Source organism: Desulfoplanes formicivorans (genome assembly GCF_001748225.1).
Classification (GTDB): Bacteria; Desulfobacterota; Desulfovibrionia; order Desulfovibrionales; family Desulfomicrobiaceae; genus Desulfoplanes; species Desulfoplanes formicivorans.
The window spans coordinates 57672-108799 of sequence record NZ_BDFE01000007.1 but is presented as its reverse complement, the minus strand read 5'-3'; the positions used below and the strand labels follow the sequence as shown (position 1 = coordinate 108799).

The following is a 51128-nucleotide window of genomic DNA, read 5'->3' as shown; positions in this document are numbered from 1 at the left end:
CCATCTCGAACTCGGAAGTTAAGACCTCCAGCGCCGATGATACTCCGGATCCATCCGCGGGAAAGTAGGTCGTCGCCAGGACTTCTTCTTCAAAGAGCCCTCATATCTTCACGATATGAGGGCTCTTTGCCTATGGTGCTTCGGGGCATATTGGCGTACCCCTAGCGGTGGACAGGAAGTGTCCACCTCAACGCACCACCCCTTTTATTGTTAATACGTTACGTTTGACATGCAGGAATCACTGACTTGGCATATGGACATGGGGGAATCACAGGAACTGTCCCCCTCCTTGAACCCGGCCTTGCTGGCCCAATGGACCCGTGTTGCGTTGTCCACAAACCAGGCGGATCCCTTCTGCTGCACTCCGACCTGGCAGCTTCCCTTTTATCAGGTGTTTTGTCCCCATCGTCCTGCTTTGATCAAGGTCTCCTCGGGCAACGTGCTTGCTTTTGCCGTCAAGTTGTTTGATCCCACCAAGATGTTTCTCATTCCCATTGATTCCCACTGGTTTTTCGGGTGCCCGGTACTCGGCCCCGGAGCTGTTGAACTCCTGCATGAGGTGGTGAGAGATATCGAGGGCCTGTATGGTTCCTTGTTTTCCGGAATGGTCATCAGCGGGATTCGTCCCGGCGGTGTTCTCGCCCGAAGACTGCGCAGGGTATTTTCCGGAAAGTTCAGAATTTCTCCCTACCTGGAACAGGTGCAATGTGCAGCCTCCCTGTCCGGCGGGATGGATGGGTACCTGGCACGACGGTCCGGCAATCATCGAAGAAAGATACGTCAGCAAATGCGACGGGCCATTCAAAAGGGCGTGTGGTTTGAGCGGATATCACCGTCAACCATGGAAGACGCCGACAGGATTTTTGATCGCATGCTCACCGTGGAAAGGGCCAGCTGGAAGGGCAGAGAACATTGCGGCATGGATCAGGAGCCTGCTGTTTCTTTTTACCGTGCCATGTTGCACCGATTGACCATGACGCAAGCCGCACGCATCATGTTTGCCCGCCATGAGGGCCAGGATATCGGATATATTTTTGGAGGAATGGCCCAAAGGATCTATCGCGGGCAGCAGTTCAGCTATGTGCAGGAATGGAGGGATATTTCCATCGGCAATCTCTTGCAGGCGGAGCAGATCAAATGGTTGTGTGAGGAAAAGGCCAAACGCTACGATATGGGTCCTCTTCGGGGTCCCAAAATGGCGTACAAGACGCATTGGACCGAAAAGCACATGCCTGCTGCAACATGGATTCTGGTAAAAACATAACTGTCTGGCATGAACATGCGGCTATGGCATTTCTTTTTGATATCATTGGACATTTAATGTGCGAATACCTGTGAATTTTAGGAAGGATGGTATCCACAACGTATACTAATAGTGGACAGGAAAAGCCCAAATTTCATGCATCTACCCGATATATGAACATTACTTGGTTCCGGCATATTTATTTCTTATCTTCCATCAGGTTAAGGTCAAGATTGAAGTATTTCAACAACCGCGTTGGAGGATGGTATGAAAAAATGGTTCGCAGGTCTTGTTCTTGTGTTATGTGTTTTTTGTTTTGGGTCAGCAGCCCAGGCCAGTCTGATTCCCTATGATGATTTGTGGATGGCAGACACATCCCAGCTCGGAGCCACCTTCGAGCTGATGGAGGAAAATGCCTGGTTTGCCAAGTGCAACTCCTTTGGTCTGTATCAGGATCTGGGTGGAGATCATCCCCTGACCATGGAAATTTTTAAGGGTTCTGATGGTCCTGGAGCCGTGGAAACTCTGACATGGGATACCCTGACAGGATCGGGATTTTCATTAAATCGTGAATTTGGTTTCTATCTGGATTCGTCGAAGCTCTGGTTCCTGGGTGGCGGACTTTTTCTGAGTGAAACCGATGCCGGGCACTCCAATCATGGCAGGGATTTTTTGCAGACCACCTTTGATGGCGAGAGCTACCTGCTTAATTGGGAAGACAATCAGCTCTGGCTCAATAAGGGGCCGAAGTGTGTGAAGCCCGATTACAATGATATGATTGTCAAGGTTTCCGGTATGAGCCCCACGCCCATTCCGGGAGCTCTGCTTCTGCTTTTGGGCGGTCTTCCCGTGGCCCTGATCAGAAAGTTCAGGTAGGTTGCTGAGTAAAGAAGGTTGTTGTAACTTGGTTACTCTCTTCCTGATGCCGGGTGCGCATGGCTGACGGTGGAGACGATGAAAAAAAGCCGGACGCATGGGGTACCATGGGTCCGGCTTTTTGCGTGGGTCAACAAGGTCTTGAAGGAGAGAAAATGGCCTCGTCTTGGCCATCCTTATCCCCCGAGGTGATGGGGAACAACTTGGCCCTTGGGTAAAACAGAAACCTCAAGGTGTGATGGTCGGGTTTACGAAATCATTTCTCCGTAGATCTCAATGACATGTTTAACCTTCACCGGATCATTGTTCCGGGACAGGCTGTCCTGAATCTGGAGCATGCAGGCCGGGCAGCTGGTGGCAACGATCTGGGCGTTGCTCTGGACGATGTGGTCCCGTTTCTGCTGCCCGATACGTTTGGATAGGTCATAGTGTTGCAGGTTAAAGCTCCCGCCGCATCCGCAGCATCTGTCGGCTTCGGCCATTTCCGTGAGTTTGAAGTGGGGATTGGCCTTGATCAGGATGCGCGGCTGAGCCGTCACGCCCATGGATTTTTTCAGGTGGCAGGGATCGTGGTAGGTCACGCTTCGTCCTCCATGCTCGGGAAGTTCAGGCGCTGTGACCCCGATGACATCCACGAGAAAGGCAGAGATATCCATGGTTTTCCCGGAAATCATGCTGATCTGCTCCTTTTCCGTCAAGGTGAAGTCCTGATCCATGAGGGGCCAGACTTTTTTGATGGTTGAGGTGCAGGTGGCGCAGGCCGTGATCAGGTAGTCGAAATCTTCCTGCAGAAAGGCCTTGAGGTTCATGCGGGTCAGGGATGTGTGCGTTGCCGTATCTCCCGAGGCCAGGGCCGGAATACCGCAGCAGGCCAGACCCTCGGGCATGAAAACGCCCACGCCGTGATGTCTGAGCACCTTGAGGCAGGTTTCAGCAATGTGCGGATAGATCTTGTCCAGCATGCAACCCGGAAAAAAAGCCACCTTGATATGACTTGAACCTGCCGGGGTGTTCATGGCCCCGATTGTCCTGTGCAGGGATTTTTTGGCCAGAGGTGGAAAATGACGATCTCCGAGCATGGGCCGCAGCCAGGTACAGGATGCCGTGTGCACCACGGGATTTTCCGGTTTGACGGCCACGTTCTGGATTATGGATGCCATGTCCAGAAGCCTGTTGAACATTTTGGGCCGGGAGAGCATGCCCCGGAAAATGGCCTTTTTGAGGGGAGACAGCCCCACATAGGAGGTCAGAATGGCCCGGGCCTTGAGAAAAATATCCAGGATTTTGACCCCCGAGGGACAATTGGCCGCGCAGGAACCGCAAAGCAGGCATTTATCCAGACATTGCTTGATCTTTTTGGGATCTTTGATCAGCTCCTTGGCCAGGTTTTCCAAAAGGATGATTTTTCCCCGGGTCACATCTGCTTCCTTCAAGGTCTCGCCAAATACCGGGCAGACCGCCTGACACAACCCGCAGTGCATGCACACGGCCATCTGGTCGTCGAGTTCCTTGAGCATGTTGCTTAATGCTTTCACGTCGCTGGACATGCTACCCTCCAATGATTTTGCCCGGGTTGAGAATACCGTGAGGATCAAGGGATGTTTTCAGGTGGCGACAGAAGCCAAGGGTTGCCCGGGAAACCTCGTGTTCCATGAATTTGCTTTTGGCGATGCCTATGCCGTGTTCTCCGGAAAGGGTTCCCTTGAGGGCCAGGGCGTGTTCGAAAATTTCATCCACGGCCTGCTCGACTTTGCCAAATTCCTTTTTGTCCCGCTTGTCGCATAAAATGGTCGGGTGCAGGTTGCCATCGCCCGCATGTCCGAAGATGCCGATGGTCAGGTCGTACTTTTTGCCTATGGATTGGATGGCCGCGATCATGGCCGGAATCTGGCTGCGGGGCACGGTGGCGTCTTCAAGGACGGTTGTTGGCTTGAGTCGAGCCAAAGCGGGCAGGGCGTCGCGCCGGGCCTGCCAGATGGTTGCCTTTTCCTGGGCGTTTTGGGCTGCGGTCACGCTGGATGCTCCCAGTCGGGTACACAGGCTCATGATTTTCTGGGCCTCTTCCTCCACCTGGGCAGGATGTCCGTCCACCTCTATGAGAAGCAGGGCTTCGGCATCCGTTGGCAGTCCGGCCCTGGAATAGTCCTCAACGGTTCTGATGGTGAAGTTGTCCAGAAATTCCAGGGTACAGGGCACGATTTTTTCGGCAATGATGGCGGATACGGTTTCCGAAGCCTTGGCCATATTGTCGAATACGGCGAGCATGGCCCTGGACGCGGCCGGAGGCGGGACAAGTTTCAGGATAATCTGATCAAAAACGCCCAAAGTCCCTTCGGAAGCGACCATCAGTCCCCCCAGGTTGTAACCGGTCACGCATTTGACCGTTCGGGAGCCGGATTTGATAAGGTTGCCGTTCACATCCCAGAAATCCACGCCCATGACGTAGTCCTTGGTCACGCCGTACTTGAGTCCCCGAAGCCCTCCTGCGTTCTCGGCCACGTTGCCCCCCAGGGTGGACACGGCCATGCTTCCGGGATCAGGGGGGTAGAACAGGCCCTTGGCAGCCACAGCCGCAGCAAAGGTGGCCGTGACCACGCCAGGCTGAACCACCGCGTACAGGTCATCTTCGTTGATTTCCAGAATCTTGTTGAGTCCATTGGTCAACACAACCATGCCGTGGGTGGACGAGGGAATGGTGCCCCCACTCAGGTTGGTTCCCGAACCCCGTACCGTCATGGGGATGCGGTTCTCGTTGCACAGGCTGACCACCTTGCCCAGGGTTTCGCTGTTGACGGGACGGACCACCAGTTCGGGGACAACGCTTTCGAGTACGGCCGAATCATATGAATAGGAGACGCGGTCGACCTCGCTGTCCATAACATTGTCGTTTCCGAGCAGGGCCTTGAGTTCCTTGATAAGTGATGGTGTGATCATGAAGTATTTCTCCTGAAGGCGTGCAGGGGATTGATGGAAGGATGCTGGTTTAGAACGTGTTCGGAAAAAGCACAAAGGCGAACACCAGCCCGGTGATGCCGACCATGAGTCCGTAGACCAGGCAGGGAATCATTGTTTTGCGTAAAATAAGCCCTTCTTCTCCCGACAGACCCACTGTTGCCGAAGCGGCCACGATGTTGTGTACGCAGATCATGTTGCCCATGGCGCCTCCCACGGCCTGCAGGGCAACAATGATTTCCCGGCTGGCCTGGATGTTTTCGGCAATGCCGTATTGAAAGTCCGCGAACAACAGATCGGAAACCGTGTTGGATCCGGTGATAAAGGAACCAAGGGCCCCGACAAACGCTGCAAACATGGGCCAGCTGGAACCGGCCAGAATGGATACGAATTGGGCCATACTCATGGGCATGGACCCGTAGCCCAGGGGGTTGTGCCCCGACTGTTTGAAGATTTCAACCATGGCCACGGCAAAGAACAGGGCAATGGCAGGATTTTTTATTTTGACAAGGGCTTCCCTCCATGCAGCAGCAGCCCTGTCTCCGGTCATGCCGTGCATGAAAATGGTCAGGATGGCCACCAGGACAAAGGGGATCATGCCCGGGTTGTACAGGGGTTTCATGGCAAAATTGACGTGTTCGTATCCCAGGATATGGCTCCATGAAAAGACCATGGAATTGACCCATCCCTTGAGGGGAAGTTCGGCTATGCGGGTAAGCACCAGAAGCACGGCAATGAGGATGTACGGTGTCCAGGCCCTGAGTTGGCTCATCCGGGGTTTGAGGTCGGTCTTGCCCGGTTCGATGCTTCCGACCCAGTCATGTTCCCACGAGGATTGGGGTCCGAAATCCCAGACATCCCCGGGAAGAAATATCCCCCTCTTGGCTGCCGGGACCACGATGGCCAGACCGATGAGGGCACCGATCAAAGACGGAAATTCCACCCCAAAGAGAAAGGCCACGGTCACATAAGGGACCAAAAAGGAAATGGAGGCGAACACGGCGAATTTCCATGCGCCCAGGCCTTCTTTCCAGCTTTTGTTCTGGCCGAAGAATCGGGTCATGAAGGCGCAGATGGCCAGAGGCAGGATCAGGATGACCACGCTGTGGAGCAGAGAGGCCCATTCACCCACATGCTGCAGAAATCCCTCAAAGGTGGTAAATCCCAGGGAATCACCCGTGGCAATGGCCGCTTCCACCTTGGGGCGCAATGTTTTCAACCCGAACCACAACGGCGTTCCTACGGCGCCGAAGGTGACCGGTACGGAATTGCAGATGAGGCAGATGGTTACAGCTGCCAGGGCCGGGAACCCCAGCCCCAGAAGCAGAGGGGCGGCTATGGCCGCCGGGGTCCCGAACCCGGCAGCACCTTCCAGAAAGGCGGCAAAAAGGAAGGAAATGATGATCACCTGGACCCGTCGATCCTGGGAAATGCCGAAAAAACCGTGACTGATGGTTTCCATGCCTCCACTTTCACGCAGGGTGTACAGGATGAGCAAGGCGCCAAAGACAATGATCAGCACATTCACCGCACTGCCGAATCCGCTCAGGGTCGAAGCCGCAATAAGCGTAGCCGGCATTTTCCAGATAGCCATCCCGGAAAAGGCGGCCACGGCCCAGGCCAGCGGCATGGCTCGGGTGGCCGGCCAGCGAAAACCAACCATGAGAACAAGAACCATCGCGATGGGAATCAGGGCGATGAAGGCAAGAAGTCCAAGGGACATGACATACTCCTGGGGCTGAAGGATTACCATTACCCTTGCGCGCACGCAGGACCATGCGCTCATGGGACGACAAGACCAATTGGGTCGGGTACAGCCAGCAGAGGCACGGGATGACCCTTTCGCCATACCTCTTTGGATTATGGAAGTTCCCGGACCGGGGAGAAGGGTGCAGACCCTGGCTGGGCGGGAACATTGATCCCTGGGACGTGGCCCCACTCCCTGCGCAGGAGAAGGGGAAAGCCCTGGGGAAAGTCTGGTCTAAGAGAAGAATGATCCAGGTAAAGAACCCTGGGGATGCACCCATTGCCATGGCGGTTTTGTCGGGTCCACAAGGATGTTTTGAGGCTTCTGCGTCCTTGAGGGTCCTGGGCATCAGGCCTTGGGCCACCTGGTGGTTGTTGCCGGAGTCTGGGGTGCACAAGAGATGGTACGGGCAACAGGAGAGGTTAATCTTTGAAACAAGAAAGGTGCCAGATATAAAAACCAGATGATTTCTTCAATATATCTGATGGTTATATTTTCTGACAATAAAACCTGGAACAGGGAAAACAGGTTGATGTCCGGGATTGCGGACAAGGTGGAAGGCAAGATGATTGGAGATGCGCATGTTCGTCCGATTTTTAGGACCATAAGGCGGCTATGGCGCAAGCAATGTCCAAAAGTTCCGCGGAACAAGCCCCTGGTCTGCGCTGAAAATGGGCAATGAGTGAAAGGGGCAGAGGTCGTCACGACCGTTCAGCTGCGAAAGCGGCCTGCTGAGTGTTGGAAGAAGCAGATATCCGATTTTGGATATGATGTACAACCATTGGCTTGTGGGGCCAGTTGGTTGCGTTTGGCCTGGAGGGCCATTGTCTGCTGGGAAACCTGGTCTGCTTCAGCCTTGCTGTTGCCAGACAGGTCATCTTTACTCCGTTCCCCGTCTGCACATCATGTTCCGGGCGTACTGTTGATGACAGATGGATCGGCAACAGTCGTCCGGACTTGGCAACTCGCGCCAAGGCAGGTGTGTTTTTTGGCTTGTGCTGTTGCAATCTATTTCTTGGCCCTGGCCAGGGCTTCGGCAATGTGCAGAACCTGGACACGGCTGCCGCGGGTTTCCATCCCGCCTCGAAGCTGGAGCACGCACCCCGGGCATTCGGTCAAGAGCAGCTCGGCTCCTGTTTTTTCCACGTCATCAAGTTTGTTGTTGAGAATCTGTTGGGAGACCTGGGGAAATTTGCTTGTGTAGGTCCCGCCGAATCCGCAACAGACCTGTTCTTCATCAGCCCGAACAAAACGGTATCCAGATTTTTCAATGAGTTCGTGGGGGGCGTGGACAACCCCCATGCCCCGACACAGGTGGCAGGGGGAATGGAAAGTGGCTGTTCTGCCAGACGGATTGAATTCTTCCCTGGTTACCTGAAGGATGTCGTTCACAAAACTGGAGAAGCTCATCACCTTGTCCGAGAACTGCTGCACCTTCACGCCCACAATGGGCTCGTCACCTACCAGGAAGGGATAGTTGTTCTTCAAATGGGAGGCGCAGGAAGCACACAAGGTCAGAATGTAATCGTAGTCGGCCGGATCGATGGCGGTGACATTCTGAAGGGCCACGTCCCTGGCCGCCTGTTTTTCGCCCATCATCTGGACCGGAAGTCCGCAGCAGGTCTGGCCCATGGGGAAGTCCAAGTCCACCCCGTGGTGTGCCAGGACCTTGATTCCGGCCTCCAGTTGTTCCGGGTAGACAAAATCCTGCACGCATCCCGAAAACAGGGCCACCTTGAATTTGGGATGGGCCGGTTTGGGGGGACGAACATCCTTCCACATGTCACGGAACGGCTTCTTGGCAATGGCTGGCAGGGCTCTGAAATCCTGATCCCTGGCAAATATCTGGGGCAGGTGACTCAGGTATCTGGTCCCGCCGGTGATGGGTCGCTGGGCCGCCTTGGCCGTTCTGAGCAGGGTATGGAACAGCTTGCGGTTTTTGAGCACCTTGCCCAGCAGTACCGAGGTAAGGGGGTGGCCTTCTTCGTCCTGGATGCGGGTGTGGATTTCCTTGATGAGCCGGGGAAGATCAATACCTGCGGCGCATACATGCTTGCACGCCTCGCAATTGATGCAGTTCTGGACCAGGTTTTTGGCCTTGTCTCGTCCGTGAAAAAAATAGGTCAAAATGAGGCCGATGGCCCCGATGTACACGTGGCCCATCTGATGGCCGCCCACCATCCGGTAGACCGGACAGACATTGGCACAGGCCCCGCACCGCACGCACCGGAGCACCTGTTTGAACAGCGGGTCCCTGGCAAGCTGGGTCCGGCCGTTGTCCAGAAAGACAATATGCATTTCTTTTTTGTTTTTTTCTGTCCCCCGAGCCAGGCACTGGTTGGCCCCGGTGATCCATGTGACATAGGAGGTGATGGCCTGCCCCGTGGCATTCCTTGGCAGAACGCGCAAAATAGTCAGGGCGTCCTGCAGGGACGCACACAGCTTGTCCAGACCAACCAGGGCGACGTGGACCCTGGGGAGGGTGGTCACCAGTCTGGCGTTGCCTTCGTTGGTCACGATGCCCAGGGTGCCGGTTTTGGCTATGGCAACATTGGCTCCGGAAATGCCCATGTCCGCCTGGGTGAATTTGGCGCGCAACTCCCGTCGGGCCACCTTGACCAGACGCTGGATGTCCGGTTTCTGCTCGCGGGCGGTAACGTCGGCAAAGAGATCGGCCACTTGGTGTCTGGAGAGGTGGATGGCCGGCATGACCATGTGGGTGGGGCCTTCGTGGCGAAGTTGGATGATCCATTCGCCCAGATCGGTTTCCGTGACCTCGAATTCCGGCTCCAGATGATGGTTGAGCAGGGTTTCTTCCGCGGTCATGGACTTGGATTTGATGATTTTTTTACACGCGTTCTTGCGGGCGATGTTCGCGATGAGCTCGTTGGCCTCGTGGGCGGTTCTGGCCAGATGGACATGGACCCCGGCGGCCTGAGCCCTGGTCTTGAACTCCTCGTACAGGGCCATCATGTTGTCGATGCCTGCGTCCTTGACCCGGACCACCTCGTGAATGAGCACTTCTTCCTCATGGCCCTTGAAGGCATTGATCCGGGCGGAACGGTAGGCCACAGCGAATTTGTCCATGGCCTTGCGCAGAAAATCGTTGTCCAGGGCCTCTCCCAGTTCCCGCTTGTACTCTTTCAGGTTGTTGGCCTTTTGCATTACCTGTCCTCCAGGATGAGAATGTGCAATTCCAAGGGGCCATGAACGCCCAGGGCCAGGACCCGTTCGATGTCTGCGGTCCGGCTGGCCCCGGTGATGAATGCCAGGTAATTGGGATTGTTCTCCATCAAGGTTTCGAGGTCATTGGTGATTTCTTCGGCCCTGCCCTTGATTCTGGAGGCGGGGATGACTGCCACATGGATTTCGCTGATCATGGTGCCCAGCCGAAGCTCCTCGCTGGAGGAGTCAAGGATCAGCGTGCCTGTCTCGGCTATGCCGTACTCGCAGATGGTCAGGCCGATATCAACGCCCTCCAGGTGTTTGCGCATGTCTCTCCTGATCACGGAAATCCCCTGTTCCCGGGCCATGGGCACGAGCCGGTCCAGATCATCCCGGGCAAGTCCCGGAGCCGCTATGATTCTGCCCCATTTCCTGAGTCCGCAGAGGTCCTCGGCCTTTTGGGAAAGGTCCTCCTGGCATCCCGAGACAAGCATCTGGCAGGCCTTTTTGCGGGCGCACAGATCCACGGTATACGCCAATGCCTGATCAAGGGAGGGAACCGATGAAACTATGGCGGAGACCGCTTCCGCTTTGGTTCGGAATTCTTGGATCACTTCACTCATGGGTGCTCCTTGGAAAGAAATGCGTTGGTTGGGAAAGGGGATGATTGGATGATATCCGATCGATTTTTTTATGGAAAGCGCGTCAGTGATGCGCGGTTTACCACATGCGGATTGGTTTTGATACCTCCGGCAAGTACATTTTCTATCTTCAAGCAAAAATTGTGCTATCAATCTCTTGATAAGATTGTTTTATATTACGGGAGGTTCGGGTTGGAAGGGGAAAATAGGAAAAAAAGGAGCGGGAGGTCATCCGAGATTTCGGACAGTCATGTCCCGGTGAGGGGCAGAAGGGATGTCGCAGAACAGTCCGATCATTGCATTGCTATCGTCCGTGGGCGTAGGTACATCCGAGGATCCGTAGAGACAAGGCATACCTTGTCTCTCCACGAGCAACCTGTTGCAAGAGAAGACAGGTTGACGTGAACAGCCTCATATCACGTAATGATCCCCGGCTCGGACATTTTGTCTGTGCCGGGGATTTGTGTTGGCAGTGTGCTGGGCGCTTTTGGGTTTGATTGCGACCATTAACCTGTTGCCAGTTTGTGAAGTTTGTCTCCGGCCTTGAGCCCGTGTCCTGTGAACGCGGTTACGACCACCTCGTTTGAGGGGCACTGGGTCACATATCGGGCTGTCCCGGCGATCACTGCGGCTGAGGTCGGCTCAATACAATAGCCTTTTCGACCCATATCTTTGAATGCCGTGAGGATTTCTTCTTCCTCCACGGTGAAAAATGTCCCTCCTGTGTCGCGGACGGCCTGAAGTATCTGTTCTCCCCGCTCGGGTTTTGCAATGGCTATTCCTTCGGCCAGAGTGGATGCGGTGGTGATGGGCTGGGCCTGATTTTTGCCCGCCCGGAACGCTGCGGCCAGGGGAGCGCATCCTGCAGCCTGGACAGCAATGAGCTTGGGCATGGCGTCGATGATGCCGAGTCTGGTCAGCTCGGAAAATCCGATCTGCGCTCCCAACAGCAGGGTGCCATTTCCGGCTGGCAGGACAACCGCATCCGGTGATTTCCAGCCGAGTTGTTCTACAACCTCGTAGGCAAAGGTTTTGGTTCCGTGGAGAAAAAGGGGTTGTAGACATGGCTGGCGTAGTAGGTGTCGGCGGCTGCGGCTTTGCAAGCCGCAGCCGTGTCCTCACGGGTACCTGGAACCGGAACAAGATCGGCGCCGTAGAGCTCGATCTGCCCGAGTTTTCCCGGTGAGTTATCCGCCGGGACAAAGATGCGGCAATGGATGCCTGCCTTGGCGCAGTACGCGCCCACGGCACAACCCGCATTGCCGGAGGAATCCTCAACAACATTGCGGATACCGAGATGGGCGGCCATGGCGATCATGACGCTTGCCCCCCTATCCTTGTAGGAACCCGTGGGAAACAACTGCTCCTGTTTCACCAACACCTCGCGTCCGCCGATGCTCAACGGCAGCAGGGGGGTGAATCCTTCGCCAAGGCTCAACTCCGCACCAGGGGGGACCGGCAGGGCTTCCCTGTACCGCCAGAGAGTGGTTGGTCGTTTCATGACCACTTGAGGATCCAGCGAAGGTGTAAAATCGAGATCAAGCAGCCCCCCGCATGGGCATAGCCAGTGCATTGTTTCGATGGGGTAACGATCACCGCATGTTCTACATATAAATTCCGTCATCAATTTCCTTGTCGCAACTATGTATTCTGTTTCCATAAAGATGACATCGTAGCGTTTAGAACACGATGACATTTATTTCATTTTGTATATCATGTATGCTGATCTTTTGTTTTTCTAAGGATATGTATTAGGATTTATCTGAAAATACGATAGCAATAATGTTTTTAGCGCGTAGTTGTCACATGGTCTTGGTGATGTTACTTCTTCTGGTTTTTCCTGCTTCGACCTATAGCATCCATGGTTTTTAGAGCATAGAATACCTTTTCTGGAGTTACTGTAAAAGGCTCATTGTGAATGGTTTCGCCTTCAGCGCACGCCAGATCTGCCACCTGCATCAGCTCTTCGTCCGTGACATTTTTGAGGCCGATATCGGCTAACGTGGTTGGCAGGCCTATCGTTTCACAGAAGGTGAAAACGGTATCAATTGTACTTCTGCTCTTATCGGATCCTGCTGCAAATTTGCGGAGATTGCTGCAGGATCATCCCTGAAATGTGTTCACATTGTTTGCTGACGGATGTGCAGAATTCATTCCTGTTGGGAGGGGAGGACATGACGTGATTGATGGCATGTCCAGTTTGGGGGCTTTTTATTCCTGTTCCATATGATTGCGCAGGGCAATGCAGAGCTGATCCGTGCACGAGGTGTTTTTTTTGCCGCAGGTGTTGCCGCTGAGTTTTCGGATGATCTCTTCCACGTCCATGCCCACCAGCAGTTTGGAGATGGCCTTGAGATTGCCTTGGCAACCTCCCGTGAATTTGAGGTAGGTCAATTTGCGGTCTTCCACTGCAAAGCGGATCATGCGGGCGCAGACATTTTGGGGGATGAATACTTCGGCATCTCCTGCCAAATCCACGTTAACGGTCTGCAGGGCCTGGGGTTCTGTTTTCATGTGTTGGGCATGCATCAATGTATTCCTGTTGGTTGTGCGGTTAGTAATCCTTGCGGCTGGCAATGGCGCCGCCAATGACACTAAACGTATTTTCGACAACAAAGATGGCTTCGGGATCATTATCAAGGATCAGGTGTTCCAGGGAGCGCAGACGCAGGTTGTCGGTGATGGACAGGATCATGTCCACGCCCTCGTTGGAATAGCCACCTCTGCCGGGGAAAACCGTTGCATAATGTTTGTTTTGGGTCATCACTGCTACCAGCTCAGCCGATTTTTTGGTAATGATGCGCACGGCCTTGCGCTGGTTGAACATGGAAAGAACGTATTCGGTCACCACGGAGCTGATAAAGAGCATGACCAGGGATGCAATGAGCTTGTCCTGGGTGTAGCGGGTCAGGGCAAGACTCATGACCGCCGTGTTGACCACGAAGTAAAAGACACCGAATCGGATGCCGAATTTTCTGTTCAGGATGACGGCCACCACATCCAGGCCGCCACCGCCGCCATAGGTCCGGAGAATGAGACCGCATCCTGCCCCCATGATGGATCCGGCGGCTATGGCCGCGTACAGCTCGTTTCTGATGCCAAGATCAAGCTGGATATAATGGGTCATGAGCGTGACCACGCTCATGGTGAACAGGTTCAGGCAAAAAAAACGTTTGCTGACGCCTTTCCATGCGGCGAGAAACAGCGGGATATTCAGCAGTAAATACCATATGGAAAGGGATAATCCCGGTTCCATGGAGTGGCCGACAACCGCGATACCGTACAGGGCTCCGGGCACAAAGTGATGGTGTGCGGCCACTCCGTTATAGCCAATGACGAATATGATGGCGCCAACAACAAGCTGCCCCATATTCCAGAAAAGAGAATTAGTTAGCGATCTCAATCGGTTGATCATAATGTTTTGCCTTCCATCTTCTTCGTTTTGGCAAACCGCCATATAAGGCAAAGAGGATCCCTGCCAAAATGACCATGCCGCTGAAGGATTGGATGAAACTGACCGGTTCGTCAATGACCAGCCATGCCACCAAACCGCTGATGGGAGGCAGGGTGTAGTAAAAAAGCATTGCCTTGGGCGCGCCCAGGATGTGGACGGCTTCGTTCCAGAATAGAAAACAAAGGATGGAAGCGAAAATCGCAAGGTACAGCAACGACCAGATGAGAGTTGGCGTGAATTCGGGAAGGATGATCGCGCCTCCTGTTTCCCACAGGTAAAGGGGAATGATTTGCGCTGTTCCAAACAGACACAGGGCCATGACAAGGGCAGTCTGACTGATTTTGCCTGCAATGCGTCCGATGGTGGTGTTGTAGGCTGCGGACATCATGGCCGTGCACAATATGAGGAGGTCTCCCCGGGCAAAGTGCATGGTGGCAAGCCTGCTGAAATGGCCATCCGTCACCAGCATCACGATGCCGAAGGTGCTCAGGGCAATTCCCATGTACATGCGTGGCTTGAGTTTTTCCTTGAAAATGAATTGGGCCACCAGGGAGGTCAGCAAGGGGGATAATGTGGAAATAAGGGACATGTTCAAAGCCTCTGAAGTATGCCCGGCGAGAAATACAAGGGTGTCATACAAAGAGACACCTGTCAGGGCGAGGAAAAACATTTCTTTCCACATGTGACCGATGACATGGCGTTCGCGCCAGAAGGCCCGAAATCCAAAAGGGAGAAAGATGAGCGTGGCCAGTGACCACCGAAAAAGATTCAAGGTTGCCGGATCAATGTGTCCGGAAAGACCGCGAGCCGCGACAAAATTGCCGCTCCAATTGAGTATCCCCAGCAGAATGAACATATACCCTGCTGTCTGGTTCGTTCTGAATTGTTTCCACTGCACAGGCATGCTCCTGAAAATCAGGCCCGTTCGATGAGGACACCTCGGACAGGGCAAGGGCTCGACTGAAGAAAGAATGGCTTCAGCCTCAAAGGGTTGCTGGTTGCTTTTGCAGAAAGCAAACTCTTGGGAAGGGGATCAGTGCTCCATTGCAGATTTGAGTGACCTTGCCCCGGATCCCTCCATGGATGTGGTCCAAGAAGGAAGCAAGGTCATGCAATGGTTTCTGAGAGCTTTTCGCACTGTAAATTTGGGGAAAGATCCTCGGACAATGCCGTCCCTTCCCAAGAGTTTTTGGGGGCGCTGCCAAAAGCGCGCTCCCTGGCCAAACACACAATCGAAGCCGCCTGAGCATAGAATATGCCGAGCGTGTAACTATTTTGTATGATTGAATTTTATGAATAATTTCAGCCAAAAAACAAAAAAGGCGCGACATGAATGTCGCGCCTTTGAAGGAAAATCGGTGTAAGCTGCTAATATTAATGTTTGTTTGCGACAAACGACATGTATGTCGCGAACTGACGATTGTGTCGTATTGTCATGGGAAGGCTCAAGGGCACAACCCAATCCGAAGACAAAGATCCCATGCTGATGATCGCGGAAACCGGATCATGGTGGCAGATGCTGCATGTTCCGGCGGGCCCATACCACACCCCGGCAGGCTGCTGTTTGCAAAGATCGACGTTACAATCCGTATTTTTTCAGCTTGCGTTGCATGGTGCGCATGTTCAGCCCCAGTTCCCTGGCTGTTTGACCTTTTTTCCAGTGATTTTTTTCCAGTGCCTTGAGCAGGAGATGTTTTTCCACAAGATTCATGGTCTCGGCCAGGCTGGATCCCTCATCAGCAACTTCCAACGCCTCTTCAATGTCGGGTGCCTTGTCGGGGTCCTGCATGGTCAATTCACTGAAAACACAATCTCCGAAAGTGAGGTAGCGCTCAATGACATTTTGCAATTCCCGCACATTGCCCGGCCATGAGTGGGCGTCAAAGGCCGCACGGATTTTGAGGGGCAGCCTGTGGGTGGAAGCATCCTCGCCCGTGTAGCGGGACATGAATTCGGTTATCAAAAGGGGCAGATCCTCGATTCGTTCCCTGAGGGGCGGTATGCGGATGGGCAGGACATGGAGCCGGAAAAAGAAATCCGAGCGCATGGTCCCCTGTCTGACCATTTCATTGAGATCGCGGTTGGTTGCGGCAATGAGGCGGAAATTGGAACTCCTGGGTTCACTGCCTCCCACCGGGGTGTACAGCTTGCTTTCCAGGGCCCGAAGCAGTTTGACCTGCAAGGAGAGATCGATCTCTCCCACTTCGTCGAGAAACAGGGTCCCGCCGTCTGCGGCCGCCAGATAACCCTGACAATCGGAAACCGCACCTGAAAAAGCCCCTTTCTTGTGCCCGAAAAAGGCACTCTCCATGAGGTTGGCGGGAATCGCGCCACAGTTGACGGGAACATACGCTCCCGGGGTGCCTCGTTCTGCGTGGATACTCTGGGCCACAAGATCCTTGCCTGTACCGGTTTCTCCAAGGATGATGACGTTGGCATCACTTTTGGCCGCCTTCATGATCAGCTTGAACACATCGCGCATCCCCTGACTTTTGCCGATGATGTTCCGAAATTTGTATCGATCGCCCAGGGAAGCCTGGAGCTGTCGATTCTCCTGCAGGAGCTCGAATTCGCGCATTTTCTGGGCGCTTATGTCGATCATGATGCCTTCAAGGTGTGTGGGCGTTCCCTTTTCGTCATAAACACACTCACCCTGGTCCCATATCCATTTGTGGTCGTTGTTGCCCAGGCGGACGCGGTAAAGCATTTTGTAGGGGCGGTGGCCGTCAATGGCGGCATTCTGTTCTTTGCGTATGGAAGGCAGATCCTCGGGAAAGGCCATGGTTTCCATGACGTTGGTATGCTGTTTGGTAAAGTATTCGGGAAGAACTCCAAAGAGCTCAATACAGCCCTGGCTGGCAAAATCCAGGGTGGGGTGATATTTGTGGTCAAGGGAGCAGCTGTATGCCATGCCGGGAAGGTTATTGAACAGACGGGTCAAACGCTCTTCGCTTTGTTTGAACCTGGTTTTCATTTCCCTGTAGGAAGACAGCTCCTGCTTGAGTTCTTGACAATGGTGCAGCAGCTCGTCGTGCGTCAATGTCGTCATAAGTAGTTCCTTGCTTCTTTTTTCTGTTTGGCTGCGACATTTTTGTCGTTTTTCCGTGGCGACATGTGTGTCAGAACACAAAAAAGTGCAAGCATTATTTTGCATGAATTATGATCATACATATCAAAAAGGCTGCAAGGGTAGGATAGATCCCTTGCAGCCTTTTTGATCACGATGCCTTATGCAATTTATCGAGTCCGTATTCTGATATTCTGTACGTTGAAACCAGCTTTCCATCATCGTCAATGTAAGAGCCTTCTTCATTGAGTATTCCAACGGCTTTCAGTGATTTAAGATGATCTTCTATGGTTTTGATGCAGCAATAATTTTCGGATGGATAATCATACATGACAATTTCATGTATTGCCCTGGCATTGAGCAGCTCACCATTTTTGAATACTTCGACAATACGTGTTTTTAGTGGTTTTGTTTTCATTCTGACGTCCTTGCATTGTTTTATGCACTACGTAACTTGGTCATGTCTTTGGGATTCCCCACCACCAAAATCATGCCGGTGGTAATGATGAGTGCCCCGATAATGATATTGGCCGTGATTTCCACTTCGGTAAAAATGGCGGAAAAGAAAATGCCCCATAAGGAGTAGGTGATATTGATGGCCATGGCCCGACTGACACCGGTCATGTTCATGGCGCGGTACCAGCAAAGATAGGAAAGGGCACCCACCAGGGCAGCCGTGGGGAAAACCCAGCCAATGGAACCGGTCAAGGCCGGTGTGATCAGGGCATAGCCGCCGGCAAGGGGCAGGACCACCAGCAGGTAGGTGGAGGAAGAGGTCAGCTGGCGTACATTAAGGGCAACGGCGGGATCAAGCAGGTCCATGCCGGATGTGGCGAGCACACCTTCGAATCCCCAGCCAAAGGTGGCGACAGCGGCAAAGGCGATGCCCATGTAGAATTCACTGCCCAGGGAACCTTCCGGAGGGGTATATCCGATGACCATTCCTCCCACGACGCAAAGGGCAAGACCCATCCACGCGCGCAGGACGATCTTTTCCTTGAGAAAAATGGCGGCCAGGATGGAGGCCACTGCAGGGTACAATGCCGTGATGGGCATGACATAGGCGGGTCCGGCAAATTTCAAACCCAGCATGTACGAGGACATGGCCATGGGACCCCCGAAAAGGGCGCCCAGCATCACCGGACGGGCAGTTTTGGCACGCAGAGTGCGCACAAGCTCCTTGAGCCTTCCGGTTGTACCGTTAAAGACGAGCAACCACAGGGCACTGAACGTATCGTGCAGCGCACCCACGGTAAGCGGAGCCAGCAGCCAGTATTCCTTGTCCAGGAAGATGGTGGCCTCAAAGGCCAGACTGAGAATAACGCCGTTGAGCCCCCAGGACATGCCGGAGAAAACGGCAATGGCGAGTCCTTTTTTGGCAAAGGCTACATCCTGTTGTAGTTTCAGGTTCTCAACAGTCATTGCGGTAGTCATAGGGGTTCAGGTCTCCTGCACTTAATATCTTGAAATAGCATGCAATGTTGCAAAGAAGGGAGAGCAACCCAAGGATCGCTCTCCCCTTCCATTGATGATGATCAACTGGCGAATTAGGCGCAGTCGTGCTTGTCCCAGGGTTCCCGATTGTCCCGCTGCAGGGCCACTTCCATGCGGCCAATGGCTTCCTTGAGCTTGCGCATTTCCTTGAGCTTCATGTCGGGATCCTTGAGGGCCTGATACAGAACCGCACCCGTGCAATCGCCAGGAATGGGCAGGTCAGCCACATAGCAGATGGTGGCAATCACATCAGCAGCAACAACATTGCGCTGGATGGTTCCTGCCTTCTTGTTCATGCCCAGACCGCCCATGAACAAGCCACTGGCAGTGGCCAGCACGATCAGGGTACGACGGTCGGCTGCTTCGGCGATCTGTGCCATGGAGGCTTCCAGGGCCTCGGCCGTAACATCACCCAGCTCAACAATGGCCAGAGCACCGTCTTCTTCAAATACCCTGGCAACGCCGTTGGCAGCCACTGTGGCACCACCCTGGATCTTGGCGGCTTCGGCAACCATATTGGCGGCGTCAAAGCCGGCAAAAGTGCAGGATTTCTTGATGTATTTCTTCAAAGCCGCGCCGCCGTTGACATCAGCTTCGCCACAAACAATCAAAACAACTTTTTTATCAGCCATTATGTTTCTCCTTTCATGTTGAACGTATTTATGTCGGATTTAGGTCAAAATTGCCTGCAAAGGGCGTTAAACTGCTTTCATTTCGATGTTGTAGTCGACTTCCATGCCCTCTTCGAGGGAGTAGGTGAGCAAGGAGCCGTTGAGCATGTTTTCCTTGACGGTTTCAAAGACTTCCCGGTCTTTTTCGTCCAGACCGACCTCAATGTTGATCTCCAGTTCAACGTAACGGGTGCGGTTGACCTCGTCCTTGTCCTTGGTGGCCGTGGCAGATCCTGTCAGGGACTTTATTTCAACATTGTTGCGCTTGAAGGCATTGACCATGGTGTTACAATAACAGGAAAGCGCAGCCACGCAGAGCATGCGGGAGCCCATGGATTCCTGGTTGCGTTCTTCCGGGGTGATGGAGGAAAAATCCATGATGATTTCAGGGACAGCCTTGGCGCCAACGTTGAATTTGTCGCGGTTTTCATCCAAGCGTTCAAAGTGTACAGTGGACATGCAGATTCCCTCTTGATGATGTCTGTTGATTAGAAATAGTTGACGCAATCCATCTCTTCGCACAGTTCGGCAACATCTGCTGCCTCAATGACTTCAATCCCCTTGACGAGGTTTTCTTCAGTCAGTCCGCGCTTTTCCAGGTCTTCTTTGACGGCGTAGATTTCGCCTTCTTCCTGGATGAGGTCCTTGAGCATGGAGGTATGGTAGCCGGGATTGTTGATGAGGCACCAAACGCCTTCTTCGGCGTAGATGAGTTTGGTTTCAAAACCATTCTGATGACAGGCCCAGGCGGTACGTATGCCCAGGGCGCCCTGTTCCACGCCAAGGGGCTTGGATACGACAAAGCAAGCAGAATTGATCATGGCGCGCCTCCTTTAGTGGCCCACGGACAGAAGAACGTCCGAGGTCATGAGATATTTGGTGAAGGAACCACCCACGTCGCCCCATTTGATGCCATCCACATACTGGCGGGATTCAATACCACGGGCGTGTTCGTTGGTGTGACAGGTGGAGATGTCGCCGCCCTTGCGCGTGATGTCGGCCAACCGCTCAAAACACTTGGTGGGTTCAATATGATCAAGGAGCCGCTGCTGGATATGCAGGTCATCACCTTCAATGGGAATTTCTTTCTTGGAAATATTTACGGCATTTCCGAACAAATAGATCTGGACCTTGTGGCCTTTTTCCTGGGCGGCCTGGGCGAGACGTGTGGCGAACTCGGCATCCTCGTTCTCCGCAGATCCCGACAGGAGCATGATGGTCAATGTTTTTGACATGATGCTATCTCCTTAGAGTGATACGATTTTTTCGTCGCTTCCCAGCAGCAGGTCCACCATCTCGGGGTAGTCCACCACCTGACAGTTATCGCTGAGTTCGAGATTGCGGGCATCCAGGGCGTTTTTGGCCACATAGATGTCTTCAACGTCCAGATCTTCCAGCTTGTTCTCCCAGTGTTCAGTGCCAAAACTGATGGCATCGCCAACCAGGAGCAGGGCCTTGTCCTCGTCGCCGCCGATAAGAGCGATTCGGTCAAGAATCCCCTCTTCCGGCTTGTTCACGAAAAAGAGCATGTATGCTTCTCCATGCGTTGTTCTCTGCGTCCCCCGGTCGCCGCGAGGTGCACGAGACAGATTAATGGTCAGACGACTTCATTCCCCACGATGAACGCCAAGCAGGCCGAAGTTCCGTTTGACGTCTTGTTTCGGGAAAAGAGACGGGCTTGGGGACAAGCCCCCTTTCACCACAGCAGGGGATGATGCACCTTGGTCATGTTGTTCCAACAGGAAAGTTGGTCACGTCTGCATGGGCCGGCCGGGACGGCTTCTCAAGGTGCGCCGCCCCGGCTACCGGGATGCTTTTATTTGTCGTGATCTTCAAATATCTGATAGATGATCGCGCCTTCGGTATCTGCCGGAACCGGATTGCCTGTGGCGTGGCAGAAGGTGGGCACGACATCGACGAGCCAGCGGGGACGTTCGTACACGTAACCCTGCTTCACGCCGGGGCCGTTCCAGAGCATGATGTTTTTCAGAGAACCGCATCCGGATTCACCCGTGGGGAAGCCGTAGCCGTGTTCGGCCATGTACTCGGGCTTGAGCACGTACACGACATCACCGGCCTGCTCACCACCCATGCCAAAGACCTTGGCGTCTTCCTTGGGAATGGCGCACATGACAGGACGTTCTCCGGTTTCAGGATGCTTGTAGTCGTACAGGGCGTCGATGATCTGGTTGCGAACCTTTTCGTAATCCTCATCCTCCACAATGCCACCGGGGTACTTGGATTTGAGGTTGACGTAGACGAACATGTACCGTTGAGGGACAGCCAGGGATTTTTCGGGGATGAGATCGTAGTTGAAGCCTTCGGACTCTTCCCACACGGATCCCGCCTCATCAGAGGAGCGGGCCTCGTAGGCGGTCAGGCCTGCCTGGGCCAATGCCTCGGCCGTGTTCAGGATGGGACCGATGGGTGTTGCCCCATGGTCGGAGATGACGCAGGTCAGGGTTTCCTTGGGCATGGCGGCCATCATGGTCCCCAGGAACTTGTCCTCGATCTGGTAGATGGCCCGTTCCATGTCGTAGGCCATCTTTTTTTCTTCCTCGGTACCGTGTTCCATCTTGTCCATGTATCCATGATAGAACCAGTCGATGAGATGGGTATGCATGTACAGCAGATCCCAGTCGGGATGGTCCTTCATGAGGGTGGTGATGACCTCGGTGAGCCATTCCGAATGGAAACGGGCCATCTCCACGATGGTTTCGTTATCAATGATGCCGTTGACCATGCCCACAAAGCCCATGTCATTGGCCAGGATGTTCCTGGTGAAATCCACGTTCTTGAGGGCGTCATCCGGGGCGCAGTATCCGTGGGTTCCGGTGATGCCGGAAATGTACAACTTGAAGTCTTCGGCGTCGTCGGAAAGTTCCATGAGTTTGCAACGGAAGTATCCCTTTTCAATGCGTCCGTCGGCCTTGATGGGGAAGTCGGCTTCAATGACGTCGGACCACTCACGCACCTTGATGGTGAACAGTGCGGTGTTGAAATCCTTTTCCGTGCACAGGGCAAAGACATCATAGCCATCGTCTTCGGATTCCCAGGTCAGTCCGTACCAGGTCTGGGGAGCCAGTTCTTCCATGGCGTGGGGAAATTCCATGGGGATGGTCATGTCCAGGGGATCCTGGTCTTCAATTTCCTCGGGGATGTTTTTCCATCCCTCTGCTTCTTCAAATCGGGCCTGAACGCCAATGGGGTAGAAATCAGTGGCAACACAGGATTCGGAACACAGGCTTTCCCGATGTTCGTACCCTTCCAGCTGCCAGCGGGTTTCAGCCGCTGAAAGGCCTTCCCCCTGTACCATGACCCCGTTTTTCATCTTGGATGGCCAGGAAACAGGATAGTTGACCACCAGACATTTCTTGCCTTCCTTGTCCCACCGGTCCCAGATGGTTTCAGCCGTGAGCATCTGGGAACCAAAAGACTGAACGCATTTGGAGAAGTGCAGGGATTCGCCTTCGTTGTAATAGTAATAGTCTTCCACTCCGTGGGTGCGGGGATAGGCGCCCGTGCAGATGGAGGCCCATGACGGCGGGGTAACGGTGGGCATGTTGTACCCTTCGGTCATGTAGGTGCCTTGCTCCTTGAACTTTTTGAAGTTGGGCAAAGCACCCTCGTTTATCAACGCTTCAAGGCGCTTGGGGATGGCGCAGTCGAAACCGAGCAGCGCAACTCTGTTGGCTTTGGTGGACATGTTTTACTCCTTGAATGTGGGTATGTTGTTATTGTTCAACCGGGCAGGGAATGTCCTCGGAAAGGGGGTCCTTGGAAGGACGACCGGGGACCTCTTCTGAAGCTGCATTTACAGGCAGCGGGTTGGTGAATGTACAGCATTGGGTCAGGGCATCATCTTCCCTGGTCATTTTGAACCAGGCAGCAATGACAAAGGCGATGGGGATGAGCATGAGTGCGCCCGAGAAGTTGGCAAAGATGCGAACCGGTCCCAATCCACCCATGGTGATGGCGGCCAGGGCAAGGCCCGCCTGGATCAGTGCCCAATAGAAACGGTGCCCGCGGGTTGGTTCGGAACCGGGCTGCAGCCTGGTAGTGGCTGAGCAGGAGATGACGTACGCACACGAGTCCACCGAGGTAGCCAGGAAGATGGTGGAGAAGACACAGTAGGCCACCAGAACAACCTTTCCCATGGGGAGGGTCTGCAGGACTGCCACCAATGCGGCCGGACCGCCCGAGGCTTTGAGAATGCCGACAGCGTCGACAATGCCGTTTAACTGGGTGAACATGGTGTATCCGCCAAAAACGGCGTGGATCATGTAGGAGCCGGCGATGCCGCCTGCCAGACCCATGGCAACGATATTACGGTACGCCCCTTGGAAATGCGGGCAATGAACAGCCCCATGAAAGGGCCATAAGATGCCATCCACAGGGCATAAAAAATGGTCCAATCCTGCGGGAATGAACCATCGGTATAGGGGTCGGTCCAGAAGATCATGTCCCAGAAGTTGCCAAGCATATGCCCAAAGGAATTGGTAAAGTTGTCAACAATGAACACTGTGGGACCAGCCACAAGGCAAAAGAAGACCATGGCCAGGGCAATGCATACATTGGTGTCTGACAAAATCTTGATGCCTTTTTTGAGACCCAGGGAAACCGATACCGTGAAGATAACGGCGGAAATGGCAAGGATGATGAGTTCCAGGGTAAAGCTTGGTTCAATACCCAGGACCGCGCTCAGAGCATGGTTGACGATGGGTACGGATACGCCCATGACGGCTGCGTTGGAGAACATCAGGCCGACGATAAAGAAAATCTCAATCCCCTTGCCCATGCCGCCGTTGACCTGGTCGCCAAGAATGGGCTCGGTGGCGGCGCTGATGCGCAGGACCGGTTTCTTGCGTTTGTAATACATGTAGCAGATGGGCAGAGCGGTTACCATGTACCAGGGCCAGGTTACGGGTCCCCAGTGAAGCAGGACATAGGACATGGCCCATTCAAAGGACTGGCGGGACAGGGGCTCGGCAAACTTGGGCGGGTAGGCCAGGTTGTACATGGGCTCGACAATGGACCAGAACATGACCGCTCCGGCCACACCGGAACAAAACATCATGGCCAGCCATGAATAGTTGTTGAATTCAGGCTTTTCGTCTGGTTCCCCGAATTTGATGTCGCCGTAGCGGGAAAACATGAAAAAACCTGAAAGGATGATCATGCCCACGGTGACCCAGAGATACCAGGTACCCGTGGTCCGGGCGAAGACGCTGTATACGGTCTTGAGGACATGTTCACTTTGCTCGGTGAATACAATGGAACAGGCAATAATGCCCAAGAGAACAAGTGTTGCCGGAATGAGAATGTGTTTATCAGGTCGTAGGTCTACACGTCCGGTACTGCTGTTCATTGTCATTCTTCCTCCAAAGGGGGCAGGTGTCCGCTTTCAACGCTCTCATGTGTACTCACGGACGGGTTGATTGTGTGTAACGAGCAGGACTGCCGATCCGATAGCAATCCTGCAGGTGTCTTGAAAAAGCCAGGTTCGTCTGCAGACGATTCTGCTCATAAGCAAGAGAGGGGCCAAGGTTTCAATGGGACGAAAATCCTTGGCGCTCTTGTGAAAAGTCCCTCAAGCGGAAAATGATTTTGTCATACAACAAGGTGACAAGGTTGTCGCCTTTTGGGGCTTTTTTGCTGTTATACATTGAAATACCAATTGGTTTTCAGTGAAGCGCCAACAATGTCGTGCTTGTGCCAAAAGTGTCTTGTTTGGGGAGGGGGGATTTTGCCTTTGCCGGGATTTTTTCTGGTGGTTTGGTGGGTTTTCTCCTGGTGAAAATAGGTTGTGCCCATGGGACGGATTACGGGTCGCGGTGAGCAGGCTTTGCAGGGGGAAAGGGAGGTTCCCCTTGATGCGCGACGACGATCTTGCCGTGATACGGAAACCTCTGGATGAGGTCGGATGGGGATGATTCCCGGAGCCAGGCAATCGCTCTCGGTATCATTTCCGGCAATGGGGCATACGTTGGGAGGAATTATCGGGGGGAGAGGGGTGGAGGGGCAAGGCCTGGCCGGGCAAAAGGTCGTGGAGAACAAGGATCAAGAAAGGATATGGTCCGGAAACGACCTCCATTCTGCGAGGCCATGGGGTTGTATGCGGTCACCCACAAATACGCAATACAAAGACGCCTGCCGGACAGGGATCACTGGCCGCTCACGGGACGGGGCATGGCCCGCCCGGGGCGACTACACGTCAATCCCGTGCTTCTTGATCAGGGCATAAAAGTGGGACCGTGACAGGCCTGACAGCTTGAGCATCTTTTTCAGGTCGTTTCGGGTCTCCTGCATGAGGTTTTGGAGGTAGCGTTTTTCCATGTCCGAGCGAAATTCTCGCAGAGCAGGGATGTGTGGGCAGGGATCGCTTATCCCGGGATGAGGGAGGGGATCGGTCCCCGGGGGAGATGGGGGCGCGGGCAAGGATCTGCCCTGGAGTTGGTTTTTGACCACCTTGATGCGGATATCCGGGGGCAGATGCATGGCAAAGATGGTCTTTCCCTCTCCAGCGGCCACCACGGCCCGTTCCAGGGTATTGGCCAGTTCACGCACATTGCCCCGCCAGTGATATTGTTCCAGGATGGCAAACACATCACCGTCAATGCCCTTGGTGGGTTTGCCCTGGATGTTGCAGATCTGGTCAATGAAATACAGGGCCAGGGGTTTGATGTCCTGCTTGCGTTGTCGCAAAGGCGGCAGGGGAAGGAGAATGGTCTTGAGACGGAAATAGAGATCTTCCCGAAAGCTGTCCTTGAGGACCATGGTTTCAAGGTCCCGGTTGGTGGCCGCAATCAAGCGAAAATCACTTTGGGTTTCCCGGTGGTCGCCCACGGGGCGGAAGGTCCGTTCCTGGAGGAAACGAAGAAATGTTTTTTGAAGGGATACCGGGAGCTCTCCGATCTCGTCCAAAAAAAGGGTTCCCGTATCCGCCTGCTTGACCAGGCCGGTCCGGTCCCTGTCGGCTCCGGTAAAGGCCCCTTTGACATGGCCAAAAAGAATGCTCTCCAGAATGGTTTCGGTCAAAGCGGCACAATCAACAGGTATAAACGGTCCATTGGCTCGCAGGCTGTTGGCATGAATGGTTCGGGCAAAAAGCTCCTTGCCCGTGCCGGTTTCTCCGGTGATGAGTACATTGGAATCACATTGGGCCGCCTGGGCTACCAGATCAAAACATGCCCGCATGACCGGGCTCTTGCCGATGACATGTTCCAGGTTCAAGGCCATGGGGGGCTTTTGGCGCTTTTTTTCTTTTCTGTAGGCCAGGACCCGGTTGAGGGTGAGCATGATATTCTTGATGGGAGATGGCTTGACCAGATAGTCCCAGACCCCTCCCTTGATGGCCAGTTCGGCCCCATCAGGGTCTCCTTTGCCCGTAAGGATGATCACCTCGGGTTTTGACGGGGCTTCCTTGATGGTCGGCAAGGCGTCCAGACCGTCTCCGTCAGGGAGGTGGACATCCAGGAAGACCACGTCAAAGGCCGCGGCTTCAAGACGTTCAAGGCCCTGGGTCAGGGTTTGGGCGTTCTCGCAGGTGAGCTGCATGCGGGAGATCAGGCTATGCATGGTCTCGCAAACCTGGATGTCGTCATCAATGACCAGAATTCTGCTCATGAGATGGTCTCGGGTTGATTCATCGGGTAGTTGTCGTGGATGGTGATTCATGGTCCGTTGTTGGTCCGGAACCGTGCGTGCCAAGGATGCGATCAATGGCCTCTGCAAGGGTGGTCTTGTTGTAGGGCTTGAGCAAGACGTCTCGGATATTGACCATGTCCCTGGCGGCTTCCGTGGCCGTGTTCCTGCCGGAGACCATGATCACGGGGAGGTGCGGGGCCATTTCCATGAGGTGTCGGGCCAGTTCCAGGCCGTTCATTTCGGGCATGTCATAGTCGGTGATGAGCAGATCGCATGCCTCGCTGTGCCCAATGATTCTCAGGGCGCTTTCTGCAGCGCTCACCGGAGTGACCTTGTAGCCAAGCAGGGTCAGAATCCGGGGAATGGTCCGTAGCTGGTCGGGATCATCCTCCACAAAGATGATCCGCCCGGATCCTTTGCAAACGTCCGGCTTGGCGGCCGGTTCCGATTCGACAGCTGCCGGGTGGGCCAGGGGAAGAAAAACGGAAAAAGAAGTTCCAGCTCCCGGGTGGCTCCAGACGTCAATGGCTCCCTGATGTCCCGTGACGATTCCGTGGACAACGGCCAGCCCGAGCCCGGTTCCCTCATTTTTGCCCTTGGTCGTGTAGAAGGGATCGAAGATCTTGTCCATGACTTGCTGTGTCATGCCCGGGCCCGTATCCGCGATGGTCAATCTGGCGTAATGCCCGGGACGCACGTCCAGTACCTCGGCCCGGGTTTCGGTCAGGATTTCTGCGGTCAGGTGGATGCGCAATGTCCCGCCCTGGGTGTCCATGGCCTGAAAGGCATTGGTGCACAGGTTCATGACAATCTGATGGATTTGTGAGGGATCGGCCAGACACAAAATGGGTGAGGCCGCAATATCTTCCCTGATGCGGATGTTGCCCGGAAAGGAGGCTCTGATCAGGCTGACCGCTTCCGAGATGATCTCGGCGAGGTTGGTGGGCACGAACCCTTCCTGGCTGGGGCGGCTGAATGTCAGGATCTGCTTGACCAGCTGGCTTCCCCGCCGAGAGGCCGTGAGTACCCGGGTGAGATCCTCATGGGTCATGGAATCTTCGTCCACGTCCAAGAGAGCCAGCTCGGTGGAGTTGATGATCGATGTCAGGATATTGTTGAAATCATGGGCAATACCTCCCGCCAGTCTACCCATGGCCTCCATCTTCTGGGATTGCAGAAGTTGTCGTTCCAGGTGGATGCGCCGGGTGATGTCCTCGGCAAATCCTTCCAGGGAGTCGACGCTCCCGTCAGGCTTGCGGATGATGCGCAGGTACAGGTTGGCGACGATGACCGAACCGTCCCGTTTTCTGAATCGGTTTTCGAAATTGATTCGCCCTGCGGCTGTTGCGGTCGCTGCAAGTCCCTGGGTCCATTGTTGGGGATCAACGTACAGTTCGTCGGGGACCGAGCCGACCCGTTGCATGAGATCTGTGGGCGAGTCGTACCCGAGCATGCGGGCCATGGCCGGATTGGCGTCCAGGAATCGTCCTTCCGGCGTGGTTCTGAAGATGCCCAGGGCCGAATTTTCAAAAATGCTGCGGTATTTCTCCTCGGCCAGGCGAAGGTGTTCTTCCGCGCGTCGTCGTTGCAGCGTGCTCGCAACAAGCATGATGGAAATGAACGAAAGAATCACCAGGCTGGCAATGATCAGCCAGAAGGTTTCCTTGTTCAGGGCGTACAACCGTTTGGGTTCGTTGATGATCACGCTGCCCTGGGGCAGATCTTGGGGATCAATGGCAAAGCGTTTGAGCATGGTGTAATCGAACCCGTACTCCCCCATATACCACTTGATGACCGGGATTTCTCCCGGATGCTTCCCCTTGAAGATGTCCAGTACCTGTTGGGCCGCCATGGCCCCCACCCGGGTGCCGTCCAGCAGGCGTCCCCCCATGATTCCATGGCCAAGAAGAAAGTGCCAATTGCTGAAAATGGGCACCCTGGCCACCGCGGCAATGGAGGTGAGTACCTCTTCTGCCGAGTAGAACTGTCCGTGAGCATCCTTGTAAAAGGGGATCACGTACAAGATCGTGTCCTCTGCAAGAAGGGGAATCCGGGCCAGCAGTTCGTCCAGGGACGCATCTGTCCAGAACTCCACGTCGAGGCGTTGTTCAAAGGGCTGCAAGGCCCTGTATACCTGGTTGCGTATGGCCAGGCTGGTGATGTCGTTGTTGCCGATGACAACGATGTTGGCGGTCTCTGGGCACAGCTGCAGAGCCAGTTTTAGGGTGCCCGCAACGTCGATGTTTTCAATGACTCCGGTAAAGCGATCCCTGTTTTCCATGACCCCGGGGTTCAGGTCGTTGACCCCGCAGAAGACGACCGGAGTGCCCGGGAAAAATTCCGGCCCGTATTGCTGGAGGAATTCAAAGGCATAATTGTCCGAGGTCATGAGCGCGTCAAAGCGGATGTGCTTGAACTTGTAGGCGTACAGGTCCAGCAGCATGGACTGCATGGTCAGGGAGGTGTGCCGTTTGGAATCCATGTACTCCACCTGCAGGTCCACGTTGAAGGGGCTTTGGGCGAACCGTTTCTTGACCCCCTGTACGATGGTATCCGACCACGAATACCCGTTTTCATAAGAATTGAGCAGCAGGACGTTTTTGCGTGGCTTGGCCGCATGGACCGTGTGAGGAGTCATCCATTGGGCGCAGCAGCATATAAGGAGAATGCCAATTGTTCGGCATGCCGGGAACAGACGGTAGAAGGTCATGCAGGGCTCGCTGGTTCAGGAAGGGACGGGGCAGCGCAACGTAGTGATGCAGGCCTGTGGAAGCTATGGGGGTGAGGTGAGCAAGGGCCTGTGGGTTGTGGTTCTTCGTATTGTTGCGATGCGGGCCGTTGGCATTTTGCAACATCGTAACGAACGGGACGCACCCGGTCGGGAATACCGAGCCTGGAACCCCCCGGTTGTCAAGGGTGAACAATCAGAAGTACCCGATGACGCCCCTGGTTGCTGTAGACCGGTGCATCAGGCGGCGTTAAGCCGCCTGCAAGCCGCGTTCAGACCGACACCTTGCCGGCCTTGAGCGCGTAGGCCAGGACAATGCCGACCCCGAATCCCACGGCCAGGTTCGTGGCCAGGGTCATGGCGAGCATGATCACGATCACAAAGAGATCGCTGGACCCTTTGACATCCCTGATGGTCATGGCGAGCTGGCTGCCGGCAAAAATGAGGAGCACACCAAGAACGGCAAAGGGGATGAGGTGGACCAGGGTGATGGCGTGGGTGCCCAGAAAGAGGGCAAGGCAGATGAACAGGGTTCCTATGAACAGATTGGATCCGGCCGTGCGTGCCCCAAACCGGTAATGGGCGGCCAGCCCCCCTGCACCGTGGCACAGAGGCATGCCACCCACCAGAAAACTGAACACATTGGCAAGGCCCATGCTGATGCACAGTCCCTTGTAGGTCACTTTGCGGGAGCCGGGGCCGAAATATTCCCGAGAAAGATCCGCGTTGGCAACAACCGCATTGCCCAGGGTCATGGGGATTTGGGGCAGGACCAGAGTGATCAGGGCCAGGGAAAAATCGGCTGTACTCGGAAATCCAAAGGGAAGCCAATCCGGGAGATGGATTCCCAGTTCGAGGCGGTTGAATCCCTCGTGGGTTCCGAAGAAAAGGCCGGTAAGCAGGCCAAAGAGGATGACCAGAATGCCTGCGGGAAAGCGCTTGTCGTTCAAAAAGCACAAGGTAAGCGCCATGCCCATTGTGCCAATGATCAGACCTATGGGGATCACACCCAGGCTTTGAATGCTCAGATAGGGTTCTCCTGCCTGAGCCATGGCCTGGAAGGTTGAGGTGCCCAAGACAAATTTGATCCCCTGGGCCATGAGCACGGTACCCGTGGCCAACTGCACACCTCGGATGACCGGCTTGGGGGTGTATTTGCCGATCAGGTTCACGGCACCGGTTGCGCCGACAAGGAGAAGGACAATGGCCACAAGCAGCCCCGAGGCCGTGATCTGCGAAGGGCCAAGGCCCGTGGCAATGGCATAGGCACCGATGACTTTCATGGGTTGAACCGGGACCGTAACCCGGTAGTACAGCCCCGCGAACACGTAAAAGACGCCAATGGCCAGAAACAGTCCCGAGGGCGAAAGGCCGTTGACCATGATCATGCCAATGGCCAGGGGGAGAAGGGTTCCCAGATCGCCCAGGGATCCGGCCAGCTCCAGCCGGTTGAAACGAATGGAAGAGGTCGATGTGGTCATGGTGTCACGCCTTGCATGAAGAGAAGCCTTGTCATCCGGACCTGTGCCCGGATGACAAGGCGGGTAGGTGAGAAGCGGTCAACATGATGTCGGTGTGATCGGCAGAGTGCATGGATAAACCGGTGCTGCAACGGGTTCGGACTACAGCAGACCGGTCTTCCTGAGCACGGTTTCTGCCCCCTTGTACGAAGCAATGATGAGAATCACCCATCCGATGAGAAGTACGGCTGACATGATGGTCTCCTTGATGATTGGTTGTGTTGTGCACGTCCGGAGCTCGTGGGCGTTCCGGAGCGCATGCTTCTAGTACAGATCGTTGGCTGTTTCTCCGTCAAACTCCGATGCATCGAGTTTTTTGGCGTCCATCAGCTTCCAGACCCAGGCGATGTAGGCCAGCACAAAGGGCACGGCCAGGGCAATGTAGGACATGGCCGTGAGGGTGTAGTGGCTGCTTGATGCGTTATAGATGGTCAGGCTGCTTTGGAGATCGAAGATCGAGGGATAGAAGGCGGTGTTGTTGAACCCTGCCAGAAAGAAGATGCTCAGGCAGGTAAACACGGTTCCCGGTCCGGCCAGCCAGATGCCCAGGCGTTTGCTGGTGTAACCCGTGATCACGGCGGCACCGGCAATGAGCAGGATGCCCGTGATGAGCAGAAGCATGACAATGGGCATGGCCATGAGGTTGACGAAGTATTTGCCCTTTTCCAGGGAGATGGTGCCGGTGGCCGGGTCAAGGGCAAACCCCTGCATGGTCAGCAGGCTGTACAGGATATAGAGCAGAAACGGGACCAGATAGAGGAAGTTCCTGAAGGCTGCGGATCTGGCCTTTTCCTCGATCTTGGCATGGCGGATGTTGTTCACCAGATACATGGCCCCCAGAGCACGGGATAAAAAGACAAGAAGCAGGCCCATGGCCAGATTAAAGGGGACCAGGGCGGCTTCGAGTCCGCGCAGGGGATGCTTCCAGGAGCTCAGGTTGAAGGCGTTGACCTGAAAATGGGAACCCGTGAAAAATGTTCCCACGGCCGCGCCCACAAGCAGAATGCCGATGGCGCCGTTGATGAACAGGAAGGTTTCATACACCCTGGCTCCCAGCAGGTTGCCGTCTTTTTTGCGGAATTCGTAGCTCACGGCCTGCAGGGAAAAGGTGAACAAAATGGCGATCCATACCCAATAGGCCCCGCCAAAACTGGTGGCGTAGAATTTGGGAAAGGCGGCAAAAAAGGCCCCGCCAAAAAGGACCAGGGTGGTGTAGGTCAGTTCCCATTTGCGGCCCAGGGAATTGATGACCAGGGATTTCTGTCGGTCTGTTTTGGCAATGGTTCCAAGCAGGCTCTGGCCTCCCTGGACAAAGGTCATGAACACGAACAGGGAGCCCACCAGAGAGACCACGATCCACCAGAGTTCCTGAAGTTGGGTGTGTGCAAGATTTCCAAACATGGCTTATTCCTCCGGTCCAAGAGCGATTTGTCGGGTCATGATCCTGATGCCGGCTATGAGCAGGACGGTGAAGAGGGTCAGGAACATGAAAAAGGTCAATTGTACGGTGGCCGTGGTCAGGTCGGAAATGGCCACTCCCACGGGTAGGAGTCCCTGGATGGCCCAGGGTTGACGTCCCACCTCGGCCACGATCCAGCCGGTTTCCTGGGCCAGATATCCCAGAAACAGGGAGAGTACGGCAAAGCGCAAAAACCAGGTCTGGTTTTCCAGGGTACCCTTGAACAGGAAGAACAGGACCCCCAGAAAGATGAGCGGGAACAGGAAGCCGAGCATAACCATGATGTGGAAACTGTAAAAGGTCAGCCCCACCGGGGGAACGGCCTGTTCAGGCGAGGTCAGGTAGCCGTATCCCAAAAATTCCTTGTGCCTGTTGAATGTATTCAGGGCCGCCTGGGCGTCGTCCTGGTTGGTGGCCTGCTTGAATGCGGTCAGGGCCTTGATGGCAGCACGCCCCTGACTGATTTTATCCGCAGTGCTCATAATGCCCTGAGCGTCATTGCCATAGACGAGATCGTCCACCCCGGGAACAAAGGTGTCCAGCTGACGGTTGGCCAACAAGGTCAGGGCTCCGGGGAGCTTGATGTCAAAGAGAAAGGGATCATCGTCTTCACCCGGCATGTGGGAGGGATCAAGAATGCCGAGCATGATCAGACCGGCATTGGTTTCACCTTTGTAAAGGCCTTCCATGGCTGCCAGCTTCATGGGTTGCACCCGGGCGCTGGTATAGGCGGCCTCGTCTCCGGTGAAGATGACAAAGATGGAGGCCAGGAGGCCAAAGACCGAGGCTACAGCCATGCTTTTCTTGGCCATATCCGTATGGCGTTTTTTGAGCAGAAACCAGGAAGAGACGCAGACCACAAAAAGTCCGCCCAGGAGAAAACCCGAGCTGGTGGCGTGGGTGAACTTGCCAATGGCCGTGGGAGAAAAGAGGACTTCCCAGAAATTTTCCATTTCAAACCGGGCCGTCTGGGGATTGAAAGCCATGCCCACGGGGTATTGCATCCAGCCGTTGGCCACCAGAATCCACAGGGCCGACAGGTTGGAGCCAACAGCCACCATCCAGGTGGAAAAGAGATGAAAGCCCTTGGAAACACGGTTCCATCCGAAAAACATGACCGCGAAAAAGGTGGCTTCGATGAAGAAGGCGAAAATGCCTTCTGCGGCCAGGGGGGCTCCAAAGATGTCCCCGACCATCCAGGAATAATTGGCCCAATTGGTTCCGAACTCGAATTCCAGGATCAGGCCGGTGGCAATACCCACGGTAAAGTTGACGGCAAAAAGGGACATCCAGAATTTGGTGATCCTTTTCCAGGATTCATTGCCTGTTTTCACGTACAATGACTCGAAAAAGGCGAGTAAAAAGGAAAGCCCCAGGGTGAGGGGAACAAAGATCCAGTGAAACATGGCCGTGAGGGCGAATTGAGCCCGGGCCCAATTGACCTGACTCCAATCGATCTGTTCTAGCACGGTTAGCCCCTTATTGTTGAAGATGCAGGATAAACAATGTGTGCTGCAGGGTTTCTGATACCCGAGAGTGAAGCAACATAGCCGAATGATGCGTTGATTGTGGACCTGAAGTAAACCTGTTTCGGAAAAGCATCCCTATCAATCATGGTCGACAGGAGCAATTGCCGTATTGCCCCCTGACCGGATTTGTGGAGGTTTGCCAGTGTGTTGGCGGTTCATTGGTCGGTCTCGTGTTCATGTGGCGGTGATGTCGGTTCCATGGTCAGGGCGGACAGGACATGATTGGCCCGTTCATGATCCGACGAATAGGTGGTGGCCAGGAAATCCGGAAAAAAGAAGATCTTGATCACCCCGAAGAGGATCACGAGCTTGATCAGAATGATCTTCCACAATTGACGTCCGAGGACCATGGAGCGGAAGCCGTCCACATAGAGTGCGTACATGGTTCTGGCAAAGGAGAGCATGGTGTGTTCCTTGGCGTACGAGATGTCGGTTGGTCGGAAACCGAGGTTGCCCGGAGGTTCCCTGCAACACCGGTCAGAAGGTTATCACGGTGTATCCCTGATCCATGTAACCGGACATGGAAGGGTGACCATTCATGTCCGCGAGCATGGTCATACCGGTTGCCTTGACCTCTGCAAGAACCCCGAGTTTGGCGGAGCAGGCCTGGCACGCGCCGAAGAACAACCCCTTGTCCCATGCCTTGGAGTAGAGCGTGTGGAGCGGATGGTCGCTTTTGGCAAGTTCGGGTACGAGCCGGACAGCCGTCCCTTCCATGACAATGCCTGTTTCATAACCTTTTTGGGCCATGTCCAGGGCATTGAGCAACACGTGAATGAAACACATGGGATCGCCGTTCAAGGCGAACAAAACGGTTTTTTGCATATGTACCTCCATAGTAGTGATAAGAGCTTCTGCCGAGCGGGGATGCCCTTCTGGTATCTCAAAAACAAGGGGGATTCCAGCAGAAAAGGGCATCCCTCCCATTTGTCAGCCTGATACTCCACACCAGGAGGTTTGTCGATAGTGAGAACCGTTATTGTTAAAATTTATAGCCTGGACACAGGACATGGCGTAGCCTTGCCAACAAACGGAAAAAGGCGGAACCAAAAGTTCCGCCTTGCTTGATGGGCTCATGAGGACGTTTAGTCCATTTCTTCAAAAAATTCCTTTTCCGCACCACATTTGGGGCAAACCCAGTCTTCGGGTACGTCTTCGAAGGCGGTTCCTGCAGGAACCCCGTTTTCAGGATCGCCCAATTCAGGATCATAGATATAACCGCAGGGGCATTCGAATTTTTTCATGGCTCGTCTCCTTGTGTTGTTGTGCCTGTGAGATATACACCGCTTAGAATAAACCTTGTTGAGTATTTGGCAAAATTTGTCAACTCTCAAGAAACGTTCCCGGGGTACAGATATCCGGAGAGCGGAAGGGCGCTGCCACGCGCAGGAGGAAGATTGCCGTTTGCATATATTGCTCCGGATATTTTCCCTTGCATTTTGGCTCGATTTTGACGAAAGAATATCGAGGTGTTACCATTACCCCAATTTTTCATGCAGTTGCAATCTCACTTCAACCAGGAGGAGACCTCATATGGCCATCACACTTCCCGAACTTCCCTATGCAAAGGATGCTCTTGCCCCGGTTATCAGCGCCCAGACGTTGGAGTTTCATCACGGCAAGCACCATAATGCCTATGTGACCAATGCGAACAAACTGCTTGCGGGCACTGATCTCGAAGGTCAGGACATGGAATCCATCATCAAGAAGACCGCTGGGGACACATCCCGGGTCGGCATCTTCAACAACACGGCCCAGGCATTCAACCATTCGTTCTACTGGCAGTGCATGAAGCCCGGTGGAGGCGGTGCCCCGACCGGCCCCATTGCCGAGCGTATCAACGCGGCCTTTGGTTCCTACGAGGCTTTTGCCGAGCAATTCAAGACTGCCGGAGCAACCCAGTTCGGCAGCGGTTGGGCCTGGCTGGTTCAGGATGGCAGTGATCTGAAGATCATGAAGACCCCCAATGCGGATACGCCCCTGGCCCATGGTCTGAAGCCCCTGCTCACGGTGGATGTCTGGGAGCACGCCTATTACCTTGATTACCAGAATCGACGCCCCGACTACCTGGCCGCCTTTCTGGACAAGCTTGTCAATTGGGATTTTGTCAACGCCAACTTGAAATAGTGAAATCCGGCACTTGCCATTTTCCCCTCCGAAGACTACAGGCACGTTAAAGATAACGGCCATTCACTTTTTGCGAGAGGGTGAAACATCACGCTGTAACCGTTGCGTTTGTTCGTATTGCTATCGATGTGTTGGAGGTTAATTGTTATGAAAAAGTCTTTACTGGTCAGCCTGTTCAGCATGGCTCTGATCTGCATGTTTGCTGCGCCCAGTGTTTTTGCCATGGAGGCCCCGGCAGACATGTTGATTCAGGCTCCTGAAGGTGCCAAGGCCAAGAAAAAACCTGTCAATTTCTCACATGTCAAACATGCCGAGTTCAAATGTCAGGAATGCCATCACACCTGGGATGGCACAAGCCCCATCAAGAAATGTACTGATGCCGGTTGCCACGATATCGTGGCCGCAAAGGGCAAGGAAAAGAAAAACATCAAGTACTTTGAGACTGCCTATCACCAGACCTGTTACAAGGGTTGTCACAAGACCCTCAAGAAAGCCGGTAAGAAGACAGGCCCCACGGCCTGTGGTCAGTGTCACCCCAAATAAGATACTTGTTGCCGAGGTTGTACCCCTCTCGCAAATCCTTACCATAATGGCCGGGGATGGCGGGTCGGACCAAACGTGATCGCACGTCATGACAGGGCGGACAGGAGATGTCGATGCCGGTTGTTTTGCAACACGCTTCTCGATTCTTCGATAGCTGTCATGCCCGTTTCAATAATGTTCATGTTTGGTTCGGCCGCTCCCTGGCCCTTGTTTTTATCCTTTCCCTCATCCTCATCCAGACCAATGAGCTGGGGTTGCTCCCCCTGTTCCTGGCTTCCCACATCCCCACCAATCTGTTCCAGGCTGTCCACATCGTGTTCACCCTGGTCCTCATCGTTGAGATCATCGAAATGGTCTTTGTGCTCCCCAAGTCCTTTTCCCGGGCCGTGGGCAAGCAATTCGAAATATTCTGCCTGATCCTGCTTCGTCATGCGTTCAACGAACTGGTGCATTTTTCCGGAGTTCTGACACTGGCCGATCATGTTGATCCGGTGCTTCGGATCATGGCCGACGGTTTCGGGGCCCTGGTCATGTTTTTGCTGCTTGGGGTCTATTTTGCCGCCAGACGCCCGTTGCAAAGGTTCCGCGATCTCTCGTTTCTCGAGGGGTTCGTGGCCACCAAAAAACTGTTGGCTCTGGTCCTGTTCGGTTTTTTTCTGGGCGTGGGGGTCTTCAATGGCGTCTGTGTCGTGCGCGGCATCAGTCTGATCCCCTTCTTTCCCGCCTGCTATACGGCTCTCGTGTTCGCGGATATTTTCATTGTTCTCGTGGCCCAGCAGTATTTCACCTTTTTTCCCAGTGTCTTTCGCAATGCCGGACTGGCCGTGAGTACCACACTCATGCGCATCGGCCTGTCGGCTCCAGCCTATTATGATGTCCTACTGGGTATCGTGGCCATTTGTTTTGCCGTGGGCATTCAGCTGGCATGCTGTTTCTGGATCAGGTTCGTGGATCAGGGAAAGGACCGGCGCGACGTGGTCCGGGAAGCCTGACAAATATCCTCACTCACGCCCATGGGAAATATCCTCTGCACATCAGGAATTGTCTTTCCGGCATCATACTGTTGCAGCTTCACTGGCTCCAATGTTCAACGGTTCCGCAATCCTGTATGAAACACGGCCCGCACATCCCGGCTTCCTTTTTTGCGTAAATTTTCGGGCATTCTTGAACAATGAACCGGAATGCGCTACCTCATCCCCTTATTGGCGTTGTTGTGTGACCTTTAACCGGGAAGAATGATCATGGATCCTTCACAGCTCATTCCGGCGACCGACCCCATTTCCGTTCCCTGGATCTGGTTCGAGGCCCTGGGAATTCTGACCTTTGTCGTGCACCTTTTGTTCATGAATGCCATGTTCGGCGGAAGCATTATCGCCCTGGTCGTCAGGGAAAAAGGTCGTTCCCGAATGCACCCCGTGGCCCAGTCTCTTGCCTCAAAGCTTCCGACCCTGGTTGCGTTGACCGTGAATATGGGAGTGGCTCCACTACTTTTTATCCAGGTCATTTACGGAAATTTTCTGTACACAAGTACCATTCTCATGGCGGTGTATTGGCTTTCAATTGTTGTACTCGTCATTTTGGCTTATTACCTGTTGTACTACCATGCTTTCAAATACGATGTCCTGGCCAATAATCGGAAACTGGTCATGGCCATGGTCGTGGCGCTTTTCATGGTGGTCGCGTTCTTTTTCAGCAACGCCATGACCTTGATGATCGTTCCCCCTGCCTGGGAGGGGTATTTTTCCAATGTCTCGGGAACCTTGCTTAATCTGACCGATCCGACCCTCATTCCACGTTATCTGCACTTTGTGGTTGCAGCCATGGCCGTGGGGGGGCTGTTCGTGGCTCTTTTGGGGTACATGCAACGCCGCCAGAACAAGGACGGAGAACCGCAGATCACCATTGGTCTGCAATGGTTCACCTCCATGACCCTGGTTCAATTCGTCATTGGAACCTGGTTCCTCTTGAGCCTGAAGCGTGAAGTCATGCTCGCCTTTCTGGGCGACAACGGGTTCGCCACTGCCGTGTTTCTCGTGGCCCTGGCCGTGAGTCTGCTGGCCCTGTATGCCGGATTCACCCGCCGGATTCTTCTGGCCGCGGGATCAACTGTGGCATTGGTCTCGCTGATGGCCATTGTCCGCGCCCTGCTCCGGTGGGAGTATCTGGCTCCGTATTTTCATCCCTCCGATCTGACCCTGCAACCCCAGTATTCTCCCCTTGTCATGTTTATCCTTTTTCTGGTGGTCGGTCTCGGGGTTGTGGCCTACATGCTTCATCTCTATCTGTCCGCAGGCAAGGAGGATTGATCCATGGAATATCCCATTTGGCAATTGACAACCCTTGCAGGCGGTTTCTGGATCGCCCTGATCGCTGTCGTTCATGTATATGTGGCCCATTTTGCCGTGGGCGGTGGCCTGTTTCTGGTTCTCACCGAACATAAGGCCCGTCGGGAACATTCTCCGATCATGCTGGCCTATGTGAAGAAACACACCAGATTCTTCCTGCTTTTGAGCATGGTATTCGGCGGGTTGACCGGCGTCGGCATCTGGTTTTCCATTGCCCTGAGCAGCCCGCAGGCTACATCAACCCTGATTCACTCCTTTGTGTTCGGCTGGGCAACGGAATGGGTCTGTTTTCTGGGCGAGATCGTGGCCCTGCTCGTGTATTACTACGCCTTTGATCGGATGAAACCGCGGGATCACCTTCTTGTTGGCTGGCTCTATTTTGTGTTTGCCTGGCTCTCGTTGTTCTTTGTTACCGGGATCATCGATTTCATGCTTGCCCCGGGTAAATGGCTCGAAACCAGAAATTTCTGGCATGGGTTTTTCAATCCGGTATTCTGGCCGTCCGTGCTTTTCAGAACCTTTATGGCCTGTATTTTTGCCGGGCTGTTTGCTTTTATCACGGCGACGCGAATCAAGGACGATACAACCCGTCTGACCGTGGTTCGTTGCTGTTCCCTCTGGACGGTCCTTCCCTTTATCGGCGTCATTTTGTCGGGCTGGTGGTATGTGGCCAGCTTTCCCGAGTATGCCTACCAGATGGTGGTCTTCAAGATACAAAAGCTTGGCCTGTTTGTGCCGGGCTTTTTGGTCCTTGGCGGCGTGATCATGCTGGGCGGCCTGTTCATGGCCATCAGAATGCCCGCAACCATCAAGCGTCCCACCGCATTGGTGCTTCTGGCCATTGGATTGGGCTACATGGGATGTTTTGAGTTTTCCCGTGAAGCAGCCAGAAAACCCTATCTGATCAACGGATACATGTATTCCAATTCCATCTTGCCCGCAGCCGTGGATGATCTGAACACCGTTGGCGTGCTTTCAGTCGCCAAGTGGACATCCGTGGACAAGGTCACCCCGGAAAACGAGATGCAGGCGGGCCAGGAACTCTTCCAGCTCCAATGCGCTTCCTGCCACTCCATTGGCGGGCCCATGAACGATATTCTTCCCCTGACCGAAAAGTTCTCGGTTTTCGGCCTCGACTCCCAGCTCAACGGGCAGGGCAAACTGGTCAGGTATATGCCTCCCTTTGTGGGTACCCCGCAGGAGCGAAAGGCTCTGGCAACCTATGTCATCAACGGGCTGCATCAGGGCAATCCCCATCTGAACGATGGACCGGCTCAAAAGCCCGCCCAGCTGGCCACCGAAGTGCCGGACAAGGTCAATGACGAGTATGTGCTTCTGGCCTGGAACAACCTGGGCATGCACTGCATCTCCGACAGTGATCCGTATTGGATCCTGCTTCCTCCGGCCAATGATATCCATGCCCAGCTCATCAGACGGGGGGATTCACCAGAAGTGGTTACCGAGGGGGTTGAACTTGCCTATGAGGTCGAGCCCGGTTTTGAAAATCCTGCCGGTCATGTCCGGTTCTGGGAATTCGCCCAGTCCCTGTTCGGCCTGGATGCACCTTTGCCGGTTAATGTGGGGGTTTCCGGCAACAGGGTCGCAGGGGTGATGAAACCGAGTGCGGATGGAAGCGGATTTGAAGCCACACTGGTTCCGGTTGTCCCTTATGCCGATGACGGATCCTTCAATCCCTATCCCCTGTTTACCATTACGGCCAGAGACAGGGAAACGGGTGAGATTCTGGCCACAACGCGCTGCGTGGCCCCCACGTCCACGGAAATGGGATGCAAGAACTGCCATGGGGGAACCTGGCGCGTTGCCGGGGTGGCCGGATTTACGGATGCAACCTCAGCCGACATTCTGGCCGTGCATGATCGGATCAACAAGACAACCCTGCTCAAGGATGCCCTCAAGGGAAAGCCGCGTCTGTGCCAAAGCTGTCACAAGGATCCTGTTCTTGGGGCCAAGGGCAAGGAAGGGGTGATCAGTTTTCCGGCGGCCATTCATGGATGGCATGCCAACTACCTGACCAACCGGGATGAAACAGCCTGTTTTCGGTGTCATCCAGCCAAAAATACCGGAGCCACCGGATGTTTGCGCGGGGTGCATGCCGGCATTGGACTGACCTGCATTAGCTGTCACGGCACCCTGGAGGATCACGCCCTGAGCCTCTTGAAATATGAGGATCAGCGGGGCATCAAGAGCGCATCCCGCCTGATGGCCGATCTGCAACCGCGGGTGGTCGATTCCAAAGAGGCCATCAATCCCCGAAATCCCTGGCTGGGCGAGCCCGATTGTCTGAACTGCCATGTTGATTTTGAACCCCCGGCGTCCAGGGACGTGTCGGGATTCAATGCCTGGACCTCGGGTGCGGCCGAGCTTTTCAGAGTGCGTACCGACGACATGGGCGTCAGGTGCCAAGCCTGTCACGGTTCTACCCATGCCAATTATCCGGCCACCAATATCTATGGCCGGGATCGGGACAATATTCCTCCCCTGCAGTATCAGGGAAATGCATTGCCCATCGGGGCCAACAGGCAATGCGGTGTCTGTCATACCGAGTCCATGGAAGACATGGACGGCCACCACTACGGGATGGCCTCGACTTTTCGGAATATGAGTCTCATGAAAACACCCTGAACAGGACGTTTTTTCGTTTTGGATGTCGGTACACGGCCGCAATGGCGTCGTCCTGGTTTGCCTTCCGGCCCGGGGTTGCCTGCTTTCACGAACGACAAAGGCCCCCAGTGCTTGCAAGCACTGGGGGCCTTTGTCGTTCGTGGAGGTTCTTGTTATTGTTTTTTGTCAGAGGTCGGATCAAGGGCCTTTTTGAGCTTGTCCCTGGATTCGTATTTCCTGCTCAAATAGCCGCATACCGGGCATTGTATCCAGTGACGGGAATCAGTGGCGGATACTTTGCACGGAGTCGCACACATGGGACAGGCAACCATTGGTGCTTCCTCGGTCATGATCGTTCCTCCTTGCTGTTGTTACAGGGTTTTCGGCGTTGTTTCGAGCCCCCTGCGGGCCAGTTGGCCAATGGTCACGCTCTGGAGTTTGCGATCCATGTAGACGTCAATCTGTCGGGGATCATCCGTAAAGCGGGCAATGACGCTTCGGGCGTTGATGTCGTTGATAAAGCCAAGGGCTCTGATGGCCAGACCGATGATTTCAGGATCGTCTTCCCGTTGAAGCTGCTTGACCAGCAGGGGAAGGGCCTTGGGGGCCAGATCAGGCCGCTGTTGGAGCAGGCGACCAATGCCCCAGAAGGCACCCCTGCGCAGAGGCATGTGTTCGAGGAAGCTGTCCGGCTTGCCATCCCGATCAAAGATGTAGTGCATGAGCACAGGGTGGAACTCGTTGGCCAGTTTGGGCACGTTGGCCATGATCTCCCCCATGGCTTCGGGCGCTCCCCATCCAATGCCACCGGATTCGTCGTTCAGGTTCCAGATGAACCGACGCATGACCACACGGGCCCGTTCCGGAGCCTGGTCCGTAAGGGTGATCATGACTCTGCCAAAGCCGGTGATGGCGTGCCAGCGGATCAGGGGATCGCTGTTGCACAATGCCGAAAACAACGGGCCAATGACCTTTTCCGAAGGATAGGCGTCCAGTTCGGCAAGGCGTTCTTCCCAGTTCCCGCTTCCGAGAATAGCAAAGACCGCTTTTTTGACCGTGCGTCCGGAAAGGGGGCGCGAAGGGCTCGGGGATGTTTTATGCATGGGCAGCAAGTTTTTCCTTGATGGCCTTGGCCACGCTGCGGCCGAGTTCACGACAGCTGGCAAGGTCTTCGTGGGTGGGACGGTTTCTGACGCGAATGCCTTCGCCAACCATTTCGATCTTGGCCGATTCCATGAGTTCTGTGAGATGTTTCACGGACTCACCGCTCCAGCCGTAGGACCCGAAAGCGGCTCCCACGCGATTCATGGGGCGCAGTCCCTTCATGTAGGTCAGAAAGTCGGCCACCAATGGCAATATACCGTTGTTGTGGGTGGGCGATCCGCAGATCACGGCCGTGGCATCAGCCAGTTCGCCCATGACCTGACTGTGATGGTAGGCCTTGAGGTGCATGAGTCTGTAACTGACACCTTCATCATTGAGCCCCTCGCCAATGGCCTTGGCCATCTTTTCCGTACTGTGCCACATGGTGTCGTAGACAATGACCGCCTTGTTGCCGGTGACCTGACGGCTGTACCGATCGTAGGCCTGGAGAATTTTGTCCACATGGGAACGCCAGATAATGCCGTGATCCGGAGCGATCATGTCGATTTCCCAGCCGGATTTGCCCAGATTGTCAAAAACCTTGCGGACCTGGGGGGAGTAGGGGAGGACGATGTTGGCATAGTAGAAGCTGGCTTCGTCCATGAGGGCGTCGATGTCCACCTCGTCGTCGAATCGTTCCACTGTGGCGAGGTTTTGTCCAAAGGCGTCCTGGGAGATGAGCAGTTTGTCCTCGAGAATATAGGAAAACATGGAATCCGGCCAGTGGACCATGCGGGTTTCCAGGAACGTGACGGTTTTTTTGCCCAGAGAGATGGAGTCCCCGGTACCCACGACCTCATAGGGCCATGTTTCATCGTGGAAGAGTTCCAGCAGGGCTTTTTTACCCATCTTGGAGCAGAACAGCTTTTCGGGTTTGGCCTGTTCCATGATCCAGGGCAGGGCGCCTGAATGATCGGGTTCCATGTGATTGGCCACAATGTAGTCGATGTCCTCCAGTTTCACCAGACTGCGGATCTGATGGTAGAGGTCCATCTTGAATTCTTCCTTGACCGTATCAAAAAGGGTGATCTTGTCATCGATCACCAGGTAGGCGTTGTAGGTGGTGCCCTTGGGTGCGGTGGAATAACCATGGAAATCATGATCGTTCCAGTCGATGGCTCCGACCCAGTATACATTGTCCTTGATTTGAACGACAGCCATATGAACTCCGAATGGTTCGGGGTTGAGGGGTGGGTTTCGTGTTCAGAAGAGGGGCCAATAGGTTCGCCTTCTGCAAGCTGCTGCCTTGCAGGGTGCTTCCTCATCCGGGGGGAACATGTGTAATCCCTTGGACGGGATGAAGCAGCAACCAGCACCAAAAAACGTTCTTTCACCGCACAAAGCGCAAAGGAACGCAGAGGTCTCGCCTCAAACCCTGAACGTGCAACCTGATACCCTGAAATGAATGGTATTTATTGGTCCTTCCCCCGCAATCCTACGGGGGAAGGGCGTTTTGATGTTCTTTTATGCTTCCAGGGCGAACGCGTCCTTGTCTGCGCCACACACCGGACAGACCCAATCTTCGGGAAGATCGGCAAAAGCGGTCCCAGGAGCGATATCGCTATCAGGATCACCTTCGGCAGGATCGTAAACGTAACCGCAAACAGTGCATATATACTTTTCCATGATCTTGCTTCTCCTTAAAGGGTGAAATGAAAGAAGAGGGGTTCACCCTACCCCACTGAGCCCGGACCGGCAAGAGGGCGGAAGGCTTTTTTCGAGGCGCCGCAAATGGGGCATTTCCAGTCGTCAGGAAGGTCCTCGAATGCGGTACCCTTGGGAATCTTGCCCTTGCGGTCGCCCCGGTCGGGGTCGTATACATAGCCACAATTAACGGTCTGACACCTGTACATTTCTTCAGGATGAGCCATGGTTGCCTCTCTCTTCGGCAAGGTTGACATGATACATGCGGGCCAAAGGGAGTGCTACCAGTTTTCTCCAAGGAGTTCGAAGTACTTCTGCTCGTGATCGCAGGCGGGACACTTGGCCGGGGGCTCGGTGGCCTCGATGATGAAGCCGCAATTGATGCATCTCCAGACAACTTTTTCCTCCCGTTTGAACACCCGGCCCTGCCTGATGTTTTCCACGAGATCCAGGAACCGTTTTTCGTGCTGCTTTTCGGCAACAGCGATGCTGCGCATGGCAGCGGCAATCACGGGGAACCCTTCTTCCTGGGCAATGTCGGCAAATTCGGGATACATGCTCTCGTGTTCATGGTGTTCGCCACTGGCAGCGGCCACGAGATTTTCCTCGGTGGTCCCGATCACTCCGCAAGGATAGGCGGCCTGGATTTCCACATCTCCGCCTTCCATGAACTTGAACAGCCTTTTGGCGTGTTCCTTTTCCTGAAGAGCGGTTTCGGCAAAGATCTGAGAGATCTGGACATACCCTTCTTTTTTGGCCTGGCTGGCAAAATAGTCATAACGGTTGCGAGCCTGGGATTCTCCGGCAAAAGCAGTCAACAGATTCTTTTCAGTACGTGTTCCCTTGATCGATTTCATGTGATTCTCCATAAGCTTGTTTGGTACATTGAAAATGACATTAACCTACAACAATAACCAGAAAACGGGACGGGGCAAGAGGGCAAGCCGACATATCATGAGATGCCCCGGGGCGCATTGGGCACGCTCTTGGGCTGGCACTGCGGACAGATCCCGTAAAAAAAGGTTGTTTGACCGAGGATGGTGAAATCGGACATCATGCGTGTCTGATCCACGGGGTTGTCCTTGACGTTGAACACATCCCCAACAGCGCCGCAATGGATGCACACCACGTGGTGGTGGGGGCTTGTGTCTGCATCAAACCGCTTCTGCCCGCCGGGGGCCCGAATGATCTGGATGTGGCCATCGGCGTTCAGGACTTCAAGGTTGCGATACACGGTGCCCAAACTGATTTTGGGAAGATCCTTGCGGACCATGTCGTACACCTCATCTGCTGTGGGATGAGAGGTGACGGCCCGCAATTTTTCCAGAATGATCTGGCGCTGTTTGGTCAGCCGACGAGCTGGGGATGGGGTGTTCATGGATTGACCTCGTAGTTGTTATCAATAATTATTACTTTTATGAAATTTGATTGAAAGTCAAGTCTTTTTCTGCAGGTTGGTGAAAACAGGTTGGCACCGTTGACACGATCTCCCAAATGGTTAAACAATTCCAGACCTGTTGTTGGCTTTGAGACAGATGTGGCCGGCTGATACACCCCAACGGAGAGGAGACTGCCTGATGGCCAAGTTCACGCGGAACCCCTGGCTCGAGATCCAGGCCATGAAGGACGAAATCGGCAGAATGATGGAGGAAGTTCACGACGATGATCCTTCCTTTTATCCTGCCCGGGAACGTCAGGCCCACTTCAAGCCGGTGGCTGATGTTTATGAAACTCGTGACAGCTATGTCATTGAGGTGGAGCTCGCCGGTTTGGAAAGGGATGCCGTGAGTATCGAAGTCATTGGCCATGAACTGGTCATCTACGGTGAGCGTCGACATGAAAAGGATGTGGGAGGAAGCGCCTATCATGTTCTGGAACGTTCCTACGGTCCTTTTGCCAGACGATTCGATCTCCCCCATGATGCAGATACCTCGGCCATCAAGGCCGTCATGCAACAGGGGATTGTGAGTGTGACCCTGCCCAAGCATGTCGCGAAACAGGACGGCAGGCGGATCCAGGTTCAGGACGGGTAGGGTAATCGGTGTCATCAGGTTGTAGGTTTGTTAGCTGGGTGAATGAAAGAACATTATTGGAGGGATCAGCTTGAGTTCTCAATTGCGAACCGGAGTGCTTTTGGCCGTTCTTACCGCCTTGATCATTCTGTTTGGGCGTTTTCTGGGGGGACAAACCGGAATGGTGGTGGCCTTCCTCATTGCCGTGGTCATGAATGTGGGCAGTTACTGGTACTCGGACAAGATCGTTCTCTCCATGTACCGGGCCGTGGATCTGTCCCCTTCGGATGCCCCCATGATCCATTCCATTGTCGAGGAACTTGCCCAACGGGCCGGGTTGCCCAAACCCAGGGTGGTCCTGGTTCCCGAGAACACCCCCAATGCCTTTGCCACGGGACGTGATCCCAAGCACGCGGTGGTGGCCGTGACCCAGGGTCTTTTGCAGACGCTGTCGCCCGAAGAGATCAAGGGTGTTCTGGCCCATGAAATGGGGCATGTGAAGAATCGCGATATCCTTATCCAGTCCGTGGCCGCCACCCTGGCCGGGGCCATCATGATCGTGGCCAACATGGTCAAGTGGGCCACCCTGTTCGGATTCGGTAGCCGTGATGACGAGGAAGGTGGCAGCCCCCTGGTTGCCTTTGTCTTTGCCCTGATCGCCCCCATTGCGGCCTCCCTTATTCAGATGGCCATTTCCCGGTCCAGGGAATTTCTGGCCGATGAGACAGGGGCCCGCCTGGCTGGCAATCCCCATTATCTGGCCAATGCCCTGGAAAAGCTTGATGCCTATAGCCGGAGCATGCCTTTGCAGCACGGCAATCCGGCCACCGAGAATATGTTTATTGTCAATCCCTTTGCGGGCATGTCCGTTGCCAGACTTTTCAGCACCCATCCCCCCACCGAGGAAAGGGTCCGGCGTCTTCGGAACATGGCCCCATAGGCCAGGAGAAGGTCGGCCTTCAAAGGCAAACGCCCGTCAGGATGATGTCCTGCCGGGCGTTTTTTTGTTGAAGTCATACGGTGTGGATTGGGAGATATCTTTATGCCTCCCAGTCCAGGGTCCTGGCCACGGCCTTTTGCCAGCCCTGGTAGCCCTTGTCCCGAACCTCCTGGAGCATGTCGGGGTACCAGGTGATGTCCTCTTCCCAATTGTTGTACAGATCCTCCCGACCGGACCAGTAGCCGCTGGCAATGCCTGCAGCATAGGCGGCGCCCAGGCAGGTGGTTTCCGCAACCTTGGGTCGGACCACGGGCACGTCAAGGATATTGGCCTGGAATTGCATGAGCAGGTTGTTGTGGACCATGCCTCCGTCGGCCTTGAGTTTGGTGAGCTTGACTCCGGAATCCTTGTTCATGGCCTCCACGATGTCCCTGGTCTGGTAGGCCGTGGCTTCCAGGGCCGCCCGGGCAATATGGTTCTTGTTGATGTAACGGGTCAGCCCCACCATGACTCCCCGGGCGTCAGGCCGCCAATACGGGGCAAAAAGTCCGGAAAATGCGGGCACAATATACATACCGCCGGTATCCTCCACCTGACGGGCCAGCTCCTCCACCTGGGGAGCGGAATCAAACATGTTCAGATTGTCCCGCAGCCATTGGACCAGGGCGCCGGCAATGGCAATGGATCCTTCCAGGCAGTATGAGGGTTTGCGTCCGCTGAACTGGTAGGCCAGGGTGGTGATCAGTCCGTGTCGGGAGACCATGGGCTTGTGCCCGGTATGCATGAGGAGAAAGCAGCCCGTCCCATAGGTGTTTTTGGCTTCACCCGGGGCAAAACAGGTCTGGCCGACCAGAGCGGCCTGCTGGTCGCCCACGGCTCCGCAGACCGGAATGCGAGCTCCAAAGGGCCCGTCCTCGCAGGTTGGGCCCCAGGTGGCCTCGTCGGAAGACGGAACAATGCGCGGAAGGCCCTGATCGGGAATGTCCAAGACGGACAAAATGTCCTCATCCCAAGTCAGGGTGTGCAGATTCATGAGCATGGTCCGGCTGGCGTTGGTCACGTCGGTCACATGGGCTCCCCCCCTGGGACCGCCGGTGAGCCACCAGATGATCCAGGTTTCAATGGTTCCGAACATGGCGTCTCCCTGTTGGGCCGCATTGCGGGCCTCGGGGATATTGTCCAGAATCCATTTGATCTTGGGGCCTGAAAAATAGGTGGCAACAGGCAGGCCGGTTATGTCCCGAAAACGGTCCTGTCCTCCCTCGGCCATGAGTTGTTTGCATATTTCATGGGTTCGGGTGCATTGCCAGACAATGGCGTTGTAAAAGGGTTTGCCGGTGTGGCGATCCCAGACAACCGTTGTTTCACGCTGGTTGGTGATGCCCACGGCCTGGAGCTGGTTGCCCCTGATGCCGGATTTGGCCAGGGCGCCGGCAATGACCTCCTGGGTATTTTTCCATATCTCCAGGGGATCGTGTTCCACCCAGCCCGGGCGGGGATAGATCTGTCTGTGCTCCTTCTGGTCCATGCCCACGATACGGCCGTGCTTGTCAAAGATGATGAACCGGCTGCTGGTGGTTCCCTGGTCGATGGCGCCAATGTAGGTTGCCATGTTTGCTCCTTGGTTGGGGTGTAGGTCCAGGGACGGAAAATTCGGTTGGTGTGCCACAATGGATAGGAGACATTGCCCCAAGATTCAAGGGGGCAGGCTCTTTCCCCGGGTTCTCCCTGGTGAAGGATCCGAGACGGTGTCAGGTAAAAGGCAGGGTCAGGGGCTGTTCCAGGGGGTCTTGCCGGATCTGGTCCACAAGGGCCTGGCGGATAGCACCCCGAACCCGGTTCCATTGCATGTGTCTGCCCGGGTGAAGGCGGTCCAGGACACGGTCCATTTCAAGGGGCCAGAAGGCTTCCTGAGCCACCGGAGTTCTGATGCCGCCGGTAAAGGCAAAACTCAGGCGGGTGAGTTCCGTTTTGGACATGCCCAGTTCCTGTGCGACCCGGGGGAAGACGTGTTTACCCACACTTGTGTGATGGTCATAGACCCACCAGGGCCAGTCCGCAGGCTCGGACAGGTGGGCGGGTTGAGCCCTGGACGGCAGCCCGGTGTAGGATGTCAGGGCGAGGAATCCTCCAATAAGGGCCATGGTCCGGTCTCCTTCCATGCCGCCTTTGATGGCGAACCGATCCATGCATGTCCGGGCAATGTCCCTGGCCTCAGGGTTTTCAAGGGTGGTTGCCTTGTCCAGAATGGCCCTGGCTACGGCTTCGTCCCCATGGGCGTTCCGATAGGCGATCATGCGTACCAGGGAATGCCAGCGGCGTTTGAAGGGTTCCTGATCCGGTCCAGCATACCTTCCCCGGCCATGGAGATCCAGAAGAACGAGCAGGGCATAGGTGGAATGATCCTTGACCGAGAGGCACAGGGTTTCCAGAAAGTCATGCACGTCTGTTTTGACAGATGCCCGACGACACGGGTCCTTGTGGTCTGGAACCCTGCCCGCGTACTGCCAGACTTCCTCAATGGCCAGAATGGGCAGGCGCCACATAAGCCAGCTTTTGTCCATGTCCCACAAGATGGCAAAGGCGGCCCGGAACATGCCCACATGGGATCTTCGGATTGCCTTTTGGATGGCCGAGCGTGCGGCCCATTGTTTGCGGTTGGCGGATTGTTTCACGTCTGGGGAGATGATTGGATGGATGCTAGGAAGGTTCGGGGGGCAACCCCGTTCCTCCGGGGAAACGGTAACTGCGTGGCAAGGGGTGATCTGGATGACGGATAGAGAACAAAAAAATGTCATCCGGGATCAGGATCCCGGATCAATACCAATATCAATCAGCTATCAATCAGCAATATCGGTTCCGGGTCACGTCCCCGCGTGCGCGCACTGCGTACTTTTTCCCTATGCCAACCTCAATGCCTTTTCCATCAGCTGCGTGAACAATACCGCTTTGGGTGCCGTGTGCAGGGGGTCGTCTGGAGGCAGTTTGTCCCGTTCCTGTTCAAATTGCATCTGGCAATAGGTGCAGGCCGTTGCCATGATCTGGGCTTTGGAAGCGCGGACGTTTTCAAGTTTCTTGCGCATGAGCGCCGTGGAAACCACATCATCGCGGCCACGAAGGGGGTAGCCGCAGCATTCCAGGCGCAGATCCCAGTCCACGGTGGAGGCACCAAGGGCCTGGATGATCCGTTCGAAAAGGGTTGGGGCAAAGGGATCGTCGAATCCGGTCACCGTGCTCGGGCGCAGGGCGTGGCACCCGTAGTGACAGGCAACGGTCAGGTCCGTCAACGGATGCACCACCAGTTGGCCCAATCGTTTGATGCCGACGTCCTTGTCCAGGACGGTGAGCAGGTGCCTGACCTGGACATTTTTCGCCGGTTGCAGACCCTCTTCAGCCAATTTGGTCGCAACAAGATCGTAGAGTCGTTGATCTCGTGCCAGGCGTTCCTGGGCGTGCTTGAGGTTGCCAAAGCAGCATTTGCACGGGGTCATGATGGGGAGGTTCTCGCGTTCGGCCAGGGCCAGGTTGCGCGCGGCCGCATACATGGACGCCTCGAAGC

The 51128-nt window shown here is 54.7% G+C and carries 44 protein-coding genes, 1 rRNA gene and 2 pseudogenes (1 of these 47 only partly in view); 10 read left to right on the top strand and 37 right to left on the bottom strand.

Annotated elements, in window-relative coordinates; translation table 11 throughout:
- From rrf to DPF_RS02610, 3 genes are all read left to right on the top strand, one after another.
- Window positions 1–81, top strand: a 5S ribosomal RNA gene (gene rrf / locus DPF_RS14475); the annotation flags it as partial.
- Window positions 82–259: 178 nt separating this feature from the next.
- Window positions 260–1264, top strand: a complete 1005-nt coding sequence (locus DPF_RS02615; protein WP_176724142.1) for a GNAT family N-acetyltransferase — start codon at window positions 260–262, stop codon at window positions 1262–1264.
- 246 nt (window positions 1265–1510) lie between these two features.
- Window positions 1511–2119: a hypothetical protein gene (locus DPF_RS02610; RefSeq protein WP_069857312.1), complete on the top strand. Its 609-nt coding sequence runs from the start codon at window positions 1511–1513 to the stop codon at window positions 2117–2119.
- Window positions 2120–2367: 248 nt separating this feature from the next.
- Here the strand turns inward: DPF_RS02610 and DPF_RS02605 are convergent, their stop codons facing one another.
- The 27 genes and pseudogenes from DPF_RS02605 to DPF_RS02460 form a co-directional block, all read right to left on the bottom strand.
- Window positions 2368–3666 (bottom strand): (Fe-S)-binding protein, encoded by a 1299-nt coding sequence (locus tag DPF_RS02605; RefSeq protein WP_069857311.1) that lies wholly within the window; start codon window positions 3664–3666, stop codon window positions 2368–2370.
- 1 nt (window position 3667) lies between these two features.
- Window positions 3668–5053 (bottom strand): FAD-linked oxidase C-terminal domain-containing protein, encoded by a 1386-nt coding sequence (locus DPF_RS02600; protein ID WP_069857310.1) that lies wholly within the window; start codon window positions 5051–5053, stop codon window positions 3668–3670.
- Between the two features lie 49 nt (window positions 5054–5102).
- Complete coding sequence (locus DPF_RS02595) at window positions 5103–6794, bottom strand: L-lactate permease (protein ID WP_069857309.1); 1692 nt, start codon at window positions 6792–6794, stop codon at window positions 5103–5105.
- Between the two features lie 1032 nt (window positions 6795–7826).
- Window positions 7827–9983 (bottom strand): L-lactate dehydrogenase (quinone) large subunit LdhH, encoded by a 2157-nt coding sequence (gene ldhH, locus DPF_RS02580; RefSeq protein WP_069857306.1) that lies wholly within the window; start codon window positions 9981–9983, stop codon window positions 7827–7829.
- Window positions 9983–10606, bottom strand: coding sequence for a lactate utilization protein (locus DPF_RS02575; RefSeq protein ID WP_069857305.1), 624 nt, complete (start codon window positions 10604–10606; stop codon window positions 9983–9985). Before DPF_RS02575 ends, ldhH begins: the two co-directional genes overlap by 1 nt.
- Before the next feature lie 524 nt (window positions 10607–11130).
- Window positions 11131–12125: pseudogene (locus tag DPF_RS02570) on the bottom strand (threonine synthase).
- A 710-nt stretch (window positions 12126–12835) separates the two neighbouring features.
- Window positions 12836–13138: a TIGR03905 family TSCPD domain-containing protein gene (locus DPF_RS02565; RefSeq protein ID WP_088178301.1), complete on the bottom strand. Its 303-nt coding sequence runs from the start codon at window positions 13136–13138 to the stop codon at window positions 12836–12838.
- 40 nt (window positions 13139–13178) lie between these two features.
- The gene (locus DPF_RS02560) at window positions 13179–13994 is read right to left on the bottom strand and encodes a YitT family protein (protein ID WP_231702114.1); all 816 of its coding nucleotides are present in this window, start codon (window positions 13992–13994) and stop codon (window positions 13179–13181) included.
- 16 nt (window positions 13995–14010) lie between these two features.
- Complete coding sequence (locus DPF_RS02555; protein ID WP_069857303.1) at window positions 14011–14934, bottom strand: DMT family transporter; 924 nt, start codon at window positions 14932–14934, stop codon at window positions 14011–14013.
- Between the two features lie 723 nt (window positions 14935–15657).
- A complete protein-coding gene (locus tag DPF_RS02550) occupies window positions 15658–17127 on the bottom strand; it encodes a sigma-54 interaction domain-containing protein (RefSeq protein WP_069857302.1) in 1470 nt (489 codons plus the stop codon).
- 169 nt (window positions 17128–17296) lie between these two features.
- The gene (locus tag DPF_RS02545; protein ID WP_069857301.1) at window positions 17297–17563 is read right to left on the bottom strand and encodes a hypothetical protein; all 267 of its coding nucleotides are present in this window, start codon (window positions 17561–17563) and stop codon (window positions 17297–17299) included.
- 20 nt (window positions 17564–17583) lie between these two features.
- A complete protein-coding gene (locus tag DPF_RS02540; RefSeq protein WP_083254415.1) occupies window positions 17584–18579 on the bottom strand; it encodes a DMT family transporter in 996 nt (331 codons plus the stop codon).
- Between the two features lie 113 nt (window positions 18580–18692).
- Window positions 18693–19271 (bottom strand): hypothetical protein, encoded by a 579-nt coding sequence (locus DPF_RS02535; RefSeq protein ID WP_069857299.1) that lies wholly within the window; start codon window positions 19269–19271, stop codon window positions 18693–18695.
- A 66-nt stretch (window positions 19272–19337) separates the two neighbouring features.
- The gene (locus tag DPF_RS02530) at window positions 19338–19769 is read right to left on the bottom strand and encodes an OsmC family protein (protein ID WP_069857298.1); all 432 of its coding nucleotides are present in this window, start codon (window positions 19767–19769) and stop codon (window positions 19338–19340) included.
- Window positions 19770–19798: 29 nt separating this feature from the next.
- Entirely contained in the window at window positions 19799–20131 is a 333-nt protein-coding gene (locus DPF_RS02525; protein ID WP_069857297.1) for a DsrH/TusB family sulfur metabolism protein, read from the bottom strand.
- Between the two features lie 12 nt (window positions 20132–20143).
- Window positions 20144–20545, bottom strand: a complete 402-nt coding sequence (locus DPF_RS02520; protein WP_069857296.1) for a DsrE family protein — start codon at window positions 20543–20545, stop codon at window positions 20144–20146.
- 12 nt (window positions 20546–20557) lie between these two features.
- Window positions 20558–20839 carry a DsrH/TusB family sulfur metabolism protein gene (locus DPF_RS02515; protein ID WP_069857295.1) on the bottom strand — a complete coding sequence of 94 codons (282 nt, stop codon included), beginning with the start codon at window positions 20837–20839 and terminating at the stop codon, window positions 20558–20560.
- A gap of 287 nt (window positions 20840–21126) precedes the next feature.
- Window positions 21127–23016: an alkaline phosphatase family protein gene (locus DPF_RS02510; RefSeq protein WP_069857294.1), complete on the bottom strand. Its 1890-nt coding sequence runs from the start codon at window positions 23014–23016 to the stop codon at window positions 21127–21129.
- Between the two features lie 28 nt (window positions 23017–23044).
- Window positions 23045–24678, bottom strand: a pseudogene (locus DPF_RS02500) (BCCT family transporter).
- Between the two features lie 839 nt (window positions 24679–25517).
- Window positions 25518–26936 (bottom strand): sigma-54-dependent transcriptional regulator, encoded by a 1419-nt coding sequence (locus DPF_RS02495; protein WP_069857291.1) that lies wholly within the window; start codon window positions 26934–26936, stop codon window positions 25518–25520.
- 19 nt (window positions 26937–26955) lie between these two features.
- The gene (locus DPF_RS02490; RefSeq protein ID WP_069857290.1) at window positions 26956–29667 is read right to left on the bottom strand and encodes a hybrid sensor histidine kinase/response regulator; all 2712 of its coding nucleotides are present in this window, start codon (window positions 29665–29667) and stop codon (window positions 26956–26958) included.
- A 290-nt stretch (window positions 29668–29957) separates the two neighbouring features.
- A complete protein-coding gene (locus tag DPF_RS02485; RefSeq protein ID WP_069857289.1) occupies window positions 29958–31166 on the bottom strand; it encodes a putative sulfate/molybdate transporter in 1209 nt (402 codons plus the stop codon).
- Window positions 31167–31469: 303 nt separating this feature from the next.
- On the bottom strand, window positions 31470–32606 hold the full coding sequence (cydB, locus tag DPF_RS02480; RefSeq protein WP_069857288.1) for a cytochrome d ubiquinol oxidase subunit II: 1137 nt from the start codon (window positions 32604–32606) through the stop codon (window positions 31470–31472).
- A 3-nt stretch (window positions 32607–32609) separates the two neighbouring features.
- A complete protein-coding gene (locus tag DPF_RS02475; RefSeq protein WP_069857287.1) occupies window positions 32610–34133 on the bottom strand; it encodes a cytochrome ubiquinol oxidase subunit I in 1524 nt (507 codons plus the stop codon).
- Window positions 34134–34348: 215 nt separating this feature from the next.
- Window positions 34349–34597, bottom strand: a complete 249-nt coding sequence (locus DPF_RS02470) for a DUF4492 domain-containing protein (protein ID WP_069857286.1) — start codon at window positions 34595–34597, stop codon at window positions 34349–34351.
- A gap of 73 nt (window positions 34598–34670) precedes the next feature.
- Complete coding sequence (locus DPF_RS02465) at window positions 34671–35018, bottom strand: DsrE family protein (RefSeq protein ID WP_069857285.1); 348 nt, start codon at window positions 35016–35018, stop codon at window positions 34671–34673.
- 260 nt (window positions 35019–35278) lie between these two features.
- Window positions 35279–35437 carry a rubredoxin gene (locus DPF_RS02460; protein WP_069857284.1) on the bottom strand — a complete coding sequence of 53 codons (159 nt, stop codon included), beginning with the start codon at window positions 35435–35437 and terminating at the stop codon, window positions 35279–35281.
- 289 nt (window positions 35438–35726) lie between these two features.
- Here DPF_RS02460 and DPF_RS02455 point away from each other — a divergent pair, with 289 nt between their 5' ends.
- From DPF_RS02455 to DPF_RS02435, 5 genes are all read left to right on the top strand, one after another.
- Entirely contained in the window at window positions 35727–36320 is a 594-nt protein-coding gene (locus DPF_RS02455) for a superoxide dismutase (RefSeq protein WP_069857283.1), read from the top strand.
- 147 nt (window positions 36321–36467) lie between these two features.
- Window positions 36468–36863 carry a cytochrome c3 family protein gene (locus DPF_RS02450; protein ID WP_069857282.1) on the top strand — a complete coding sequence of 132 codons (396 nt, stop codon included), beginning with the start codon at window positions 36468–36470 and terminating at the stop codon, window positions 36861–36863.
- A gap of 113 nt (window positions 36864–36976) precedes the next feature.
- Window positions 36977–37855, top strand: coding sequence for a hypothetical protein (locus tag DPF_RS02445; protein WP_069857281.1), 879 nt, complete (start codon window positions 36977–36979; stop codon window positions 37853–37855).
- Between the two features lie 249 nt (window positions 37856–38104).
- Window positions 38105–39169 carry a hypothetical protein gene (locus DPF_RS02440; RefSeq protein WP_069857321.1) on the top strand — a complete coding sequence of 355 codons (1065 nt, stop codon included), beginning with the start codon at window positions 38105–38107 and terminating at the stop codon, window positions 39167–39169.
- A 3-nt stretch (window positions 39170–39172) separates the two neighbouring features.
- Window positions 39173–41851, top strand: a complete 2679-nt coding sequence (locus DPF_RS02435; RefSeq protein WP_069857280.1) for a cytochrome ubiquinol oxidase subunit I — start codon at window positions 39173–39175, stop codon at window positions 41849–41851.
- 152 nt (window positions 41852–42003) lie between these two features.
- On the opposite strand, the gene DPF_RS13970 is transcribed toward DPF_RS02435, so the two are convergent.
- The 7 genes from DPF_RS13970 to DPF_RS02405 all read right to left on the bottom strand — a co-directional run bounded on the left by DPF_RS13970 (window position 42004) and on the right by DPF_RS02405 (window position 45995).
- Window positions 42004–42180, bottom strand: a complete 177-nt coding sequence (locus DPF_RS13970; RefSeq protein WP_176724141.1) for a hypothetical protein — start codon at window positions 42178–42180, stop codon at window positions 42004–42006.
- Between the two features lie 21 nt (window positions 42181–42201).
- A complete protein-coding gene (locus tag DPF_RS02430) occupies window positions 42202–42933 on the bottom strand; it encodes a DVU0298 family protein (RefSeq protein WP_069857320.1) in 732 nt (243 codons plus the stop codon).
- A complete protein-coding gene (locus DPF_RS02425) occupies window positions 42926–44134 on the bottom strand; it encodes an FprA family A-type flavoprotein (protein WP_069857279.1) in 1209 nt (402 codons plus the stop codon). The genes DPF_RS02430 and DPF_RS02425 overlap by 8 nt, the downstream gene beginning before the upstream one ends.
- Before the next feature lie 303 nt (window positions 44135–44437).
- On the bottom strand, window positions 44438–44599 hold the full coding sequence (gene rd, locus DPF_RS02420) for a rubredoxin (RefSeq protein ID WP_069857278.1): 162 nt from the start codon (window positions 44597–44599) through the stop codon (window positions 44438–44440).
- 47 nt (window positions 44600–44646) lie between these two features.
- Entirely contained in the window at window positions 44647–44844 is a 198-nt protein-coding gene (locus DPF_RS02415; RefSeq protein WP_069857277.1) for a rubredoxin, read from the bottom strand.
- A 54-nt stretch (window positions 44845–44898) separates the two neighbouring features.
- A complete protein-coding gene (gene rbr / locus DPF_RS02410; RefSeq protein WP_069857276.1) occupies window positions 44899–45474 on the bottom strand; it encodes a rubrerythrin in 576 nt (191 codons plus the stop codon).
- Window positions 45475–45569: 95 nt separating this feature from the next.
- Entirely contained in the window at window positions 45570–45995 is a 426-nt protein-coding gene (locus tag DPF_RS02405) for a Fur family transcriptional regulator (protein WP_069857275.1), read from the bottom strand.
- 199 nt (window positions 45996–46194) lie between these two features.
- Between DPF_RS02405 and DPF_RS02400 the strand changes: the two genes are divergently transcribed.
- Together DPF_RS02400 and htpX are read left to right on the top strand one after the other, a co-directional pair.
- A complete protein-coding gene (locus DPF_RS02400) occupies window positions 46195–46650 on the top strand; it encodes an Hsp20/alpha crystallin family protein (RefSeq protein WP_069857274.1) in 456 nt (151 codons plus the stop codon).
- A gap of 70 nt (window positions 46651–46720) precedes the next feature.
- Window positions 46721–47569, top strand: coding sequence for a zinc metalloprotease HtpX (gene htpX / locus DPF_RS02395; protein WP_069857273.1), 849 nt, complete (start codon window positions 46721–46723; stop codon window positions 47567–47569).
- 100 nt (window positions 47570–47669) lie between these two features.
- Here the strand turns inward: htpX and glpK are convergent, their stop codons facing one another.
- The 3 genes from glpK to DPF_RS02380 form a co-directional block, all read right to left on the bottom strand.
- Window positions 47670–49181 (bottom strand): glycerol kinase GlpK, encoded by a 1512-nt coding sequence (gene glpK / locus DPF_RS02390; protein ID WP_069857272.1) that lies wholly within the window; start codon window positions 49179–49181, stop codon window positions 47670–47672.
- Window positions 49182–49320: 139 nt separating this feature from the next.
- Window positions 49321–50244 (bottom strand): hypothetical protein, encoded by a 924-nt coding sequence (locus DPF_RS02385; protein WP_069857271.1) that lies wholly within the window; start codon window positions 50242–50244, stop codon window positions 49321–49323.
- Window positions 50245–50469: 225 nt separating this feature from the next.
- Window positions 50470–51128: the 3' portion of a CoB--CoM heterodisulfide reductase iron-sulfur subunit B family protein gene (locus tag DPF_RS02380; protein WP_069857270.1), read on the bottom strand. 145 nt of this gene lie beyond the right edge of the window; only the last 659 of its 804 coding nucleotides appear in the window; its start codon lies off the right edge, out of view; the stop codon is at window positions 50470–50472.

Bases quoted from the DNA above. Each gene is read 5' to 3' on its own strand.
- DPF_RS02615 (WP_176724142.1), top strand. From the start codon at position 260: ATGGGGGAATCACAGGAACTGTCCCCCTCCTTGAACCCGGCCTTGCTG.
- DPF_RS02610 (WP_069857312.1), top strand. From the start codon at position 1,511: ATGAAAAAATGGTTCGCAGGTCTTGTTCTTGTGTTATGTGTTTTTTGT.
- DPF_RS02605 (WP_069857311.1), bottom strand. From the start codon at position 3,666: ATGTCCAGCGACGTGAAAGCATTAAGCAACATGCTCAAGGAACTCGAC.
- DPF_RS02600 (WP_069857310.1), bottom strand. From the start codon at position 5,053: ATGATCACACCATCACTTATCAAGGAACTCAAGGCCCTGCTCGGAAAC.
- DPF_RS02595 (WP_069857309.1), bottom strand. From the start codon at position 6,794: ATGTCCCTTGGACTTCTTGCCTTCATCGCCCTGATTCCCATCGCGATG.
- ldhH (WP_069857306.1), bottom strand. From the start codon at position 9,983: ATGCAAAAGGCCAACAACCTGAAAGAGTACAAGCGGGAACTGGGAGAG.
- DPF_RS02575 (WP_069857305.1), bottom strand. From the start codon at position 10,606: ATGAGTGAAGTGATCCAAGAATTCCGAACCAAAGCGGAAGCGGTCTCC.
- DPF_RS02565 (WP_088178301.1), bottom strand. From the start codon at position 13,138: ATGAAAACAGAACCCCAGGCCCTGCAGACCGTTAACGTGGATTTGGCA.
- DPF_RS02560 (WP_231702114.1), bottom strand. From the start codon at position 13,994: ATGGGGCAGCTTGTTGTTGGCGCCATCATATTCGTCATTGGCTATAAC.
- DPF_RS02555 (WP_069857303.1), bottom strand. From the start codon at position 14,934: ATGTTCATTCTGCTGGGGATACTCAATTGGAGCGGCAATTTTGTCGCG.
- DPF_RS02550 (WP_069857302.1), bottom strand. From the start codon at position 17,127: ATGACGACATTGACGCACGACGAGCTGCTGCACCATTGTCAAGAACTC.
- DPF_RS02545 (WP_069857301.1), bottom strand. From the start codon at position 17,563: ATGAAAACAAAACCACTAAAAACACGTATTGTCGAAGTATTCAAAAAT.
- DPF_RS02540 (WP_083254415.1), bottom strand. From the start codon at position 18,579: ATGACTACCGCAATGACTGTTGAGAACCTGAAACTACAACAGGATGTA.
- DPF_RS02535 (WP_069857299.1), bottom strand. From the start codon at position 19,271: ATGGCTGATAAAAAAGTTGTTTTGATTGTTTGTGGCGAAGCTGATGTC.
- DPF_RS02530 (WP_069857298.1), bottom strand. From the start codon at position 19,769: ATGTCCACTGTACACTTTGAACGCTTGGATGAAAACCGCGACAAATTC.
- DPF_RS02525 (WP_069857297.1), bottom strand. From the start codon at position 20,131: ATGATCAATTCTGCTTGCTTTGTCGTATCCAAGCCCCTTGGCGTGGAA.
- DPF_RS02520 (WP_069857296.1), bottom strand. From the start codon at position 20,545: ATGTCAAAAACATTGACCATCATGCTCCTGTCGGGATCTGCGGAGAAC.
- DPF_RS02515 (WP_069857295.1), bottom strand. From the start codon at position 20,839: ATGCTCTTTTTCGTGAACAAGCCGGAAGAGGGGATTCTTGACCGAATC.
- DPF_RS02510 (WP_069857294.1), bottom strand. From the start codon at position 23,016: ATGTCCACCAAAGCCAACAGAGTTGCGCTGCTCGGTTTCGACTGCGCC.
- DPF_RS02495 (WP_069857291.1), bottom strand. From the start codon at position 26,936: ATGAGCAGAATTCTGGTCATTGATGACGACATCCAGGTTTGCGAGACC.
- DPF_RS02490 (WP_069857290.1), bottom strand. From the start codon at position 29,667: ATGACCTTCTACCGTCTGTTCCCGGCATGCCGAACAATTGGCATTCTC.
- DPF_RS02485 (WP_069857289.1), bottom strand. From the start codon at position 31,166: ATGACCACATCGACCTCTTCCATTCGTTTCAACCGGCTGGAGCTGGCC.
- cydB (WP_069857288.1), bottom strand. From the start codon at position 32,606: ATGTTTGGAAATCTTGCACACACCCAACTTCAGGAACTCTGGTGGATC.
- DPF_RS02470 (WP_069857286.1), bottom strand. From the start codon at position 34,597: ATGCTCTCCTTTGCCAGAACCATGTACGCACTCTATGTGGACGGCTTC.
- DPF_RS02465 (WP_069857285.1), bottom strand. From the start codon at position 35,018: ATGCAAAAAACCGTTTTGTTCGCCTTGAACGGCGATCCCATGTGTTTC.
- DPF_RS02460 (WP_069857284.1), bottom strand. From the start codon at position 35,437: ATGAAAAAATTCGAATGCCCCTGCGGTTATATCTATGATCCTGAATTG.
- DPF_RS02455 (WP_069857283.1), top strand. From the start codon at position 35,727: ATGGCCATCACACTTCCCGAACTTCCCTATGCAAAGGATGCTCTTGCC.
- DPF_RS02450 (WP_069857282.1), top strand. From the start codon at position 36,468: ATGAAAAAGTCTTTACTGGTCAGCCTGTTCAGCATGGCTCTGATCTGC.
- DPF_RS02445 (WP_069857281.1), top strand. From the start codon at position 36,977: ATGCCGGTTGTTTTGCAACACGCTTCTCGATTCTTCGATAGCTGTCAT.
- DPF_RS02440 (WP_069857321.1), top strand. From the start codon at position 38,105: ATGGATCCTTCACAGCTCATTCCGGCGACCGACCCCATTTCCGTTCCC.
- DPF_RS02435 (WP_069857280.1), top strand. From the start codon at position 39,173: ATGGAATATCCCATTTGGCAATTGACAACCCTTGCAGGCGGTTTCTGG.
- DPF_RS13970 (WP_176724141.1), bottom strand. From the start codon at position 42,180: ATGACCGAGGAAGCACCAATGGTTGCCTGTCCCATGTGTGCGACTCCG.
- DPF_RS02430 (WP_069857320.1), bottom strand. From the start codon at position 42,933: ATGCATAAAACATCCCCGAGCCCTTCGCGCCCCCTTTCCGGACGCACG.
- DPF_RS02425 (WP_069857279.1), bottom strand. From the start codon at position 44,134: ATGGCTGTCGTTCAAATCAAGGACAATGTATACTGGGTCGGAGCCATC.
- rd (WP_069857278.1), bottom strand. From the start codon at position 44,599: ATGGAAAAGTATATATGCACTGTTTGCGGTTACGTTTACGATCCTGCC.
- DPF_RS02415 (WP_069857277.1), bottom strand. From the start codon at position 44,844: ATGGCTCATCCTGAAGAAATGTACAGGTGTCAGACCGTTAATTGTGGC.
- rbr (WP_069857276.1), bottom strand. From the start codon at position 45,474: ATGAAATCGATCAAGGGAACACGTACTGAAAAGAATCTGTTGACTGCT.
- DPF_RS02405 (WP_069857275.1), bottom strand. From the start codon at position 45,995: ATGAACACCCCATCCCCAGCTCGTCGGCTGACCAAACAGCGCCAGATC.
- DPF_RS02400 (WP_069857274.1), top strand. From the start codon at position 46,195: ATGGCCAAGTTCACGCGGAACCCCTGGCTCGAGATCCAGGCCATGAAG.
- glpK (WP_069857272.1), bottom strand. From the start codon at position 49,181: ATGGCAACCTACATTGGCGCCATCGACCAGGGAACCACCAGCAGCCGG.